50 protein-coding genes, 1 tRNA gene and 1 other RNA gene (1 of these 52 running past the window's edge) are annotated in these 57,671 nt (G+C 45.1%); 27 read left to right on the top strand and 25 right to left on the bottom strand.

The annotated features are described in order from the left end of the window. Positions 1 to 135 precede the first annotated feature (135 nt). The 4 genes from EII14_RS01940 to EII14_RS01955 form a co-directional block, all read right to left on the bottom strand. Positions 136 to 753: a deoxynucleoside kinase gene (locus tag EII14_RS01940; RefSeq protein ID WP_124930890.1), complete on the bottom strand. Its 618-nt coding sequence runs from the start codon at positions 751 to 753 to the stop codon at positions 136 to 138. A 125-nt stretch (positions 754 to 878) separates the two neighbouring features. Next, complete coding sequence (locus EII14_RS01945; RefSeq protein WP_124930891.1) at positions 879 to 1,505, bottom strand: deoxynucleoside kinase; 627 nt, start codon at positions 1,503 to 1,505, stop codon at positions 879 to 881. Between the two features lie 338 nt (positions 1,506 to 1,843). Then, complete coding sequence (locus EII14_RS01950) at positions 1,844 to 2,554, bottom strand: DUF5020 family protein (RefSeq protein WP_124930892.1); 711 nt, start codon at positions 2,552 to 2,554, stop codon at positions 1,844 to 1,846. Between the two features lie 95 nt (positions 2,555 to 2,649). After that, positions 2,650 to 3,903, bottom strand: coding sequence for a uracil-xanthine permease family protein (locus tag EII14_RS01955; protein ID WP_124930893.1), 1,254 nt, complete (start codon positions 3,901 to 3,903; stop codon positions 2,650 to 2,652). 357 nt (positions 3,904 to 4,260) lie between these two features. Here EII14_RS01955 and EII14_RS01960 point away from each other — a divergent pair, with 357 nt between their 5' ends. From EII14_RS01960 to gmk, 22 genes are all read left to right on the top strand, one after another. After that, positions 4,261 to 5,901, top strand: coding sequence for a diphosphate--fructose-6-phosphate 1-phosphotransferase (locus EII14_RS01960; RefSeq protein WP_124930894.1), 1,641 nt, complete (start codon positions 4,261 to 4,263; stop codon positions 5,899 to 5,901). 183 nt (positions 5,902 to 6,084) lie between these two features. Next, positions 6,085 to 6,981, top strand: a complete 897-nt coding sequence (locus tag EII14_RS01965) for a glycoside hydrolase family 25 protein (protein ID WP_124930895.1) — start codon at positions 6,085 to 6,087, stop codon at positions 6,979 to 6,981. Between the two features lie 1,201 nt (positions 6,982 to 8,182). Continuing rightward, the gene (locus EII14_RS01970; protein WP_124930896.1) at positions 8,183 to 9,235 is read left to right on the top strand and encodes an SPOR domain-containing protein; all 1,053 of its coding nucleotides are present in this window, start codon (positions 8,183 to 8,185) and stop codon (positions 9,233 to 9,235) included. 55 nt (positions 9,236 to 9,290) lie between these two features. Beyond that, positions 9,291 to 9,836 carry an FHA domain-containing protein gene (locus EII14_RS01975; RefSeq protein WP_124930897.1) on the top strand — a complete coding sequence of 182 codons (546 nt, stop codon included), beginning with the start codon at positions 9,291 to 9,293 and terminating at the stop codon, positions 9,834 to 9,836. Between the two features lie 43 nt (positions 9,837 to 9,879). Further along, entirely contained in the window at positions 9,880 to 10,347 is a 468-nt protein-coding gene (locus tag EII14_RS01980) for a hypothetical protein (RefSeq protein WP_124930898.1), read from the top strand. 4 nt (positions 10,348 to 10,351) lie between these two features. Beyond that, a complete protein-coding gene (locus EII14_RS01985) occupies positions 10,352 to 12,349 on the top strand; it encodes an NAD(+) synthase (RefSeq protein ID WP_124930899.1) in 1,998 nt (665 codons plus the stop codon). Positions 12,350 to 12,351: 2 nt separating this feature from the next. Beyond that, the gene (locus tag EII14_RS01990) at positions 12,352 to 12,894 is read left to right on the top strand and encodes a hypothetical protein (protein WP_124930900.1); all 543 of its coding nucleotides are present in this window, start codon (positions 12,352 to 12,354) and stop codon (positions 12,892 to 12,894) included. Between the two features lie 30 nt (positions 12,895 to 12,924). Continuing rightward, a complete protein-coding gene (locus EII14_RS01995; protein WP_124930901.1) occupies positions 12,925 to 13,338 on the top strand; it encodes a BT0820 family HAD-type phosphatase in 414 nt (137 codons plus the stop codon). A gap of 300 nt (positions 13,339 to 13,638) precedes the next feature. Further along, complete coding sequence (pfkA, locus tag EII14_RS02000; RefSeq protein ID WP_124930902.1) at positions 13,639 to 14,616, top strand: 6-phosphofructokinase; 978 nt, start codon at positions 13,639 to 13,641, stop codon at positions 14,614 to 14,616. A gap of 17 nt (positions 14,617 to 14,633) precedes the next feature. After that, positions 14,634 to 16,163: a F0F1 ATP synthase subunit beta gene (gene atpD / locus EII14_RS02005; RefSeq protein ID WP_124930903.1), complete on the top strand. Its 1,530-nt coding sequence runs from the start codon at positions 14,634 to 14,636 to the stop codon at positions 16,161 to 16,163. Positions 16,164 to 16,169: 6 nt separating this feature from the next. Then, on the top strand, positions 16,170 to 16,424 hold the full coding sequence (locus EII14_RS02010; protein ID WP_124930904.1) for a F0F1 ATP synthase subunit epsilon: 255 nt from the start codon (positions 16,170 to 16,172) through the stop codon (positions 16,422 to 16,424). 3 nt (positions 16,425 to 16,427) lie between these two features. Then, on the top strand, positions 16,428 to 16,826 hold the full coding sequence (locus EII14_RS02015; protein WP_124930905.1) for a hypothetical protein: 399 nt from the start codon (positions 16,428 to 16,430) through the stop codon (positions 16,824 to 16,826). Beyond that, positions 16,823 to 17,899: a F0F1 ATP synthase subunit A gene (gene atpB / locus EII14_RS02020; RefSeq protein WP_124930906.1), complete on the top strand. Its 1,077-nt coding sequence runs from the start codon at positions 16,823 to 16,825 to the stop codon at positions 17,897 to 17,899. The genes EII14_RS02015 and atpB overlap by 4 nt, the downstream gene beginning before the upstream one ends. Positions 17,900 to 17,951: 52 nt before the next feature. After that, complete coding sequence (gene atpE, locus EII14_RS02025; RefSeq protein WP_124930907.1) at positions 17,952 to 18,194, top strand: ATP synthase F0 subunit C; 243 nt, start codon at positions 17,952 to 17,954, stop codon at positions 18,192 to 18,194. An 81-nt stretch (positions 18,195 to 18,275) separates the two neighbouring features. Continuing rightward, complete coding sequence (atpF, locus tag EII14_RS02030) at positions 18,276 to 18,740, top strand: F0F1 ATP synthase subunit B (protein ID WP_370241715.1); 465 nt, start codon at positions 18,276 to 18,278, stop codon at positions 18,738 to 18,740. 9 nt (positions 18,741 to 18,749) lie between these two features. Next, positions 18,750 to 19,292, top strand: a complete 543-nt coding sequence (locus EII14_RS02035) for a F0F1 ATP synthase subunit delta (RefSeq protein WP_124930909.1) — start codon at positions 18,750 to 18,752, stop codon at positions 19,290 to 19,292. A gap of 23 nt (positions 19,293 to 19,315) precedes the next feature. Then, positions 19,316 to 20,899, top strand: a complete 1,584-nt coding sequence (gene atpA / locus EII14_RS02040; protein ID WP_124930910.1) for a F0F1 ATP synthase subunit alpha — start codon at positions 19,316 to 19,318, stop codon at positions 20,897 to 20,899. A gap of 122 nt (positions 20,900 to 21,021) precedes the next feature. Further along, the gene (locus EII14_RS02045) at positions 21,022 to 21,885 is read left to right on the top strand and encodes a F0F1 ATP synthase subunit gamma (protein ID WP_124930911.1); all 864 of its coding nucleotides are present in this window, start codon (positions 21,022 to 21,024) and stop codon (positions 21,883 to 21,885) included. Between the two features lie 261 nt (positions 21,886 to 22,146). Further along, the gene (locus EII14_RS02050; protein WP_124930912.1) at positions 22,147 to 22,809 is read left to right on the top strand and encodes a phosphatase PAP2 family protein; all 663 of its coding nucleotides are present in this window, start codon (positions 22,147 to 22,149) and stop codon (positions 22,807 to 22,809) included. Positions 22,810 to 23,617: 808 nt separating this feature from the next. Next, on the top strand, positions 23,618 to 25,387 hold the full coding sequence (aspS, locus tag EII14_RS02055) for an aspartate--tRNA ligase (protein WP_124930913.1): 1,770 nt from the start codon (positions 23,618 to 23,620) through the stop codon (positions 25,385 to 25,387). Positions 25,388 to 25,453: 66 nt separating this feature from the next. Further along, the gene (locus EII14_RS02060) at positions 25,454 to 26,338 is read left to right on the top strand and encodes a YicC/YloC family endoribonuclease (protein ID WP_124930914.1); all 885 of its coding nucleotides are present in this window, start codon (positions 25,454 to 25,456) and stop codon (positions 26,336 to 26,338) included. 56 nt (positions 26,339 to 26,394) lie between these two features. Continuing rightward, complete coding sequence (gmk, locus tag EII14_RS02065; RefSeq protein ID WP_124930915.1) at positions 26,395 to 26,958, top strand: guanylate kinase; 564 nt, start codon at positions 26,395 to 26,397, stop codon at positions 26,956 to 26,958. 63 nt (positions 26,959 to 27,021) lie between these two features. Here the strand turns inward: gmk and EII14_RS02070 are convergent. Then, positions 27,022 to 27,094: transfer RNA gene (locus tag EII14_RS02070), tRNA-Pro, on the bottom strand. Positions 27,095 to 27,398: 304 nt separating this feature from the next. Here EII14_RS02070 and map point away from each other — a divergent pair. The 3 genes from map to EII14_RS02085 all read left to right on the top strand — a co-directional run bounded on the left by map (position 27,399) and on the right by EII14_RS02085 (position 29,968). Continuing rightward, on the top strand, positions 27,399 to 28,256 hold the full coding sequence (gene map, locus EII14_RS02075) for a type I methionyl aminopeptidase (RefSeq protein ID WP_124930916.1): 858 nt from the start codon (positions 27,399 to 27,401) through the stop codon (positions 28,254 to 28,256). A 39-nt stretch (positions 28,257 to 28,295) separates the two neighbouring features. After that, positions 28,296 to 29,318, top strand: a complete 1,023-nt coding sequence (tsaD, locus tag EII14_RS02080; protein ID WP_124930917.1) for a tRNA (adenosine(37)-N6)-threonylcarbamoyltransferase complex transferase subunit TsaD — start codon at positions 28,296 to 28,298, stop codon at positions 29,316 to 29,318. Between the two features lie 125 nt (positions 29,319 to 29,443). Then, positions 29,444 to 29,968, top strand: coding sequence for a CinA family protein (locus tag EII14_RS02085; RefSeq protein ID WP_124930918.1), 525 nt, complete (start codon positions 29,444 to 29,446; stop codon positions 29,966 to 29,968). 254 nt (positions 29,969 to 30,222) lie between these two features. On the opposite strand, the gene EII14_RS02090 is transcribed toward EII14_RS02085, so the two are convergent. The 20 genes from EII14_RS02090 to EII14_RS02185 form a co-directional block, all read right to left on the bottom strand. Continuing rightward, complete coding sequence (locus EII14_RS02090) at positions 30,223 to 31,875, bottom strand: MFS transporter (RefSeq protein WP_124930919.1); 1,653 nt, start codon at positions 31,873 to 31,875, stop codon at positions 30,223 to 30,225. Positions 31,876 to 31,897: 22 nt separating this feature from the next. Beyond that, positions 31,898 to 34,078, bottom strand: coding sequence for a S9 family peptidase (locus EII14_RS02095; protein WP_199733852.1), 2,181 nt, complete (start codon positions 34,076 to 34,078; stop codon positions 31,898 to 31,900). Between the two features lie 78 nt (positions 34,079 to 34,156). Next, positions 34,157 to 36,046 carry a membrane protein insertase YidC gene (gene yidC / locus EII14_RS02100; RefSeq protein WP_124930920.1) on the bottom strand — a complete coding sequence of 630 codons (1,890 nt, stop codon included), beginning with the start codon at positions 36,044 to 36,046 and terminating at the stop codon, positions 34,157 to 34,159. Between the two features lie 57 nt (positions 36,047 to 36,103). Continuing rightward, on the bottom strand, positions 36,104 to 37,702 hold the full coding sequence (locus EII14_RS02105; RefSeq protein WP_124930921.1) for a CTP synthase: 1,599 nt from the start codon (positions 37,700 to 37,702) through the stop codon (positions 36,104 to 36,106). A 16-nt stretch (positions 37,703 to 37,718) separates the two neighbouring features. After that, complete coding sequence (locus EII14_RS02110) at positions 37,719 to 37,991, bottom strand: PqqD family protein (protein ID WP_124930922.1); 273 nt, start codon at positions 37,989 to 37,991, stop codon at positions 37,719 to 37,721. A 71-nt stretch (positions 37,992 to 38,062) separates the two neighbouring features. Beyond that, positions 38,063 to 38,545, bottom strand: a complete 483-nt coding sequence (locus EII14_RS02115; RefSeq protein WP_124930923.1) for a peptidase S41 — start codon at positions 38,543 to 38,545, stop codon at positions 38,063 to 38,065. Continuing rightward, entirely contained in the window at positions 38,542 to 39,429 is an 888-nt protein-coding gene (locus tag EII14_RS02120; protein ID WP_124930924.1) for a hypothetical protein, read from the bottom strand. The genes EII14_RS02115 and EII14_RS02120 overlap by 4 nt, the downstream gene beginning before the upstream one ends. Before the next feature lie 39 nt (positions 39,430 to 39,468). After that, the gene (locus tag EII14_RS02125) at positions 39,469 to 39,912 is read right to left on the bottom strand and encodes a hypothetical protein (RefSeq protein ID WP_124930925.1); all 444 of its coding nucleotides are present in this window, start codon (positions 39,910 to 39,912) and stop codon (positions 39,469 to 39,471) included. A gap of 797 nt (positions 39,913 to 40,709) precedes the next feature. Next, entirely contained in the window at positions 40,710 to 41,186 is a 477-nt protein-coding gene (ispF, locus tag EII14_RS02130) for a 2-C-methyl-D-erythritol 2,4-cyclodiphosphate synthase (RefSeq protein WP_124930926.1), read from the bottom strand. Positions 41,187 to 41,286: 100 nt separating this feature from the next. After that, the gene (gene porV / locus EII14_RS02135) at positions 41,287 to 42,438 is read right to left on the bottom strand and encodes a type IX secretion system outer membrane channel protein PorV (protein ID WP_124930927.1); all 1,152 of its coding nucleotides are present in this window, start codon (positions 42,436 to 42,438) and stop codon (positions 41,287 to 41,289) included. 112 nt (positions 42,439 to 42,550) lie between these two features. Next, entirely contained in the window at positions 42,551 to 46,363 is a 3,813-nt protein-coding gene (gene porU, locus EII14_RS02140) for a type IX secretion system sortase PorU (protein WP_124930928.1), read from the bottom strand. A 39-nt stretch (positions 46,364 to 46,402) separates the two neighbouring features. Further along, positions 46,403 to 46,999: a fumarylacetoacetate hydrolase family protein gene (locus EII14_RS02145; protein ID WP_124930929.1), complete on the bottom strand. Its 597-nt coding sequence runs from the start codon at positions 46,997 to 46,999 to the stop codon at positions 46,403 to 46,405. A gap of 90 nt (positions 47,000 to 47,089) precedes the next feature. Next, positions 47,090 to 48,484, bottom strand: a complete 1,395-nt coding sequence (gene asnS, locus EII14_RS02150; protein WP_124930930.1) for an asparagine--tRNA ligase — start codon at positions 48,482 to 48,484, stop codon at positions 47,090 to 47,092. A gap of 18 nt (positions 48,485 to 48,502) precedes the next feature. Further along, positions 48,503 to 49,834, bottom strand: a complete 1,332-nt coding sequence (locus EII14_RS02155) for a pseudouridine synthase (RefSeq protein WP_124930931.1) — start codon at positions 49,832 to 49,834, stop codon at positions 48,503 to 48,505. A gap of 72 nt (positions 49,835 to 49,906) precedes the next feature. After that, positions 49,907 to 51,253, bottom strand: a complete 1,347-nt coding sequence (gene purB / locus EII14_RS02160; RefSeq protein WP_124930932.1) for an adenylosuccinate lyase — start codon at positions 51,251 to 51,253, stop codon at positions 49,907 to 49,909. An 86-nt stretch (positions 51,254 to 51,339) separates the two neighbouring features. Beyond that, positions 51,340 to 51,744: a hypothetical protein gene (locus EII14_RS02165; RefSeq protein WP_124930933.1), complete on the bottom strand. Its 405-nt coding sequence runs from the start codon at positions 51,742 to 51,744 to the stop codon at positions 51,340 to 51,342. Between the two features lie 4 nt (positions 51,745 to 51,748). Next, positions 51,749 to 53,062 carry a ribosome biogenesis GTPase Der gene (gene der, locus EII14_RS02170; RefSeq protein WP_124930934.1) on the bottom strand — a complete coding sequence of 438 codons (1,314 nt, stop codon included), beginning with the start codon at positions 53,060 to 53,062 and terminating at the stop codon, positions 51,749 to 51,751. Positions 53,063 to 53,242: 180 nt separating this feature from the next. Next, entirely contained in the window at positions 53,243 to 53,881 is a 639-nt protein-coding gene (locus tag EII14_RS02175) for a trimeric intracellular cation channel family protein (RefSeq protein WP_124930935.1), read from the bottom strand. 25 nt (positions 53,882 to 53,906) lie between these two features. Then, positions 53,907 to 55,151, bottom strand: coding sequence for a DUF5103 domain-containing protein (locus EII14_RS02180; protein WP_124930936.1), 1,245 nt, complete (start codon positions 55,149 to 55,151; stop codon positions 53,907 to 53,909). Between the two features lie 7 nt (positions 55,152 to 55,158). Continuing rightward, entirely contained in the window at positions 55,159 to 56,457 is a 1,299-nt protein-coding gene (locus tag EII14_RS02185) for an alpha-L-fucosidase (RefSeq protein WP_124930937.1), read from the bottom strand. A gap of 107 nt (positions 56,458 to 56,564) precedes the next feature. Here EII14_RS02185 and rnpB point away from each other — a divergent pair. Both rnpB and EII14_RS02195 read left to right on the top strand, forming a co-directional pair. After that, positions 56,565 to 56,942, top strand: an RNA gene (gene rnpB / locus EII14_RS02190) — RNase P RNA component class A. Between the two features lie 553 nt (positions 56,943 to 57,495). After that, positions 57,496 to 57,671, top strand: the start of a protein-coding gene (locus EII14_RS02195; protein ID WP_124930938.1) for a prephenate dehydratase. It continues 655 nt past the right edge of the window; 176 of the gene's 831 nt are visible here — the first part of the coding sequence; it begins with the start codon at positions 57,496 to 57,498; its stop codon lies off the right edge, out of view.

A 57,671-nucleotide genomic window follows, 5' to 3' on the forward strand; every position in this document is an offset into this window, starting at 1 on the left:
GACCAAGACAAAAACTCGATTTTGAAACACCTAAATCGGAGTTCTACAAAAGAATATCATAATTTTGCACTTGCTGGTTGACTCTACGGCGGAATCAACAAAATATAACTCTACAATTTTTCAAATTTTCAAAGATCAAACAGAAAAAAGGCCAAACAGTTCTCCATCGATCATATCGGTGATTTTACGGAAATCATCGGGATTATTCTCAAACTTCAAATTATCTCCGTCTACAATGATCAATCTGCCGTTATAAGTGGAAATCCACTTGTCGTACAGTTCGTTAAGTCCTTGCAGATAGTCTATGCGCATGGTTTTCTCGAAATCCCGTCCGCGTTTTTCTATTTGTGCGACCAAATTGGGAATGGTAGATTTGATGTAAATCATCAAATCGGGCAGTTCGACCAAAGACATCATTAAGTCAAACAAGTCGGTGTAGTTCGCGAAATCTCGTTCGCTCATCATGCCCATTTTATGCAAATTCGGAGCGAAGATACGCGCATCTTCAAATATAGTTCTGTCTTGAATGATGCTCTCTTGGCTTTTGCCGATGGCCACCACATCTTTGAAACGTTTATTGAGGAAATAAATTTGCAGATTAAACGCCCATCGATTCATATCTTCATAGAAATCTTCGAGATAAGGGTTAAAATCCACCGGTTCAAACAACGGTTTCCAATTATAATGTTTGGCCAACATTTTAGTCAGTGTGGTCTTTCCGCTTCCGATATTTCCGGCTATGGCTATATGCATAGTGTGATATGTTTGGAGAAATAATTTGTTTTACTTAATGTCATCTTCTACTTGCGTGGCAGGATGTTCCGTATTTTCCGATTCCACAAAAGTGTCATGAAAACCGAAACGTATCATCTTCCTCTCTATGTCGTTGTTGAAAAGAGACCGAAGAGTTCCGCATCAATCAAGTCAATGATGCCGGAGAAGTCTTTGGGATTGTGTTGGTAGTCCAGATGATCGACTTCTATGACCAATACTTTTCCCGGATACTTGTTGAAGATAAAGTTTTCATATCTGCGATTTAGGTTTTCGAGATATTCGATAGGCATTGTTTGTTCATAATCCCGCCCGCGCTTTTGAATGTTGCTCACCAAGTGCGGTACGGATGCACGCAGATAAATCATCAAATCGGGAGCATCCACAATGGAGGTCATAATGCCGAACAACTCCATATAAGTTTCAAAATCTCGCTCATTGAGATTTCCCATGTCTCTATTGTTTTCTGAAAAGACATGGACTCCTTCGAAAATACTCCGATCTTGCACCACTGTTTTTTCACAGTGTGCAATAGAGAGCACGTCTTTGAATCTTTCTTTCAAAAAGAAAATCTCCAAGTTGAACGCCCATCTCTTCATATCTTCGTAGAAAACGTCCAAATAAGGGTTTTGAGCCACTGTCTCGAACTTGGGCGTCCACCCATAATGCTTGGCGAGCATGGTGGTCAAGGTGGTTTTTCCGCTACCGATATTTCCTGCTATGGCGATATGCATAAGTGTTTTTAGAGAATTACGTTATTGCCGTTTTCAACAATCAAGGATAAAAAGCGAGCTCTTCGAGTGGCAAAGCGTAGCAATATGTGAAATTTGACGCAAAATTACATATAAATCGAGAAAACGGAGGCGTTTATTTCTGTTTTTTTTGAAACTCGTCTTTCTTTTCTTCGGTAGCCATGAGAAAACACGCTCCTCAAAAATCCACAAGAACACCCTATCGACAATCTTTTGTGAAGTAGATTCCGTAGTTTCTTCCCCGCCTCATGACATAGGCTATCGGAGAAACCCTAATACACGGCTGTCAGGCCGTAGGACGGTTGTCATGAGCGGAAGATTTAGAAAGTCCATTTCGCGCCCAATGTGGGGATGAAATAAAACGTGTTGTCTTGATGCACGAAGTTGCGAGAGATTTCCACTTCTCCTCCCAAACTCAAATTGAAGTTTTTGTCCATTCCGGACATGTGATTGAAGTTCACCCAAAATTGCGGTTCCGACAAAAAGACGTTGATGGCATTTCCGGTGGCAAAGCTCCGGTCATTCCAGCAGTCGGCAAAGCCACTAAATGTAAAGAGCCCCTTTTCAAAATTCCAATACCAAGTACTTGTGATTTGCCAAGAGGCTTTGTTTTTCGTCTTCGTCAGATGTTTATACATGGGGGTGATTGTAAACCCTTTGGAAAAATCGGGAGCGTTCCAAGCATAAGTCAGCCCTGCGAGGTAGGCATCTTTAATGGGAAAATCTTTTGATATTCCGCCGTTGTATTCCAAATGAACGTTGAAAGGTGTTTTCCGAATGTTGAATTCACGAGCGATTTCCCAATAGGCCAAATTGATCTCGTCCGACTTATAATTCATATCCACGAAGAAGAACGTATTTCCCCATTTGTCAGGGCGAAACATTTCGAGTGTGGTAGTGAGGCTTTCACGGTCTTTGAATTTATTTCCGTTATGCCCGAAGTCATAATGGACTTGAAGGTTTTGAGCTTCTGCGGATATGTTGAAACCAAACGATGCCAGTAGCAGGAAAAGAAAGTAAATCTTTTTCATAAAATTGAGGTGTAATGAGTGAATTAAAAAAGCTGATGTGAGAGTTTTCAAAGACTCATCACATGGTTGAAAGAAAGCAACAGAATGTCGTGAGGTCAATCAACGGACGATGCGGAGTTCTCTTTTTCGGCCGCAGTTGTTTCCGGTGTTTTCAAATCGGCCGGCGTTTCGGGCAGGATCAGATTGAGCACAACCGCCACAATGGCCGAAACCCCGATACCTTGAAGAGCAAACTCTCCCATTTTGAACATGACCCCGCCTATCCCCGTTGTAAGAGTTACGGAAATGATGACCATGTTGCGCGCACTGCCCAAATTTACCTTGCTGTTCAACAGACTCGAAATTCCGGCTCCGGCAATACTGCCGAAAAGCAACAACATGATACCTCCGAGAATGGCCTCGTCTATGCTGCGCAAGAGGGCACTCACTTTGCCAATCATGGCAAAAACAATGGCCGTAACGGCGGCGATGCGCATCACTACGGGAGCCGTAACTTTTGTGAGCGACATGGCACCGGTTACTTCGGAATAAGTTGTGACGGGAGGCCCGCCCACTATCGAGGCAAACAAACATGCCAGTCCGTCGCCAAACATTGTGCGGTGCAGCCCCGGATCTTTCACGAAATTCTTGCCCGCCACATTATTTACCACGTAAATATCGCCGATATGCTCGATGACGGGGGCTATGGCGACAGGAATCATAAACAAAATCGGACGCCAATCCCAATTGTCGGGCAGATGCAATCGGGGAAAAGCAATCCATTCTGCCGCGCGAACGCTTGACAGATCCACATCGAAAAACAAGAAATCGGCAAAATACCCCACCACGATACCGCAAAAAATGGGTATGAGTTTCAGTAAGCCTTTCGTGTAAAGAGATACGACAACGGCTGTGCCCAAGGCGACCACGGCCAACAACCAATTGGAGGAAGACATTTTGACGGCTGCCGAAGATAAAGATAGGCCGATGAGCATGATGACGGGGCCGATGACGACAGGAGGAAACAAGCGGTTTAGAAATTTGGTGCCAAAAGCCTTGATCAAGATCGCTGCAAGAAAATAAACCAAAGCCACACCGATGATGCCCAAGAGAACGCCCGAAAGCCCATAGAGTTCGGTGCCGACTTTGAGCGGAGCAATAAAAGCAAAACTACTTCCCAAGAAAATTGGCACTTTTCCTTTGGAAACAAAGTGGAATAGCAATGTGCCCATGCCGGCCGAAAACAAAGCCACAGAGGGATCCAGGCCGACGAGAAGAGGAACAAGCACCGTGGCCCCGAAAGCAACGAAGAGATACTGCACTCCGACTATGGTTTTTCGAAAGGGAGAGAGGGTGAGCGATTCGGACATAGAAAGCAGATTTTGATTTTCGGCTGCAAAATTACAACCACATTTCGGTTACACTAAATTTTATATGCTTTTTCTTTCTTCTACAAGCAAGTGAGGCTTGGTTTTGATACCACGAGTTGCTTTATGAAGAAAAGCGATGCGATTTCCGGGGCATATTCGCTTCGCCGATCGTTTTCGAGGAAGAGAGGGAGAAAAAACAAATCTCGGAAAATTTACCACTGCTTGCCATATTCACTTTTCATAGCTTGACGGAGTCGTGCTATTGGGGTTGGAAAAACAAAACAAGGTTTTGCCGTTCACCGATTTATTGGTATTTTTGTGGGCAGAACAAAACTTCAAGAAACAACTTAAAGAATTATGAAAAAAAGCGCATTGCAAATTGCTCGTGCCGGCTATCAGCCCAAACTTCCCGCAGGCCTTCGTGGCAACGTGAAAATCGTAGAAGGTGCTCCTACGCAGAGTGTGGATAACCAAGACGAGATTAAAGCTCTTTTCCCCAACACCTACGGCATGCCTCTTGTGAACTTCGAACCTACGGACGAAACAAAAGAATATGCCCCGATCAATATCGGCATCATCCTTTCGGGCGGTCAGGCTCCCGGCGGCCACAATGTGATTTGCGGCCTCTATGACGGCTTGAAAAAACAAAACCCGGCTTCAAAGCTCTACGGCTTTTTGATGGGCCCCGGCGGCTTGGTAGATCACAACTACCTTGAAATGACCGATGAACTCATTGACGAATATCGCAACACCGGCGGTTTCGACATGATCGGTTCCGGCCGCACTAAACTCGAAGCCGAAACTCAATTTGAGAAAGGTCTTGAAATCATTCGTCGTTTGGGTATCAACGCCATCGTCATCATCGGTGGAGACGACTCCAACACCAATGCCTGCGTATTGGCCGAATATTATGCAGCCAAGAAGTATGGCGTGCAGGTCATCGGTTGCCCCAAAACCATTGACGGCGACTTGAAGAACGATCAGATAGAAACTTCTTTCGGTTTCGACACAGCTTGCAAAACCTATGCGGAAGTTATCGGAAACATCCAACGTGACGCCAACTCCGCACGCAAATACTGGCACTTCATCAAGCTCATGGGCCGTTCGGCATCGCACATCGCACTCGAATGCGCTCTCCAAGTTCAACCCAACATCTGCCTCATCTCCGAAGAGGTTGAAGCCAAAGAGCAAAGTCTTGACGATGTCGTGACCTACATCGCCGAAGTCGTGGCCAAACGTGCAGCCGCAGGCAACAACTTTGGTACGATCCTCATCCCCGAAGGGCTGATCGAATTCATACCTTCACTCAAAAAACTCATCGCAGAGCTTAACGACCTTCTTTCCACGCCCGAAGCCGGCACCGTCACTGCCGCCGAACAACGTGCCTGGGTACTTGGCAAACTTTCTGCCGAAAATGCCGCTATCTATGCTTCGCTTCCGGAAGGAGTGGCCAAGCAATTGACTGCCGAGCGCGACCCTCACGGAAATGTGCAAGTGTCGCTCATCGAAACCGAAAAACTTCTCAGCGAAATGGTGGCCGAAAAACTGGCCGCCTGGAAAGCCGAAGGCAAATATGTCGGCAAGTTCGCTCCTCTGCACCACTTCTTCGGCTACGAAGGTCGTTGTGCCGCCCCCTCCAATTTCGATGCAGACTACTGCTACGCCCTTGGTGCTTCGGCCGCACAGCTCGTGGCCAACGGTAAGACCGGCTACATGGCCATCGTCAAAAACACTACCGCTCCTGCCGAACAATGGATTGCCGGCGGTGTGCCCATTACGATGATGATGAACATGGAGCGTCGCCACGGTGAGATGAAGCCCGTGATCCGCAAGGCACTCGTAGAACTCGACGGTGCACCTTTCAAAGCCTTTGCCGCCAAGCGCGACGAATGGGCCGAACAAACCGCATTCATCTATCCCGGCCCGATCCAATATTGGGGACCGACAGAAGTTTGCGACCAATGCACCCAAACGCTTGCCTTGGAGCAGTCCAAATAATCAGCTTGTCAATACGCCCCTCTTTCCACGTAGGAAAATGGAGGAAAACGACATTTTCCGATTAGAGAGAGTGGAATATAAAATCAAACTTCAACAAACAGCTCGCTGTATGTTGCAACTCACATAAAAATCGGAGTGCGATTTATTGGATGATGTTCCAATAAATCGTGCTCCTTTTATTTTATGACTAAATCCGGCTCTTCTTCTACCCATAACGGTTCCAAACGTCGCCCGGTCAAAAGGCGCACTCCTGCAAAACGTCGCGGAAATAAAAAAACGCAACTTTCGTGGGCCGAACGCTCATTCGGGCATTCCTACAAGCGCGTGTTCGGAGTGGGAGCCATTTTGATAATCATCGTTTATGCTTTTATCTTCTATAAATACTTTGTTTCTCCCTATGCCTCTCGTTGGAAAGCACTTTACGGAGAGATCGAATATCCCGCAGGTTACAGCATTCACGGGATTGACGTAAGCCACCACCAAGGAGAAATAGATTGGGAAAAAGTGGCTCGCGCAAAAATCGCCGGCGAACCGCTTGAATTTGTGATCATCAAAGCGACAGAGGGAAAGAGCTTGTTTGACAGGCATTTCAATGAAAACTTCTATCAGGCAGGGCAATATGGCTTAATCAGAGGAGCTTATCATTTTTTTTCTCCATCGGTTTCGGGAGATTTGCAAGCCCGCTACTATATGCGGCAAGTGCATCTCGACGAGGGAGATTTACCACCGATATTGGATATTGAAATAAAAGGAGGATTGACCACAAAACAACTGCAACGAGAGGCCTTGGAGTGGCTCAACGCTCTGGAAAAACGCTACGGGACTCCCCCGATCATCTACACGGGGTTGAAGTTCAAAGAGGCTTATCTGAGCACGCCGGAATTTGACCGTTATCCATTTTGGATAGCTCATTATTATGTCAAGGAAGTAGGCTATAAAGGCGAATGGAAGTTTTGGCAACACACCGACATCGGACGTGTAGACGGCATTGAAGGGGCCGTGGATCTGAATATCTACAACGGATCTATGTACGATTTGCGTAAACTTACGATCGGCAACAACGAAGAGCCCACCGAGTAAAGACCTCTTATCAACATGCAAAGAATTGCCGAGCGTATGAAATAGGCCGACGACACCTTTGTCATCGTGAAGGCAATAGAACTTCGTTGAAAATCTTGCTCCGTCTTATCCGTTTGGGAAAAGGTGGGAAGGAGGCGAAAAAAAGGTAACGAGTAGAAAATTTCAGGTCTGATCCGGAAAATTCTACTCGTTACCTTTTTATTATGGATGTCCGGCAAACTTCAAAACCGCGAAGTTCTTTCTCGCCCTCCTTATCCCTCGTCAAACATGATTTTTAGGAGAGGATGGCTCGTTATGTATCTCCTATGATCATTTGGTAAAATCGTCGAAAAACATACACTACCCTTTTCATGTTGCTGAATTTCAGAAAGATATAGATGTATGAAGAGCTACTTGCCTATATACATTGAAAGAGGATAAGTCTATGATACACAGATAAAAAACGTATGTAGGCTGATTTTCTCAAAACCTACACTGCCTACATGGGAGATTTCGAGCCTTTTTGCACGACTTCCCGCTGCAATGTGTAGAATGTAAGAGCGAATGTAGTTTGTTTGTAGTGTTGTCTACATTCGCAACAATCTATATTCCTGCGATTTAAGAAGGATCGTGTAGACAATGTAGACAAAAAGAAGAAAAATCCTTGATAGGGGTTGAATGTTGCTTTTCTCACGAAGACTTGCCCCGGATTTTCTTCGGCTTGTCCGGATTTTCATGGAGGCCTCCGAAAAAACGATTCAACGCACGCATGAAAAGCATGATAATGCTGCGGGCTCTTCGAGTTCTAAACGCTGCACCCTCGGTTTGGGGTTGTCTGAAAAAAATATTCCGAACCAAATGTGTTTTGCCTTGATTTGCGAAAAAGAAGTCGTTTTTGAAAAACTCCCGCCAATCGCTCGAAATGTGGTTTTAAGGATTTGAGTATCAGCATGGTGAACTTTCCGTTTAAGTTTACTGGCCGAAAACAGGCAGATGGCTGAATAATAGTTGGTTAGGTTAATTTTTCCATGTAGTACTCATGCCGCTTGGCTTGTTTGAAAACGGAGAAGAGGGCAAATCGTAAAGAGAAAATCCATAAAAGCGTGTGTTATAAGACTTTGCTTTTCGGAACGAAAAAATCGAGAAAAAAGGTGGAAAAAATCTGTCCAAAAACAGTGAAGAAAACTTTGTTTTTTCCAAATGAAGGGCTAACTTTGCACTCATGATTGAACTCGGCAAACATCTTGAAAACTTGCTGTTGGATCATAATTGTGTGATAGTTCCGAACTTAGGAGGGTTTGTTGCACAAGATTGTTCGGCAAGATACATAGAGGAGGAAAAAATATTTCTTCCTCCTTATCGAAATGTCGCGTTCAATCCATTGTTGCAAATCAATGACGGATTGCTTGCACAAGCCTACATGAAAACCAAAGGCTTGTCTTATCCCGATACCCTTCGTGTGATAGATGCTGCGGTAGCGGAGTTGAAACGAAGCATTGAGGAGGAGCACGGAGCCGAGTTGAGCGGTATTGGCAAGCTCAAACTCGGAGCAAACGGGCAATATGACTTCATTCCCGTTTCCGGAGGTATCGTCGCCCCTTCGCTTTATGCGTTGGAGGTTGTGAATCCCACTCCAATCCGTAAAGACTCGGAAGAAAGATGTGCAACCATAAAACGCAAAAACACGAGTCAGTCGGATTATTACGTTTTACGAATACGAAAAACGTTCTTTCACTCCGTCGTGGCTGCCATTGTCGTTTTTTTCTCTTTCTTTTGGGCGGTACCTCTCAATAATCATTCATCAATGACGGGTGTAATGGAGGCGCGCATGTTTGAGAATTTCACGGGATTTGTCGTTGCCAAGCAAAAGTCTGCCTGTGCAGCTTCTGCATCACGCCCTTCTCTCGATACTCTTCGCGTTAAAGTCTCTCCTTTTCCTGCTGTTAAGGAGAAGACAGACACTGTTGCAAATGACAACAAAGGGAACGCGCAGACAGCAGAAGCAAATACCGAAACGATTGAACAAGCAGCTATTCAAGAGAATACACCTACTTATTTAATTGTTTTGGCAAGCCAAGTGTCTAAAAAAGGGGCGAAAGACCTGATACGGCAACTTTCTGAAAAAGGATTGCACGAAGCAGTCATACATAGGCATAAAAACATTACTCGTGTGGTCTTTGGGAAGTATTCTTCTTATCGAAACGCGTATGCCCAATTAGCCAAACTTCGCGGTTCGGAGCCTGCATTTCGTGAAGCTTGGATTTTGAAACTGTAAACTTTCACCTCACGTTTGTGACACGTGGGGCTTTTCTATTTTCCTTATTTTTCTTATGAAGCGGATTCGTTGTCCGAAATGTGATGAACCGATCTTATTCGATGATTCATTATATGCTCCCGGTAGAGTTTTGGTGTTTGAGTGCACTGAATGTCGGAAGCAATTCAAAATACGTGTCGGGGTAAAACCATCTCTCTCTCTCGGAGAAAAAACGCCGGGTGAAGACTTGATACAAGAGCAAGAAAGCGAACAAAAACCATTGGGTTATTTGATCGTTATCGAAAATGCTTTTCATTTTCGTCAAGAAATTCCTTTGTTTGAAGGAGAAAACAGAGTTGGACGTTATGTAAAAGGCACAAAAGCGAATGCAGCCATTAAAACTGTTGATCCGAGTGTCGATAATACGCATTGTAGGATTCGGGTAAGTCTTGATGCTCGAAATGAACCGAAGTTTTCGCTCCAAGACGGCCCTTCCGGAACCGGGACGTTTTATATGAATACACTGCTCGGAAATAAAGAGCGTGTGGATCTCGAAGAGGGAGCGATCATCACAATCGGAGCTACCACGATGATTTTACAAAAAGGAGAAAAGATTAATTAAGGCTAAATATAATATCGTCTTTTTATTTAGCAAACAGTTGGTTATGAAAATCATTGGTATTCTTCTTATCTGTTTGTTGGCACCTCTGTTTCAGAAAGGAGCGACAGCAAGAGGCTTTGCGGACGCTGTTCAAGTAAATACAACCGAAAAGCCTTTGAAAAACGATTTCAGCGGAGTTTTCTTCAATGATGAAAATGGAGTGTGGATGTATTTGGACTTACAAGAAGAAAAACTCGAAGTGCCGGATATGCCTTTCTTGGGGCATGTCGCCGGCTATATGAATGGGAAAATTTACGGAGTGTGGATATTGATCAAGTATGAGATAAAACGTAATAAAGTGATTTTGCGTTTTACAAATGATATTGGGGCAGACTCCCAAACCATTTCTTTGACTCGAAATGAAGATGGCTCTTATTGGTATGAGGCCATAAATGGTAATATGATCAAACGAGTGGAAGGCAGGAAACTTGTGAAGATTACCGGGAGTATGCTCATGAAAAAAAAGCAATAACACCATGACAGACGGATTTATTAGAGTTGCAGCAGCTATCCCGCGCGTTAAAGTTGCAGATGTCGCTTTCAACACCCAAGAAATTGAAAGCATGATGGTTTGTGCAGAAGGGCAAGGAGTAGAAGTGTTGTGTTTTCCGGAATTATGTTTGACCTCTTATTCTTGCCAAGATCTTTTTTTTCAACAACTACTGCTTGAAGAGGCCGAAAACGCGCTGTTTAAGATCTTGGAATTGAGTAGAAACCTCGGATTAGTGGCTATCGTCGGAGTTCCATACTCCTATCAAGGTATGCTCTTTAATTGTGCTGCGGTGGTTCAGGGAGGGAAACTGTTGGGTTTGATCCCCAAAACTTTTATTCCCAATCATCAAGAATTCTACGAAAAACGCTGGTTCTCTTCTTCTACAATGCTTTCCGGAGAACACATTGTACGCTTTTGCGGACAATACGTTCCTATCGGACGCCATCAATTGTTTTGTCTTAACGATGTTACTTTTGGCATTGAAATCTGCGAAGACCTTTGGGCACCGACTCCTCCCAGCTCTCATTTGGCAATAAAAGGGGCAGAGATTATTTTCAATCTAAGTGCGTCCAATGATTTGATAGGCAAGTATCAATATGTACGTGACCTCGTAATTGGGCAAAGTGCGCGTTGTCACTGTGCTTATGTCTATACGAGTTGCGGATATGGAGAGAGTACGCAAGATATTGTTTTTGGTGGGAAAAGTTTTATTGCGGAAAACGGACGGATATTGGCAGAGGGCACTCGCTTCTCTTTCCGGCAAGAACTGACCGTTGCTGAAATTGATGTGGAACGACTTCGGGCAGAACGGCGTCGCAACACTTTCTTTGCCAAAAGCTATGAAATGTTGGCGAGTAACGATCGTTGCAATATCGTGGATATTGAATCTGCCGGATTTTCAGAAAGCAGCTTTGCTCTTACTCGAAAAATAAACCCTCTTCCTTTTGTTCCGCGAGAAGAGGATCTGGATTTTCGCTGTCAGGAAATTCTCAGCATTCAAAGCCAAGGCTTGGCAACGCGTATCGCGCATACGAAAGCCCAATCTGTGGTCATCGGAGTCAGTGGAGGGTTAGACTCGACATTGGCTTTAATGGTGTGTACCCATGCTTTTGACTGTTTGGGATTGAACCGAAAAGGCATTGTCGGCGTGACGATGCCGGGCTTCGGCACCACAGAAAGGACTTACAACAACTCGATCCGTTTGATGAATGCTTTGGGGATTACGATCAGAGAAATCAATATTTCAGATGCAGTCATGTTGCATTTCCGCGACATCGGACATGATCCTCAGAAGCATGACGTCGTATACGAAAACGCACAGGCGCGTGAACGTACCCAAATCCTAATGGATATTTCTCATCAGGTAGGCGGTTTTGTTGTCGGCACGGGAGATCTTTCGGAATTGGCTTTGGGGTGGGCTACTTATAATGGTGACCACATGTCTATGTATGCCGTAAACAGTTCGGTGCCTAAAACCCTTGTGAAGCATCTTGTGCGTTGGGTGGCCGTAAATGTTGCCGACGAAGAAAGCCGTAAAACCATTTTGGATATTGTGGATACGCCCATAAGCCCGGAATTGTTGCCGGCAGATTCGGAAGGAAATATCAAACAAATCACGGAGGATTTGGTTGGCCCCTATGAATTACATGACTTCTTTCTGTATTACGTCTTGCGTTATGGCTTCCGTCCCAAGAAGATTTTCAGAATGGCACTTCGGGCTTTCGATGGCAAAGGTGAAACCCAAACTTATGACGAAGCAACCATAGCCAAATGGCTGGAAGTCTTTTTCCGGCGTTTCTTTGCCCAACAATTTAAGCGTAGCTGTCTGCCCGATGGCCCCAAAGTGGGAAGTTGCTCTATCTCTCCGCGCGGAGATTGGAGAATGCCTCCCGATGCAGTTTCGGAAGAATGGATCAAGGAATGTCGTTCTTTGTTGCAGCAAACACTCTCATCGGAAGAACCCTCAAACACGAAGGCTTAAACATGAAGCAAAAAATACTATTGGTCGGATTTCTCTTTTCTTTGTTCATGGTTTGCCGGGCGAACAAACAAGACGAAGTGACGTTTTTTGCCCATATCATTCCTGAACAGAATGCTCTGTTCGTTGGAGATAGCTGCTTGGTGAATATCGTTCTTTATTCCTCACATCCTTTTAGCGAAGTGAAAAGCTCACCGGAAAGGTTGCGTGTTAAAAATGGAAATGTTCGCTTATTGCCACATCTCAAACTGCGTGCTCAGGAGAGAGTCATTGTGGACAACAAAATTTTCTACGCCATGGTGTGGCAACGGTTTGTCGTGAGCAGTGATAAAAAAGGAGAAATCCGATTTGCTTCCATGAAGTTTATTGGAGAGTTTATGGCTGACGAAGCCTCTACCCGTCTTTTGGAGCAGTTTTTCGGTGGCCTTCCCCATACTCCCCAAAAGATAAGGAGCAACTGTAAGCTGCCTGTCTTTTCACTTCCGGTTAAGCCACGCCCCAAACGCTCCACTCAACAAATGATGTCTGCATCAAACAGAGTGGCATAATTCTCAAAATTAGACCTAATTAAAAAGAATATGATTATCGCTGTTGATTTTGACGGTACGATTGTTGAACATCGTTATCCTGCCATTGGAAAAGAAATACCGTTTGCCATAGCCACCCTTCGTCAGTTGCAAGCCGATGGACATAGATTGATTTTATGGACAGTAAGAGAAGGTGCTCTTTTGGACGAAGCCATTAAATATTGCGAAGATCGCGGAGTGACGTTTTACTCGGTAAACAGAGATTTTGAAGAAGAGGATGGCACGGGACGTGGATTTTCTCGCAAAATAAAAGCAGACCTCTTCATTGATGACCGAAATGTTGGAGGTCTGCCGGATTGGGGGACGATCTATATGCTCGTCCAACAGCGTATCTCTTGGGAGGAATATCTCATTCGGCAGGCTGTCATTCCTCAAAAGAAAAAGCGAGGATGGTGGCCGTTTTGATGATCAGAACCACACGTATCGCTTTTGATAAAAGTAAGTGATATTTCGGTTCGCTTTGCCTTAAATGGAGAAGATTTGAGGAATATTAAACTTTTTACCTTTTTGTTTTCGTTATCGAGGAAAAAGTTATCTCGAACTATACAAAGGTTCCAATTAAAAGAATTATATTTGCAAGCGGAAGGTATTTTTTCCTTGTCGTTATTCGGTGGCTTTGAACAACGGTAACAAAACATTTGGAAAAGAGGTTTACAATCGCAGATTGTCCGAAGCCCTCCAATACACAACAATACAATCAAACATATGGCCAAAATAAGATGTGTGGGAGTCATGACTTCCGGTGGAGATGCTCCGGGCATGAATGCTGCAATACGTGCAGTAACACGAAGCGCAATATGCAACGGATTCAAGGTAAAAGGGATCTATCGCGGGTATGAAGGATTGATGAATGGAGAAATCAAAACCTTCACAACGGAAGAAGTGTCGGGTATTATTCAAACGGGAGGGACGATTTTGAGAACTGCCCGATCCGATGAATTTAGAACGCCGAAAGGACGTAAACGTGCCTACGATGTCTTGAAAAGCGAGGGGATTGATGCTTTGATCGTAATTGGCGGCAACGGTTCGCTCATGGGAGCGATGACTTTTGCCGAGGAATATGATTTTCCTTGCATTGGATTGCCGGGTACGATTGACAATGATTTATATGGAACAGACAATACCATAGGATACGACACTACCTTGAATACCATAATGGATTGTGTCGATAAGATCCGTGATACGGCCAATTCGCACGAACGTATATTCTTTATCGAAGTTATGGGAAGAGATGCCGGATTCTTGGCACAATATTCTGCGATAGCAGCAGGAGCGGAAGCTGCAATCATTCCCGAAGATTCGACAGGAGCCGATCAGCTGATCGAGTTTATGGAGCGTGGAATACGTAAATCAAAGAAAAGCTGTATGGTAATTGTCAGCGAAAGTCCCCAATGTGGTGCCTTGTATTATGCTGACAGAGTGAATAAAGAATATCCTCAATTTGATGTGAGAGTTTCTATCTTAGGGCATTTGCAAAGAGGAGGAAAGCCCTCTGCATGTGATCGCATACTGGCATCTCGCATGGGAGTTGGAGCAATCAATGCACTTGTTCAGGGACAACGAAATGTAATGGTCGGCATACGAAACAATACGATTGTATATGTCCCATTTATTGAAGCAGTACAAGAACGTAAGCAAATGGATACTCAATTGATTAAAGTGCTTGGAGAACTCAGTATTTAATGTTTGAATGCAATAACATGAATCTAACAATCGGACATATTTCTCAGATCATCGGTCCCGTCGTCGATGTCTGCTTTTCTACAAAAAAAGGTACTTCCGAAGAAGTGCTGCCTCGTATCCATGATGCCCTTGAAGTGACTCACCCCGATGGGAGAGTGATCGTAATGGAAGTGCAACAGCATATTGGGGAAGACACAGTTCGCACTGTCGCCATGGATAACACAGACGGTCTTGCACGCGGCTTGGAAGTAAGGCCTGTCGGAACTCCTATTTCCGTACCTACCGGAGAGCAAATCAAAGGTAGAATGCTTAATGTTATAGGTGAAAGCATTGATGGTTTGCAAGGTTTGTCGAAAGCCGAAAATGCTTATCCGATACATAGAGAAGCACCCAAATTCGAAGAACTTAAAACAAGTCAAGAAGTACTGTATACGGGGATTAAGGTCATTGACCTTTTAGAACCCTATGTAAAAGGAGGAAAAATTGGACTTTTCGGTGGTGCAGGGGTCGGAAAGACTGTACTAATCATGGAATTGATCAACAATATCGCCAAAGGACATGATGGATTCTCTGTCTTTGCCGGTGTTGGTGAACGTACACGTGAAGGGAATGACTTGTTGAGAGAAATGATAGAGTCCGGTGTTATCAAATACGGCGATGAATTTCTCGAAGCTATGGAGCGTGGAGAGTGGGATCTTTCCAAGGTGGATTATGAAGAGGTCAAGAAGAGCCAAGCCACATTGGTGTATGGACAAATGAATGAACCTCCCGGAGCTCGTGCTTCCGTGGCTCTTTCCGGACTTTCTATCGCAGAGTCTTTCAGAGATAGTGGATCGGAAAGCGGGAAATCGACTGACATACTTTTCTTTATCGACAATATCTTCCGATTTACTCAGGCCGGATCTGAGGTGTCTGCTTTATTAGGGCGTATGCCATCGGCTGTGGGTTATCAGCCGACGTTGGCTTCGGAGATGGGAGCGATGCAAGAACGGATTACGTCCACAAAGAACGGATCTATCACCTCTATTCAAGCCGTTTATGTTCCTGCCGACGACTTGACCGACCCTGCACCCGCCACCACTTTTACACATTTGGACGCTACGACGGTTCTTTCACGTAAAATAACAGAATTGGGGATTTATCCCGCAGTAGATCCTTTGGACTCGACCTCGCGTATTTTAGATCCTAATGTAATCGGTTGGGATCATTATAATTGTGCACAACGAGTAAAACAAATTCTTCAAAAATACAAAGAACTTCAAGACATTATTGCCATTCTCGGCATGGATGAATTATCTGATGAAGACAAGCTTATTGTGAACCGTGCACGTCGTGTACAGCGTTTCTTGTCGCAACCTTTCACTGTGGCCGAAAAATTCACCGGCGTAAAAGGTGTGATGGTTTCCATTGAAGAAATTATAAGAGGATTCAACATGATTCTTGATGGCGAAGTGGATCACTTGCCCGAACAGGCTTTCCTAAACGTTGGAACGATTGATGATGCCATTGAGAAAGGAGACAAAATTCTGTCTGCCGCAAAAGGTTAATGTAATATGCCCAAACCAGAAAAACTACACGTTGTCATTGTATCCGTGGAACGGACACTCTATGACGGATTGGTAGAACGCCTGTTTGTCCCGGGAGAAAAAGGACGTTTTGAGGTTTTGAAAAATCATGCCTCAATCATATCTACTTTAATACCCGGAAGTGTTGTTTGCGAAGGAGAAAATGCATTTGAAATCAGTATTTCCGGAGGGTTTGTTGAAGTGAAGGATAATGAAGTCACACTTTGTGTAGAAACGTTATAATATATGTTGAAGCGTCTAAGATCAGTATTCACACTTGCCGTGCTCTTTCTGTTGCTTTCGCCAACTCTGTTGATGATAGAACAGAGCGTTGCCGCTATCAGAGTAGAACAAGTTGCATGGGAACTCATCGTCCTTTCTGTTGCATTTTTTGCGTTCTCTTTAATGGAGATGTTCGTAATCCATGCATTGGAAAAATCCTCTTCTTACTATCTTGGAGCCAATTTATTGTTTTCTTTACTTCGTCTTTTATTAACGGCCGGTCTGCTTTTCTATTTTAAGTGGAAAACCACTTCTGATTTCACCATTGTGTTCGTAAATGTCTTGGTGTTGTATTTTGCCACACTACTCTACTCCACATGGTGCAGACAAAAAGAAAACAAACAAAAAGTTCATACCTCATGATTTCTGTACTTAGAACATCTCTCTTCATCTTCATGCTTTCTTGTTTTGGCTGTTTTTCTGCGGCCAACGCCTCTGATATTTCCAAGAAAGAAGAAATCAATGTTTCGGAGTTTGTTTTAGAGCATCTTTCTGATGCTTACGAATGGCATATCACCACGTGGAATGAACATCACATTTCAATTCCTCTTCCTATCATTGTAAAGGGAGATACTTCCGGTTGGCACGTGTTCAGCAGTTCACGTTTACATGAAGCAGCCTTACATGGTAGAGATTATAAAGGTTTTTTCCTCTCTCCACAACACCATAACAAAATCTGCGAACGTTTACCTGACGGTAGAGTTATAAGGCCTTGGGACATATCGATTACCAAAAATGTGGTGGAGATATGGTTGGTGGTATTGATTCTTTCCGCTATTTTCTTGTATTGTTCTTGGTGGTATAAGAAGCGGGATCCGCAAAGCGATGCCCCCAAAGGCTTTGTCGGAATGATGGAAATGTTGGTCATGAATATAAATGACGAAGTCATCAAGGCATCAATCGGAGAAAAACATTATAAACGTTACGCCCCCTATTTGCTGACGGTTTTCTTTTTTATCTTTGTAAATAATTTGTTGGGGCTGATTCCGTTTTTTCCGGGAGGAGCCAATGTTACGGGCAATATAAACGTCACTTTGTTTCTGGCCGTAGGAACGATGTTGGCTGTCAATTTATTTGGCAATAAGGAGTATTGGAAAGAAATTCTTTGGCCTAATGTTCCCTTATGGCTGAAAATTCCACCCGTTATGCCCATTATCGAGGTCTTCGGGATTTTCACAAAACCATTCGCGTTGATGATCCGTCTTTTCGCAAACATTATGGCCGGACACGCGATCATTTTATCTTTTACTTTTGTGATATTTCTGACTTGGCAAATAAGTTCTGTTACGGGATCTATCTTTACCGTATTTAGTGCTCTGCTCATGGTCTTCTTGAATTTCCTCGAACTCCTTGTCGCTTTTGTACAAGCCTATGTCTTTACGATACTATCTTCTGTGTTTATCGGTCTTTCCCTACCGGAACATCACAAAGAATAAATATAAATAGCACAATAAATAATTCAACAAACCATTTTAAAAACTTACTACTATGATCTTATCTCTTTTGGAAGCAACTACCGGACTTGCACAACTCGGCACTGCAATCGGCGCCGGTCTCGCCACAATCGGTGCCGGTATCGGTATCGGTAAAATCGGAAGTTCGGCAATGGAAGCCATGGCGCGTCAGCCGGAAGCTTCGGGTAAAATCACGACCAGCATGATCATCGTTGCTGCATTTGTCGAAGGAGCTGCTCTGTTTGCTATTGCAGCTTGTGCATTCCTTATTAAATAAAACTGAGAAAATAAATTTATCATTATGGAGTCATTGAATTTGCCCTCCATTCTCACTCCTGATTTCGGACTCCTTTTTTGGATGTTCATTGCATTTGCCGTGGTTTTCTTTATCTTGGCCAAATTTGGTTTTCCGGTGATCACCGATATGGTTGAAGCTCGCAAGAAATTTATAGACGAGAGCCTGAAAAATGCAAGAACAGCCAATGAAAAGTTGGCAGAAATTCAGACCGAGAGTGAACAAATGCTTCGTGAAGCTCGTGAAAAACAAGCTGAAATACTAAAAGAAGCGGCGGCAACTCGTGACGCAATTATCAAGGAGGCCAAGAATAAGGCCGAAATAGAAGGCAGTAAAATCCTTGAAGAGGCAAAGGCTCAAATTAAAATAGAGAAAACCAATGCCTTGCGGGAAATACGCTCACAAGTGGCCGATTTGTCTATCAAGATAGCTGAGAAGGTGATTCGCAAAGAACTCGAAAAAGAAAAAGAGCAAGAATCTTTCATTCTTGGCGTACTCAATGATATAGAAAAAGAAACCAACTCCTAAATACACGCAATGGATATTGGAATCGTTGCATCACGATACGCAAAAGCTCTTTTCCGCTTTTCTGTGGAGAAGAATGAGGAAAAAACAGTTTATTCCGAAATGCAAAGACTGGATCGGAGCTTTCGACAGGTCGCAGCTTTGAATGTAACTTTGCAAAACCCCCTTCTCAAAAATGAGCAAAAAATATCATTGCTCAGCATGGCTTGTGCAGAGGAGAAACAAGAAATAGCAGAGAGTACAAAGCGTTTTATCCGGTTGGTCGTAGAAAAGAAGCGTGCAGAAATGATGCACTTCATTGCAACATCGTTTGTACGTCTTTACGAAGAGGAAAAGCGAATTGTCAATGCACATCTCACATTAGCCACTCCTGCAACAGAGCGCGTTACGGAGCGTTTACTGTCTTTGGTAAAAGCACGCACAAATAGAGAAGTATGTCTTAATACCAACGTGGATCCGACTTTACAGGCCGGCTTCATCTTAGAGTATGACGACTATCGATTGGATGCGAGTCTACGGGGACAGCTTGAAAATTTGCGTCGTGATTTGAAATAAATTCCTAACAAAGTATTATCATTATGCCCAATAATATTAAGCCGAGTGAAGTTTCTGCCGTTCTTCTGCAACAACTGCATGATTTGGCCACTGATGTACAGTTTGAAGAAGTTGGTGTCGTCTTGACTATTGGAGACGGTGTGGCACGCATCTATGGTCTGACCAAAGTTACGGAAAACGAACTGATAGAGTTTGACAACGGAGTGATGGCCGTGGCCATGAACCTGGAAGAGGACAATGTCGGTGCCGTGCTCTTAGGCTCTTCCGAAGGAATTAAAGAAGGTCAAAGAGTAAAACGAACCGGTCGTGTAGCTTCTATCATGGTCAATGAAAACATGTTGGGGCGCGTAATAGACCCGCTAGGAAAACCCTTGGACGGTGCCGGCGAAATCGAAGGAGAAAAGTTTCTTATGCCCCTTGATCGCAAAGCTCCGGGAGTAATCTATCGGCAGCCTGTCACCCAATCATTGGCAACAGGTCTGAAAAGTGTAGACTCGATGATCCCCATCGGTCGCGGACAGCGTGAACTCATCATCGGCGACCGACAGACGGGAAAAACTGCCATAGCCATTGACACGATCATCAATCAACGCCACAATTATGAAGCCGGCGATCCCGTGTATTGTATTTATGTTGCCATCGGACAAAAAGCATCGACTGTGGCCAACATCGTGAATACGCTGAAAGAGAAAGGGGCGATGGATTATACCATTATCGTATCGGCCACGGCGGCTGAAACGGCGGCTTTACAGTATTATGCTCCCATGGCCGGTGCTGCGATCGGTGAATTTTTCCGCGACCGTGGCAAGCATGCACTTGTCGTTTACGATGATCTCTCCAAGCAGGCTGTTGCCTATCGCGAAGTTTCTCTGATCTTGCGTCGCCCGTCGGGACGTGAGGCTTATCCGGGCGATGTATTTTACCTTCATTCTCGTCTTTTGGAGCGTGCCGCAAAAATCAATGACCAACAAGAAGTGGCTGAGAAGATGAATGACCTTCCCGAATCGCTGCAAGGAAAAGTAAAAGGCGGCGGTTCGCTCACTGCCCTTCCTATCATTGAAACACAAGCCGGAGACGTTTCCGCCTATATCCCGACCAATGTTATTTCTATCACAGACGGACAGATATACTTGGATACAAACCTTTTCAACCAAGGTTTCCGCCCTGCTATTGATGTCGGTATTTCCGTGTCCCGTGTCGGCGGATCGGCGCAAATCAAATCCATGAAAAAGGTGGCTGGAACACTAAAAATTGATCAGGCACAATATCGTGAGTTGGAGGCTTTTGCCAAATTTTCCGGAGATATGGACTCTGTGACGGCCATGACTATCGATCGCGGAAGAAAGAACAATCAACTCCTTATTCAATCTCAATATAGTCCGATGCCCGTAGGAGAGCAGATAGCAATTCTCTATTGCGGCACGAAAGGCTTGCTTACCACAGTGCCATTAAACAAAGTGCGCGATTTTCAGGAGCAATTTCTCAATGTGTTGCGTGCCTCACATTCCGATACGATATTGGCCTCGCTGTCTGCCGGTTTGCTTTCCGAAGAGGTTGAGAACGCAATACGAAAAGTTGCCGCCGATGTTTCGGCTCTTTATCAATAACCACGAAAAACTTCTCTTGGCATAACGTGCGACTGCGTCATCCTGCGACGCGTAAAATAAGGGAGCAAACGATCTGAAACTCTTCTCTCTAAACGTAATAAATATCGATAAATCATTCTGTTATGGCTTCATTAAAAGAAGTGAAAACTCGAATAGCCTCTGTCAATAACACCCGTAAAATAACGAGTGCCATGAAGATGGTGGCAAGTTCCAAACTTCATCATGCTCAACACGCCATTGAACGAATGCGTCCTTATGAGAAGAAACTAAACGGAATGATGTCTGCGTTTGTCGCTTCATTGGAAGGCGAGGTTTCTTCTCAATTTTCTGTCGAACGCAAAATCGAAAGAGTCGCTTTGGTGGTGTTTTCATCGAATTCCAGCCTCTGCGGTGGTTTTAATGGCAATGTCATTAAACAGATGCGCCAAACAATAGAAGATTACCGCGCACAAGGGATAGAAGTTGCGCATCTCTATCCTATCGGCAAAAAAGTGACTGAGGCTGCGAAGAAAATGAATTTCTCCATCGAAAAGGAGCTTTCCGAAATCTTGGACAAACCTCAGTATGCTCCCATAGCGGCACTTTCTGCCGAGCTGATGCGTCAATATTCTGCCAAAGAGATCGATCGTGTGGAGATTTTGTATCATCACTTCAAAAGTGCAGGCAGCCAAGTGCTGACAACGGAACAATTTCTGCCTGTCAAGTTAGAAGTTATGGAAAGCACATCCGGGATAAGTGATTATATCATAGAGCCTTCTCTACAAAAAATGATAGAAAATCTTATTCCCAAAGCTCTTCATCTGAAATTATATTCCGCAATGCTCGACAATCTCGCGTCCGAACATGCCGCTCGTGTCATAGCGATGCAGGTAGCAACAGACAATGCCGATGAATTGCTTCGTGAATTGACTTTGCAATACAATAAGACACGACAGCAGGCCATTACTGCGGAACTGCTTGATATTGTCGGAGGTTCGTTACAATAGTTCCCTCAGATGAACGGAAGTTATGACTTGGCGTTTTTATAACTCACAATGATCATTGCCAAAGCATAGACATCGGTTTCATTTATGGAAAATGTTAGTGATATAAAAGCTCCATGAAACTCCTACCCACTTATTAAATACTACATAACGAGTAGAATTGTTTAGCTCTGAGGCTGATAATTCTACTCGTTATGTAATTATATCGTCGGCTTTCCTGCCATTCTTTCTTCTACAACTATCTTTTTATAGAACTCTTTATCAATGGATTTCTTGCTGTTTCTCGATAATTTAGACCAAAGCATAACATTGTTTCTGAATGGAAGTGATTCTTTGTATCTGGATAGTTTTGCGTTTTTAGCCACCAAAACTTTTACTTGGATACTGTTTTTTGCCTCCCTGCTCTATGTCATTTTTCGGGAGCATGATTTTCGCAGTTTTCTTTTGGTCATCTTTTTTTTAATCTTAGGGCTATTTATTGCCGATCAAGTTGCCTCTTCGGTTTTTAAGCCTTGGGTTGCTCGATTAAGACCCTCTCACGACCCTCTTTTAATAGATCAGATTGATATCGTTAACGGATATAGAGGAGGAACCTATGGTTTTTTTTCTTCTCATGCTTCCAATACCCTTTTTGTCGGCACGTTTCTCTCCTTGCTCTTTCGACATCGTTCCGCAACCCTTTGCTTAATTCTGTGGGGAGTGCTTAATTGCTGGACGCGTGTTTATTTGGGAGTACATTATTTCGGAGATGTCTTGGTCGGTGCTCTGTTTGGAATTGTGATAGCTCTTGGGTGTTACCGCCTATATCTTTATCTGTTGCCAAAAGCAAACGTCAGGGCCTATGCCTCCGCGACATTGGACTATATTCCTCTTTCATTTTGGCTGACTTTGCTTCTTCTTGCCATACCTTGGCAATTATACTTTTAATTGTAGATGTCCGATAAAATGCTTTTTATTCTGCTGCTACTACCGGAACGTCTGCACAAACTACCTCAGTAATAGTTTTTTCTACTCGTTACTCCGTTTGTACGACCTCCTTGCCAAATGTGTGCCGGCACGTTAAAAAGAATATTTGAACGCACCGAAAAGAAAGTTTGTCGATACTTTCTGAGAAAGCATCTTTCTGCCTCTATCAAGACTTCTTTCTTTTTTTACCTACATATCCTACATTTCTCCTTCAATATGCAGATATATAATCTGTTGCGAATGTAGACAATACAAAAAAAACTACATTTATTGGTACAACCTACACAGGACATCGGGTAGGCATACAAATGTCCGAAATCACAACTATGTAGGCAGTGTAGGTTTTTGGAAAATCCGTCTACATTCATATTTCGATGATAATCAACGATTTAATAGCCCTCTCGATATAGAAAAGAAATACAACATACACTTATATACTATTGGAAATCAAACACATTCAATAAGAAATGTATGTTTTTCAACAATCGCGCATTAGAGAGGTAAATGGTTTCTCATAACCAATATAAGCACAAAATAGGAGGCTCCGCAAAACTTCTTTTTCTGTCAGTTTCCTCTTTTTTCGTATCTTTATCCTATGAGCCGAAAAACGGGTACGGTGTTTTTTGCCCAAAACATATAAATTTGTATTTTTGCAATTCATTAAGAAGCCCCTCAGCCTCTTTTTCAATTTGTCGTTACTGTTGGTTTCCAGTTGAGAAACACATATCACGGAGTTTTTCTCTGTGACACCAAGAAAAATAGATACACCATGTATAGAACTCACAACTGCGGTGAACTCCGCATCAGCAATGTCGGTCAATCCGTCACACTCTCCGGATGGGTACAACGTCTTCGAAGAATGGGAGGAATGACTTTTGTCGATCTGCGCGATCGCTATGGCATTACGCAGCTCGTGTTCAACGAAGAAATGAATGCGGAACTCTGTAACCAAGCCAATAAAATCGGTCGCGAATTTGTCATTCAAGCCACCGGTAATGTCAGCGAACGATATTCCAAAAACGACAAAATACCCACCGGGGATATTGAAATCATCGTTGAAACGCTCAATATTCTCAACCCCAGCGACGTTCCTCCATTCACCATCGAGGATAACACGGACGGCGGAGATGATTTGCGTATGAAATATCGCTACTTAGACCTGCGTCGCAACAATGTGCGTGCCAACATCGAGCTGCGCCATAAGTTCTGTTTGGCGGTGCGTAGATATTTGGACAGTCTTGATTTTCTTGAAATCGAAACTCCCGTTCTTGTCGGTTCCACTCCGGAAGGAGCACGCGACTTTATCGTTCCTTCTCGCATGAATCCCGGACGTTTTTATGCTTTGCCGCAAAGTCCGCAGACCTTGAAACAGTTGCTCATGGTAGCAGGAATGGATCGCTATTTCCAAATCGTCAAATGTTTCAGAGATGAAGACCTCCGTGCAGACCGACAACCGGAATTCACACAGATCGACTGCGAAATGTCGTATGTGGAACAAGATGACATCATCAACACCTTTGAAGGGCTGACAAAATACTTATTCAAGGAAGTCCGCAATCACGATCTTGGAGATGCTCCTTTCCTTCGCCTTTCATGGCATGAAGCCATGCGCCGTTTCGGAAGCGATAAACCCGACATGCGCTTCGGCATGGAATTTGTAGAATTGATGGAAACTTTGAAGGGAACAGGAGATTTCACGGTGTTTAATGACGCTGTCTATATCGGCGGAATCTGTGCCGAAGGATGCGCCGAATATACCCGTAAACAAATCGATGAACTCACAAACTTTGTGAAATCCCAACAAGTCGGCGCAAAAGGCCTTGTATATGCCCGTGTGCAAGAAGACGGTAGCGTCAAGAGTTCGGTAGACAAATTCTATTCTCCCGAAGTGCTCAACCGTCTTAAAGAAACGATGGGAGCCAAGAAAGGCGATTTGATCCTTATTCTCAGTGGTGATGACGCCAATAAGACACGTCGGCAACTCTGTGAACTTCGCCTTCTCATGGGAGATCGTCTCGGACTTCGGGATAAGAATAAGTTTGCTCTTCTTTGGGTCGTGGATTTCCCGATGTTTGAATATAGCGAAGAAGAAAATCGCTTCATGGCCATGCATCACCCTTTCACTTCGCCCAAACCTTCCGACATAGAAAAGCTCGAAACCTCTCCTGCAGAAGTATTGGCGGACGCCTACGACATGGTATGCAATGGTGTGGAAGTCGGAGGAGGTTCGATCCGTATTCATGACGCGGAACTACAAGCCAAGATTTTTAAGGTGCTCGGCTTCACTCCCGAAAAAGCTCAGGAACAATTTGGTTTTCTCATGAATGCCTTCAAATATGGTGCTCCTCCCCATGGTGGTTTGGCCTATGGTCTTGACCGCTTCGTAAGCCTCTTTGCCGGCCTTGACAGCATCCGTGATTGCATCGCTTTTCCCAAAAACAACTCAGGGCGCGATGTCATGCTCGATGCTCCCTCGTTTGTTGATCAAAAACAACTCGACGAACTGCATCTCAACCTACTTCCTATCGAACAAAAGTAAAATCCCAAAAGCGAATTGCACTCCTTCCTCGCGTCGGGGTGCATTTTGCTTTTAACCCGATTGTTTATGATATACTCAATGACAGGTTACGGCAAAGCCGATACGACTTTCAATGGAAAGAAAATACATGTCGAAATCAAATCTCTAAATAGCAAGGCACTTGACCTCAATACCCGTATCGCCCCACTCTATCGAGAAAAAGAGATAGCCATCCGAAAAATGATCGCCGCCGAATTGGAACGGGGAAAAATCGATGTTTCCATTTGGTGCGAGAAGGGAGGCGAACAGTCCGGGGGGATAATCAATACCGAAATTGCCGCTTCTTATGTTCGTCAAATTTGCGAAATCAGTAAGCATATAGAAGAGCTCGAACAGCCTTCGCCCACAGAAATATGGAATCTCCTCGTTCGCTTACCGGAAATCACCCAACCTTCCACCATCGAAGAGCTCGATGAAGAAGAATGGGCTGTGGTGGAAGAAGGGGTACGTCAAGCCATTCAGCAGGTTATGCTCTTTCGCCGACAAGAAGGGGAGGCTTTGGAACGGAAGTTCCAAAAAAACATTTCTACAATTGAAACCCTCATGCGCAGTATCGAACCTTTCGAGCAAAGTCGTGTAGAAAAGATCAAAATCCGACTTGAAGAGCGACTTACTGAACTCACCGGTATCGACTACGACAAGAATCGCCTTGAACAAGAACTGATTTACTACATTGAGAAATTAGACATCAACGAGGAAAAGCAACGGCTTACCAATCATCTTGCCTATTTCCGGGAAACCATGGAAAACGGACGAGGCCAAGGTAAGAAACTCGGATTTATTGCCCAAGAAATGGGTAGGGAAATCAACACCACCGGTTCTAAGAGCAACCAAGCAGAGATGCAAAACATTGTGGTGAAAATGAAAGATGAATTAGAGCAAATCAAAGAACAAGTGCTCAACGTGATGTAGTTGTGCAAACAGAGGCATTTAACTCATCAGTACTCCTTTATAGACCATATTTATTCATGAAAAAAGTAATCGTATGCTCTGCACCTTCGGGTTCGGGGAAAAGCACACTTGTCAACTACCTTATTGAAAGAGGTCTTAATCTTCACTTTTCCATTAGTGCAACCAGTCGCCCTCCTCGAGGATCCGAGCAACACGGAGTGGAATACTTCTTCCTCACTCCTGAGGAGTTCAGAACACATATCGAAGCCGGCGACTTTCTTGAATATGAGGAAGTTTATGCCGATCGGTTCTATGGAACACTCAAACAGCAGGTAGACTCTCGTCTTGAAGAGGGACAAAACGTGATCTGTGATATTGATGTAAAAGGAGGATTGAGCATTAAGCGGCACTACGCCGACCGCTGTTTGAGCCTCTTTATTCAGCCCCCTTCTATCGAGGCTTTGCGCAAACGCCTCGAATGTCGAGGCACAGAAACGCCAGAAGCAATACAAATGCGCCTTGACAAGGCGGAATATGAGATGAGTTTCGCTCCACAATTCGATACGATCATTATCAATGATGATCTTGAAGAAGCCAAAAAGCAGATATCCAAGGCTGTTACTGACTTCCTTGATCAATAAACGTACATACATGATAAAAACAAGCATGATATTTTCTTGAAAAATACCATGCTTGTTTTTATGTCGGGGCGACAGGATTCGAACCTGCGACCCCCTGGTCCCAAACCAGGTGCGCTACCAACTGCGCTACGCCCCGCTCCTTAAAATCGATTGCAAAAATACAAAAAAGAAATATGATAGCCAACAAAAGAGTAAGAAACTTGACATAGAAACATTCAAGGCAGACTCAAGGGAGTATCAAGCTCAAACAACGACAGATAAACGAAATAGAGCGGAAAAATCCTCTCAACGCTCTCAATGCTATTCTTTTGAATAGTATTTTCCGAGTTCCTTTTTAAGCACCATGGCTTCCGAAAATCCATTTAATGTTATACAGCTTCGTTGATTACGTCGTTTTTTTGTAACTTTGCCACTAACAATAAGCTTATTCCTGCACATATATGGTAAAACGCCAAAAAAAGAATTGGGTAGTACCCATAGGAGCTGTTCCGACAGATTTCGACTTAAAAATACTTAGTTATCAAGATAAAGGTTTCATTGTACCTCAAAACAATCTGATCAAAACTCCCGAACAAATCGAGGGCATTCGACAAGCAGGTATCGTCAATACCGGCATATTGGATATGCTTACGACTGAAATCCGTGAAGGAATGACAACGGGAGACATCGATCGACTTGTGGCTCAATATACCGCAGACCATGGTGCCATATCTGCCTGTTTGGACTATGAAGGTTTCCCAAAAAGTTGTTGCACTAGCATCAACGAAGTAGTATGCCACGGTATTCCCTCCGATGAAGAAGAACTTTTTGACGGAGATATTATCAATGTGGACGTAACTACTATCAAAGATGGTTATTATGCCGATGCCTCGCGCATGTTTATGATCGGCAATGTAGATCCGAAGGTTAAACGTTTGGTGGAAGTCACCAAGGAATGCCTCGAAATTGGCATACAAACTGCAAAACCTTGGACTTTTGTCGGAGAAATCGGTAAAGCCATCGGCCGCCATGCTCATGCCAACGGTTACACCGTCGTACGGGAATTGGCCGGACATGGAACGGGAAATGCCTTTCACGAAGAACCGACGGTGGATCACTACGACACCCGACATAAAGGAATGTTGCTGGTTCCGGGGATGGTACTGACTATCGAACCCATGCTTAATATGGGAGAACGTCACGTGTTTATAGATGAAGCCGACGGTTGGACTGTCGTCACCGAAGACGAGCTTCCATCCGCACAATGGGAACACACTTTGCTCATCACCGAAACCGGCGTAGAAATCCTCACACATTAATCCGATAAAAACACAAGGCGATCCCTCTTTCTAAAATATATGAAACCAACCATTCTTTTGGCCATAGAGTCCAGTTGCGACGACACTTCGGCCGCTGTTATGCGCAACGGCATACTCCTGAGCAATGTCACCGCTTCTCAATCCGTGCATGAAATGTATGGTGGCGTTGTTCCCGAACTTGCCAGTCGGGCACATCAGCAAAATATTGTACCCGTGGTTGATGCCGCGTTGAAACAAGCTAATGTAACCAAAGAGGAACTGTCTGCAATCACCGTCACCTTGGGGCCCGGCCTTATGGGCAGTCTCTTGGTCGGCGTCAGTTTCGCAAAAGGTTTGGCAGCCTCTTTAAGAATTCCCCTTATCGAAGCCAATCATTTGCACGGTCATATCTTAGCCCATTTCATCCATACGGAAGATGAACAGCACGACGATCCGCCCTACCCTTTCCTATGCCTATTGGTCAGTGGCGGCAACTCTCAAATTGTAAAAGTCAATGCTTATAACGATTTCGAAATTCTCGGCCAAACCATCGACGATGCTGCCGGAGAAGCCATTGACAAATGCTCCAAAGTCATGGGGCTGGGGTATCCCGGCGGTCCCATTATCGACCGATTGGCAAGAAAAGGCAATCCGAAGGCTTTCGAATTCTCAAAGCCCAACATTGCAGGTTTCGATTATAGCTTCTCCGGATTGAAGACCTCTTTTCTTTACTTTTTGCGCGATAAAATGGCCGAAAATCCCAATTTCATAGAGGAAAACAAAAACGATTTGGCTGCTTCCCTCGAAGCAACCATCGTCGATATATTGATGAAGAAGCTGATTCAAGCCTCGAAGGCCACAGGCATTCGCCATGTTGCTCTATCGGGCGGGGTGAGTGCAAACACAGCCTTGCGTAATGCCTTCAAAGCGATGGAGGAACGTAATATTTGGAAGATTTATATCCCCAAATTCTCTTACACCACAGACAATGCAGCCATGATTGCCATCACCGGGCATTATCGCTATTTGGATGGAGAATATTGCTCTTTGGATAAACCGGCTTTTTCTCGCACTGTCTTCTAACCGCACCTAAACCTTCTCTACAATATATTTTTCTCTGAATAGTTCTTACTATTTTATGTGCCGTCAATGGTTTATCACACGGAACAAATATCCCCATACTCTTCATTTCAAAAACAACTCTAAAAATGGACTTAGATCTCAAAGTAACCAGCAAGGAAATCAACGAAATCCTCTGGCGCAATCACAAAACCCTTTCGGTTGCAGAAAGCTGCACGGCAGGTCGTATTGCCAGTGTTATTACCACCGTTCCCGGTTCATCACAATATTTCAAAGGCGGTTTGATCGCCTATGCCGATGAAGTCAAAACCAATCTTCTGAAAGTGGATGCTTCCGTGATCGAAGAAAAAAGTCCCGTATGCGAAGAGGTTGTCACCCAAATGGTGAAGGGTGCTCTTGACCTTTTCGAAAGCGACTATGCCGTAGCTATCAGTGGTTTTGCCGGCCCCGGCGGTGCCGAAAATGGAAAAAATGCGGTAACGGTCGGAACAATTTGGATTGCCGTCGGTAATTCGGAGCGCGTTGTTTCCACTATGCTTGAAGAAGACAACGGACGAGATAAAAATCTGGCTTCGGCCACCAATGTTGCCATACATCTTCTTCTCGATTTCTTGAAAGAAGATTTTTGCGAACCCAACGAGGTGAATTCCTAAAAAGAAGCAAACATTCTCGCGATATAGGAACAAGTTCCTGTATCTGTCCAAAAGCTCCCGAAGAATTCTTGATACAGATTTCTTCGGGAGCTTTTTCTAACTTCGGCACTCATCTCTCATCCTTTATAACGAGAAACCGAAGTAAAACCATAACTCTCTAAAACATTCAGTTTGTCAAGTTATTATATGTCTTGATTGAGCTATTTTGAGAAGAGGGGCAGAGATCTCTACGATTGGCTTGCTGCCTTTCGTTGTCAAGCTTTGATGTTCGGTTCTTCTAAACCGAGCCCTTTTTTCTTATCTACGATTTTGAGAACGACACCCAAAATGAGGGCAGCCGCTCCAAGACCGGCGAGCATAAGCAAAGGAGCAGAATAGTCGTAAGAAACGGCAGCTTCTTCGGCTGTCATTCGGCCTGTATCAATAGCTGAAATAATATCGGGATTGGTCTTGTCGAGCACTTTTCCAATAAGCATTGGGAAAAGCCAAAGACCGATGTTTTGAATCCAGAATATCAGTGCATAGGCCGATCCGATGATTTTGGCATCGACCAATTTGGGAACACTCGGCCACAAAGAAGCCGGTACGAGAGAAAAAGAAGCACCGAGAACAAGGATGGTGGTATAGGCAGTGATGATGCCCGCTACATTGTTTCCTTTGAAAGCCGGAAGCACAAAGGCAAAAGTGAGGTGACAAGCGATGAGAAGAAGCGAGCCGACAATGAGCATGGAGGCGGCTTTTCCTTTATGGTCTACATAGTTGCCGAGTATGGGGGTGATACCGACGGCCAACAAGGGGAATACGGAAAAGACCGTAGCCGCAGACTGACGCATGTACCCCATGTAGCAAAAAGTGATCAATGCGATAATGGTAACGGAGAGTAAAATCCATTTGAGGCTTCTACGTACAAAGTTGCTGGCAAAAGAGGTTCCGGCAACGACAAGCATGATGAGATATTGAATGATTGTTACGGTATTGGTCGCCCAAAAACTATCGGGCGATACCTCGGTGAAACTGAGATTGCATTGCAGCATATTGACCGCATATTTCTGAAAGGGGAAAATGGCCGAATAATACAATACGCACAAGAGAGCCACCAACCAAAAACCGCTACTTTTGAGAATTGCTCCGAGATCGCTGATCTTGAAAGGATCGTCTTTCTCTTCTGCCTCACCGGTTTGGGCATCGAGTTTGCGATCCATGAAGAAATAAACGACAAACATAATCATGGCGATCATTAACAAAACTACGCCGAAAGCCACTGAGCGCGAAACGTCGACCACGCCGCCGAGGCGGGCAAACATCGGAGAGAAAATCATGCAAGTTGCTACTCCCAAACGTGCCAATGCCATTTCCGACCCCATGGCAAGAGCCATCTCGCGACCTTTGAACCACTTCACTATTCCACGCGACACCATGATTCCGGCCATTTCAACACCACAACCGAAAATCATGAAACCGACAGCAGCAAATTTGGCCGAAGAGGGCATGCCGAGATAGAAAGGAGAGATGCCCAATTCATCAAACCCCGGAATATAATTGAGGTTATTGGTGAACCACACATCAAGTGCGCTGCCTTGAAACGTATCTGTTACGGCATACCAATTGATCGTGGCTCCGATGAGCATGACCGCTCCTGATAGCAGAGCGGTGAAACGAACTCCCATTTTGTCGAGAATGATTCCGGCAAAAATGAGGAAGAACACAAATACGTTGAGAAAAGTTTCAGAGCCTTGCATCGTACCGAATGCCGTGGAATCCCAACCTCGTGTGGACTGCATGAGATCTTTAATGGGAGAAAGAATGTCCATAAAAATGTATGAACAAAACATGGCAAAGGCTAAAAGCAACAGAGCCGTCCAGCGAATGGCTTCGGAATCTCTGAGAGTTTTGATTTGAGTGTTCATGAGATTATTGTAGAAAATTAAATTATTGTTTCAACCATTTATCTAACCAACGAAAAAACGTGCGCTGCCAAAGCATTCCGTTTTGCGGACGGAGTACCCAGTGATTTTCTTCGGGGAAAAGAAGAAGTTGTGCCGGGATACCACGAAGACGAGCCGCAGTAAAAGCACTCTGCGCTTGGGTGTATTCGATGCGAAAATCTTTTTGACCATGAATGCAGAGAATCGGAGTATCCCAACGATCCACATAAAGATGAGGGGATTCTCGAAAGACCGAACGGTTTTGTCCTGTCGTGTCTTGTTGCCAAGGAGCAGCTCCCATATCCCAATTTGCAAACCACATCTCTTCTGTTTCAAGATATTGCTGAGCAGTGTTGAAGATGCCGTCATGGGCGATGAATGCCTTGAAACGCTTATCGTGATGACCGGCCAGCCAATAAACACTGAAACCTCCGAAAGAAGCACCGACGGCTCCAAGTCGTTCTTTGTCGACATAAGTTTCTCGGGCAATATCATCTATGGCCGTGAGATAGTCTTGCATACATCGTCCCGTGTAATCGCCACTGATTTGTTCGAGCCATTCCATGCCGAAGCCGTGAAGTCCGCGACGATTTGGTGCAATGACGATATACCCCTTGGCGGCCATGAGTTGGAAATTCCAGCGATAGCTCCAAAATTGGCTGACGGGACTTTGAGGGCCTCCTTGACAGAAGAGAAGAGTGGGATATTTCTTAGAAGGGTCGAAGTTTGGCGGATAAACGACCCAGCTATGAAGGTCTTTTCCATCGACCGTCTTGCACCAACGTGCTTTCACTTCACCCATTTTCAAATGATCGTAAAACCATTTGTTTTCCTCTGTGACGGCAACGGCTTTTCCGTTCTTGATTTCCACAAGATAGACTTCGTCTGCAGCGGACATGGAATGACGTTTGACGAGCAACTGCTTACTCTTCGGCATCACACCGAGAAGCACATAGTCGGCCTGCTCATTTGTGATTTTCTTTACTTCTCCTTTGAGATTGGTGGAGTACAAATTGACGGCTCCGTGCCAAACTGCCGAAAAATAAAGCGTTCGGTTGTCGGTGTCCCATACAAAATCGTCGATGCCGGTTTCCAAACGTTCGGTGACATACGTTTTCTTACCTGTTGCCAATTCGTAAATACAAAGACGTGTGCGGTCGCTTTCATAACCGTCACGCTCCATACTACTCCATGCCACATATTTTCCGTCGGGAGAAAAAGCAGGATTTTGGTCATATCCCACATTGAAATCTCCTTCCAAATGATTGACGGATTGCTCTTTCAAACTGCGAGTATAATCGACTTCTGGGGCTTTCCAACCTTCCGGTTTACAGAGGTTTCGTGTCGTCCCGGAAGCAATGTCATACAAAAAGATGTCGCTATCCGTCGAAATGGAATAGTCGCGTCCCGTCTTCTTTCTGCAAGTATAGGCCACTTGTTGACCATCAGGACTCCACGCCAGTTGTTCGTGTCCGCCGAAAGGCATCATCGGAGATTCAAAAGGTTCACCTTCTAAAAGATCTTTGAGTACATGAACGCGTTCTCCATCGAAATCGGCTAAGAAAGGATGAGGAGCCGTTGTAACGTATTGGTCCCAATGTTTGTACATCAAGTCGTTGACGACCATTCCGTCGGAAAGAGGAAGGTCAGCATCGTTTTCTTGAATGGCGGTACGCTGACTCACTTCTTTTACCAAAAGAAGTCGTTTGAAATCAGAAGAGAAGAGGAAATCGAGGACATCGCTCTCTTCATGACTGATTTGACGGCGGTCGCTACCATCGGCAGACATTGTCCAAAGCTGACGACTTCCACTTGCCGTGGAAAGAAAAGCAATTCTCTCCTGCTCTGATACTTTAATCCACACTGCTCCACTCTCACTTTTTGAAGAAGTGGTCAGCGGAATCGTTTTTCGTGTTTTAAGATCGAGGGTATAAAGATGAGTTTGTGATTTATTTTCCTTGACGCTGTAATAACTCACGCTATACACCAGCTTTGTACCCATCGCATTGACATCAACAGAGCCAATACGCCCCATGCCCCAAAGAGCTTCGGGAGTCATCAGTCCGTCTTTCAGTTCGATGCTTTGTTTACCGATGATGCTTTGGGCTTCTGCTTCGGTCGAATGCCCTGTTCCCATTGTCATCAGAGAAAGGACGGTGGAAGTGATCATGGTTTTGAATTTCATGTTTCAAAAAGATAAAACAAATAAAGACGCACCCTCATGAGTACGTCTTTATCAGTTGAGGGATGATAAGAAAAACTATCATTTGTGGTTTTGCCGTGCTTTTTGTTGCTGTTCAAGCATGGCTTTCTGCTGTTCTTGCAAAGCCAACATGCGAGCAGCCAAACCACCACCCTTTTTAGTGGGATTGTTTTTGTTCTTTTGGTAATAGTTTTCCAACTTTTCCAAGAGTTTGGCGTCGTCTGTGGTTTTACGCAAATACCACATCGTGAGAGCCGAGGCTGCAAGTGAGAGGAAATAATAGAAATTAAGACCTGCACTATACTTGTTGAACATGAAGAAGAACATGACGGGGAGGAAATACATCATATATTGCATCATCTTCATCTGTGCCGCTTGTTCGGGAGCGGCAGCGGCCATAGAATCTTTTTGTTGGCGCATTGTCATCCACGAATAAAGCACATTGGCGACACAGAACAAGATGCAGAATAAAGAGATGTGATTACCCAATCCCCATATTTCGGTTCCCCACGAAATGATGTCGTCGTATGCAGAAAGGTCGTCTGCCCAAAGGAAACTTTGCTGACGGAACTCAATCGCATTGGGTACAAAATTAAACATCGCGATCCAGATCGGCATTTGGATAAGCATGGGAAGGCATCCGCCCATCGGGCTCGAACCGTATTGCGAATAAAGCGACATCACTTCTTGTTGCCGTTTGAGTGCATCTTCTTTGTTGGGATATTTGGCATTGATCGCATCAACTTTGGGTTTCAAGACACGCATTTTGGCCGAACTCAAAAAGCTTTTCTTGGTCGGAGCGTAAACAATGACGCGCAGCAAAATCGTGATCAGCACCAACACCAACCACATCGGGAGGTTTAATCCTGTCAAGAAGTCGAAGACATAAATCGTAAAGAATCGATTGATCCAACGAATGACCGGCCACCCGAGATACACAAGGTCTTGCAACTCTGTGTCATGCTCGGTGAGCTTATACTTATCCATTGATTGGAGCAATCTGAAATTGTTGGGGCCAAAATACCATTGGAATTGTGAAGGTTCTTTTCCGGAAGGGTCAAATCCGGCTTCCATTTTGGCGGTGTAATGTTTCAGATAACCCGAATTTTCAGCCAGTTGTTCGCTTTTGAGTTGCACATCGGTCAAAGGCTGTTTGGAGATAAAACAACTGCTGAAATACTGATTTTTGAACGCAAGCCAATCCACATTGCCTTCGGCTTTTTCTTCGACGGTGCTTTGTTCGCTCAATTTCTCCGTTCCTCCTCGGTGGAGCTTGTAGGTCAGCGTCGAGTACATGTTTTCGAAATAATATCCTTTTTCAAACTGCTGCACACGATCTTCCCAATCAATGCTGAAAGTCTTGGTTCTTGGCGAGAAGAGTTGTTGCATGCCCTCCGTACGTACATTCATATTGATGATGTAATCATCGGTCAGCATATAGTCAAAAGCTATCTTTTCTCCGTTCTTTCCAACAAGTGCCATTGTCACAGAGTTGGAAGTTTGGTTCTCTGCCACAAAATAATAGTCTGATGTTGAGATGTTTTCTTCCTTAGTATCAAAGAAGAACTTCATCTCTGCGTCATTCTCGTTATAGAGCACGAGAGGTGCTTTTCCGCCGGCTTTATATTCGGCATAGCTACTGTATTCGCTCAGATTGACCCGTGCGATCTGTCCGCCTTTATTATTGATGATAACTTCCATTTTGTCATTCACGAGCACAATGGGAGCTTGTGTGTTGGGCTGCTTAGCATTGAAAAAAACGGAAGTGCTGTCGATGCTTTGCTGCATTTGAAGCTGTGCTTGCTTCTTCTGCACGGCATCGTGTTGTTTTTCAATAGGGTTCTGTTGTGTAGTTTGAGCAGGAGTAGAAGTCTGTTGAGATGACCAATAGCTGAATCCGAAGAGTACGGCGGCCATTAAAACAAAACCGATAATCGTATTTTTATCCATTCGTTGTCGTTAAAAGTCCGCTCAACAACAATACATTGCCGAGCGGAGCACTGTTTATTAAGCCTCTATGGCTGTTTTGATAAAGTCGAGGAAGAGCGGGTGTGGTTTGAGCACGGTCGAAGAATATTCCGGATGGAATTGCGTGCCGATAAACCATCTCAATTCGGGAATTTCAATGATTTCCACCAAACCGCTTTCGGGGTTTGTTCCTACGCATTTCATGCCGCCGGCTTCATATTCTTTCAGAAAATCACTATTAAATTCGTAGCGGTGGCGGTGACGTTCGCGAATGTTTTTACTTCCGTAAATCGCCTGTGTTCTCGAACCGGCTTTGAGGATACATTCATAGCCGCCCAGTCTCATGGTGCCTCCCATGTTGGTGATGTTCTTTTGTTCCTCCATGATGTCGATGACGTTGTGGGTGGTCTTACCGTTCATCTCTACGGAGTTGGCATCGGCATATCCCAACACGTTGCGTCCAAATTCGATGACCATCATTTGCATGCCCAGACAGATTCCGAATGTCGGCAAATTATTTTCCCGACAATAGTGAGTGGCAATCATTTTTCCTTCGGTGCCGCGTTGTCCGAATCCGGGACAAATGACATAGCCGCTCATTCCGGCCAGCATTTCGGCGACATTGTCGGAAGTGATGTGTTCGGAGTTGATGAAATGGCAGCGTACTTTTCGGTCATTGTAGACGCCGGCTTGTTGGAGAGCTTCGATAATGGACTTATAGGCATCTTGCAAATCGTACTTACCGACCAATCCGATAGTGAGTTCCTTCGTGGCTTTGTTGCGACGATCCAAGAAAGCACGCCAAGGGCCGAGACCGGGAGTTTCTCCGACGGGCATGCCGAGCTTCTCCAAAATCACGCGATCAATGCCTTGATCCTGCATGCATACGGGCACTTGATAGATAGAGGGCATGTCCGGACTTTGGAATACGGCATCGGGGCTTACATTACAGAAATTGGCCACTTTCTTGCAAAGGGAGGCCGAAAGTTCGTGTTCCGTACGCAAAACGAGAATATCCGGCTGAATACCTTCGCTTTGCAGCTCTTTTACGGAATGTTGGGTTGGCTTTGTTTTAAGTTCTCCCGCTGCCGCAAGATAGGGGACATAGGTCAAATGAATACATACGGCATTCCTTCCCAATTCCCATTTCAGTTGTCGGATAGCTTCAACGAAAGGCAGACTTTCTATATCTCCGATAGTTCCTCCTATTTCAGTGATGACGAAATCGTAACCACCTTTTTTTCCGAGATAGAGCATGTTTCGCTTGATCTCGTCGGTGATATGAGGCACGACTTGAATGGTTTTCCCCAAGTAATCTCCGCGCCGCTCTTTTTCTATCACGCTTTGATAGATGCGTCCTGTCGTGAAGTTGTTATAGCTGGTCGTTTTGATGCCCGTAAAACGTTCATAGTGTCCGAGGTCGAGATCGGTTTCTTGTCCATCGTCGGTCACATAGCATTCGCCATGCTCATAGGGGTTTAAGGTTCCCGGATCGATGTTGATGTAGGGGTCAAATTTTTGGATAGTGATATTAAATCCTCTTGCTTGAAGCAATTTGCCAATCGAGCTGGCAATGATACCTTTACCCAGCGATGAAGCAACGCCTCCGGTGACAAAGATGTATTTTGTTTCAGCCATGATGTATATTGAATTGTTATGATTCTACGACACCGCTTTCACGGAATTTTTCAAAGAGGGCTGTGATGTCTTCCACGATTTTTGCGTGATCGGCACCTTCATAGTTCTTTTCCACAAAATCAACCACATCACTCAACTCAAACTCTTTCTCCACAAAATTCTTGTAGATATCGGCAGCTGTTTCATTGAGGTTGATCAAACTGCTGAAATTGATGTTCTCTATGCCTGTGGCAAGAAGTACGTGTTCGCCACAAACATCGCGAAGTTCAAAGGAAGATTTAAATTTCATAGGATATTGGGGAGTGTATTGGGGTTTGCAATTTTTTTATGTAAACTCTGCTTTCTTATATCGGTCGCTTTCTATATCGGCCGAAAGAAGCGTAGCCACAAGCGTCTATAAATAAACAAGATATAGCGGCGTATGGGCGTAAGGCTGAGCCAGATTTGCGAATAAATTCTCCATTTCAATCCGGAGGTCAAATCCGGTTTCCGACTTCCTTTCCGATAAAAGCCTTGTGCGATACCTATCACTTCCGAACGACGGCAATGTTCTGTCATTCCGACATTGCCATCGCCTTGCAACGTGAGCAAATCACTTTGCACATTGATGATGCGGTGAAGCACATAAACCAGAGGAGCGATTTCGGCCAAAACGACATCTCCGATTTTGAGTTGGGTGGTATCACATTGCGCCAACAGCACCTCGTCACGATCGTGTTCTACAAAAACACGCATACTCCACCCTCTCACTTTGAAACGCGCCGTGTGTCCTTCGCGGAGCAATTCGCGTATCTGAGGAATAAAAACGGAGTTGTCAATGAGAAGATGTCGGTGCTCCATCATGATTTCACCAAATGAGCATGACTCAATTCTGCGGCTTCACGATTGGGCAGACATTCCAAATCGAAAGCCGGAACACGAGCGGCAATTCCACTTACGGTGTTGCAAATGGCATCGTAAGAAAGCTTGTCCCAAATCATAGTGGAGCAAGACGAGAGGATTGAGGCGAAAGCTTCCACTTTGGAGTATTGTCTGATTTTGTTGTGGGGAGCTTGATGAAGCCGTAGAAATCCTCCTGCTTTTTGACGTATGTTTTTGTAGCATGGAGTTTTTCCGCTCCAAGGCGTTCCGTAAACATAGACTTCTCCGTCTTTGTCCAGACGCAAGGCCGGATTATCGTCGTTGAGCAATTCGGTATCGTCGATGTTTTCCAACCAAAGGCGGCAGTGCGTGCTTTTACCCGTACCGCTTTTGCCTTGAAACAAATAGCCTTTTCCGTCTTTCATCGGAACGGAAGAGTGAATGAGCAACACGCCGTGTTGAGCTCCGGCAAATGCATAGGCTATCATCACGGCGTTGTCAATGCCGAAAGCCATGTTGGAGAGTGTGCCAAAAAGAGAAGCCTTGCATGCGGAGAAATCCGCGTTGGTGTCGAATGCACAAGCCGTAGTGCCGTCTACATCGTCGAGCAACATGCGATAGCCTCCTTCTCTTTTTCGCCAAATGCGATGACAGATATCGCCGTTATTAAATTCGCCAACTTCCTCAAAGTCTGAAGTGTTCGTATCCACCAATCCGTCTCCGACGGTCAAACGAAAGATCGGTGTGGCGTCGGTTTGGGGAAGGTAGAACGGGTAAGAGGAGGGAAGAAGCCTTTTATAATCAACATTATCGTCAAGAAAATCAATGACGTAATGCTGTTCGGCTACACAAAAGTTCAAAACCATAAACCTTTCAAGAGTTTGTCGCGAAAGAAGCGGATTTAATTATTCGTCAGAAGGGATGTAGCGAAAGGAAAAATCATCTCGGAAAACATTTCTAATCCTCAATGTTATGCTGCCTTGTTTCTTCTTATCATTTTTCCGCTGCACTTGCTGCCATTTTTTGAGTGCCTTTTCTGCATTCTTGGCAAAGAAGACGGCTACGGTCTGATGAGTGAGTTGATGTTCTTTCTCTAAGAAAGTGCGAAACTGTTCCGCATATTGGTTGCGATGAAGCAATAATCCTTTTTTATCCAAGAGCTGCCCGGAGAGTTCCGAAATGCCGCTGATGTAGACAACCGAATCTGCCAAATGTTGAGAAACGCCAAAAATGTATATCGTTTCATTTCGTAAAGGCGTGTTCTCGTGTTTCTGTTTTTGAGCCGAAAGAGGCAGTCCCCAAACGGCTATCAAAACACCCAACAACCACAAAAATAAGTTTCTTTGCATGAAAGACTAAATGTAAGGATCAAAAATATCTGCAAAGTTACTCTTTTCTCAGAACATCACAAAAGTTTCTCCGACTTTTAAGTTTGGAAACCAAAGCAGAGGAGGCTATGATAAGTTCCCACCGGTCGTTCCTGCGTCCTGTTCCAGTCTTTGCCCCCTTCGCGTCTTCGATGAAACCGTCCTTTTGGGCGTTTTCTTACCCTATAATGTTGTTTTTATCGTTTTGCTTCCGCTAAAACGCTTATCGCATTGAATATTAAATGGTTTTGAGCGAAGGCAAAGTGAAGGCAAACTTTTGGCAAATCTTACAACTTGATGAAAATCAAAGAAATATCAGCGAAGGCAAATCTATCGTTTTGCCTTCACCTCCTTTCACTGTTGCCGTGTGTAAAATCGCCTTTTTACAAGGTTGTGAAAGCACAAAAAGACCTCAACAGAATGATTGTTTGGTGTTTGAAAAAGAAATGTACATTTTCCCTCTATCTACATACATTTATATGGCACTGTTAATCAATGAATTGAATGATCGGTGTAGGAAATGTAGACAAAAAAACAAAGAACTGATGTACGCGCGTGCGCGAGAGAACAGCTGTTCTCCGCTCCGACAGGAAATAGAATTCCTTACCTTTGAGATAGAAATACCTATCTCAAAGGTAGAAATTTCCGGCTCAAAGGTAGTTGTGGCGATCTCCTTTGTTTGTTGCGATAGCATACACAGATGTTGCTTCATCTCTTTTTCGCGGGCGACTTTTCGGGCAACGCGATGAACAATACGTCGATGAGGATGTTTCGCCAAGCTACTTCTCGATCAGCACCGTGGCATAAGCCGTTATTCCCTCTTCGCGACCGACGAACCCCATGCGTTCGCAAGTGGTGGCTTTAATGGAAATCTCCTCCTCGGTGACATTCATCAACGGCGCAAGACAGGCTTTCATGGCTTCCACATGAGGGTTGATTTTGGGGCGTTCGGCCACAATGGTGCAATCTACGTTTCCGACCTTAAAGCCTTTTTGGGCAATCAACTCGACAGATCTGCGCAAAAGCAACTTGCTGTCCACGTCTTTGTAGTCTGCTCCGGTGTCGGGAAAATGAAAGCCGATGTCGCGCATGTTTGCTGCCCCCAAGAGCGCATCGCAAATGGCGTGTATCAACACATCGGCATCACTGTGGCCGAGCAGCCCGTGAGTGTGCTCAATGAGAATACCTCCCAACCACATGGGGCGATTTTCCACCAATTGGTGAACGTCGAATCCGAAACCGACTCTGATCATAATTTATAGTATTGAAGTTAGATGTATATGAAAACTGTTGTTTGTCGCCGTATGTCGTCATCTTGTGCGAAAGCCAAAACCTATTGGTAAGAAAAGCCGTTGATTAACGGCCGATGAGTTCTTTGATGCCGTCCATGTCGAAAGATAAGGACACTCGCAATGTCTGATCAAGAGGATTGGAGGGAGTAGTGGCTACGACATAGCCGGCGTCGATGCTCAACACATTCATTTTGAAGCCGGCACCGACCGTGAAATATTTCCGATTGCCCTGCATCATACTTTCGTGGTGATAGCCGCCTCGGAGGGAGAAGGTGTCATTATAGATATATTCTGCTCCAATGCTCCATTGCACCTCTTCCAACTCTCCCTTGAAGCCTCTTTCGCTGTCGCCAAAACTTTTGAATATGCCGGAAATGGGCGATTGGTCATAATAGTCTTTTCTGATACGCTCTTGGTAGTCCTCGTTGGTTTCTCCGTCCTTGCGAAGCGGAGGGGAAGGAACCAACAGTTTGTTGGCTTCGGCCGTGAATGCGAAACGGTTAAATTCGTCGATGGGTACCGTCAAGTTGGTGCCGACACGAAGGTTGGTGGGAATATAAAAGGAATAGTCGGAGCCATAGTTGATTTTAGAACCGATGTTGCTGACATTCACTCCCCAAGCCCAGTTGCACTCACGATTGCCGATCAATATGTAGTTGTTCCAATAGGTGGAGAGATCGACGGCAAAAGAAGAGCCCGGAGTAACATTGTCGTTATAACGGCCGGAAAGATCGGAATACATATAGCGCAAAGCCACTGCTGCCGAAAAGGTCTCGGAGAGCATTCGCGAGTAGGCCATATCGACGGCAAACTCATAGGGTTTCACGGAATAGCCCTCATTGCCGACGGCAACATCGCCGACGGTGAAGTATTTTACCGATCCCGATACGGCCTGATAGTCGCCCAAACGCATATATCCAACCGTGTTGATCAGCGCGATGCCCTCTGTGAGTTGGCGAAGCCATGGGGTGTAGTTCAGGGCGAAACCGGCACGAGAAATCGTAAAAGGATATTTCGCGGGATTCCAGTTTTGAGAATGTACGTCGGGATCGGTGGCTGCACCGAGATCTCCCATGGCCGCTCCTCTTGCATCGGCGGCAATGGTTTGAGATACCACAGCTGTTGTGACGGGGTTGAAACGGTCTTTAAGATCGTCGTCTGCCCAAACCACCATGGCGAAGGGCAAAAAGAAGAGCATCAAAAGATTTTTTTTCATGGAGTGAAATGCTTATGTGGAAAAAGAAAGCTCGGCAGAAATACTTTTCGTGGAAAAAGCGCAAAGACAAGAAGACTTTTCGCGCTCACGGAAGAGACCGAGGGATGTCAGACTATTTTTGAGAAATAATGAGTTTATGGGTAGGTGTTTCTTGTTTGCCTTTTTCAGTGCTGATGACGGCTCGATAGAGATAAACTCCGTCTTGAAGGCGGTTGTGACGGAAATCATGAAGATTCCAATTTTCAACGTGTTGTCTGCTTCCGGGCGGAACAACACTTGAACTTGTCCACACTGTCTGTCCGTTGAGGTCGTAGACTTCCAGTTTGATGTGTGTTTCTCTTTCGGAGTCGGGAGTGATTTGAGTGACGAAATGGGTTGAGTAAACAGCGGGATTTTGCGTGACGACAATGTCGTTTTCGGGTAATCCGGAATCGCGCACGATAAAACGAAGCTGTCGAGTGGTAGAATTGTTGTTGATGTCCCAAACCCGGAAGTTCAAAACATGTTCGCCAAGACTGAGATCGGAAAGAGGATAGATCACTTTACCCGATTGATAAGATCCCAGATCATAAACGAAATGATCGTTGAGTTTTACGATATTCGTCATGTCGTTGTCAATGATCAACTCCATGTCGTGCACCAAGCTTGTTTGCGCCATGTTGATGCCGCTGTCATCGGAAATTTCGGCCACAAAAGTAGGCGAAGCACCTACAACGGCTCTGTCCGGAGTGTCTGCATGGTCAAGATAAATCAATACCTTGGGTGGAATGGTGTCGAGCTCTTCTTTTAAGGCCGTGCCTTTCAAATGAAAAGCATCGCTGAAACCATTGCATTCTTTCTGGCGGTCGTTGCTCACAGCGTAGAAGCTGATGCGTGCAGATTCTTCGCTGTAACTGATGTCGCGGGGAATGCTGACCATAAATTCGAAGCGGCCGGCTTTTATCGTAGTGCTACCCTTAAATACGCTGCGGGATTGTTCGCGATAAGTCATTTTGGGAGAGCCTCCGTTTCCCTTGCTGGTAATGGTCTCTGCGCAGTCGTAGATTTCGGCCATGATCGTGCCTTCAAAGTTTTTATCGACCATTTCCGAACTGCGATCGTCGGCAACATAACCGCTGAAACGTACCACACTGCCGGCCGACAAGCGGACATTGGAGGTAGATGTCAAGGCTTTTCCATTGATGCTGTCGAGCACAACGCTGCCTGTCGGAATGCTCAATTCAAGAGCCGGATCGCCGAAATAAACGTATTTCAGTTTGTTCATCGTGGGATCGTAGAGCGTATTGCGTCCCGTTTTGGGAGTGACAAGATGCACTTTCGCCAAGCGCAATGCTTCGCCCATCGTGATGCGACGCCCGTGTTGATCTTTCCCGATGACATATTGGGAAAACATCTGATTGATCGCACTGTTTTGTGAGGCATACACAGCTCTCGTTGCACACATGAAAGCTATGCTGCCTGCTCCCGGCAGTAGCAGAGAGTTTTCTGCCAAATTCTCTTCTTTGGAGTCGAAAGGATAGATCTCGCAGGAGGCCAACACCCACAAGGCTAAATTAGACGAATAGGTGTCTTTGAAATCGTTGATTTGAAGAGATTTTTCATGAGAAATTTGATGAGGTGCGCCATGGCCGCTGTAATTGAACATCAGTGCTCCCGACCTCATCAGTGACTTGACGCGCTCCGTCACGGCCGGATAGGTGTTTCCGGTGGCTCCCGATTCACGCGTATAACGATCCCAATAAACTTTTTGGATATTGAAACGATTGCTGCCATGATTGATGAGCACTTCGGAAATCTTTTCGGCATCTTGTGCATGTTCGTTGGCATCACCGTCATCGCCGAGCAGCACGATGCTGTTTTTCCATGAACCGGTATTTTTATTGGACATGTATTGCTCGACCTTGTCCACCAACACACGAGCTTCCTCCTCGGTTACACAAACCAAACGACCTACGGCGATGTCCATCTTTTCGCGACGAATGCTTCTGCCCTCATCGTCATCGAGCATGGCATAGAAATCGTCGGTGACATAACTATTGACCGTACCAATACTTTGAGCGGAGGCATCGACCTCATAAGCCAACAAATAGTCGTCGGGGGAAAGGTTTGACCATGCCGAGGTTATAAAGCGATTGTCCCAAGGGCTTTTGCCCATCAATAAAAGATATTTCGGTGCATCTTCAATCGTTTCCGCACGGTCATAAAGCATCTTCAAATATCGACGATAGGCATTGGCGTCGGGAGTTCCCGATGAAAACTCGTTGTATAATTGTTTGGCCGATACGACTTTCACTTTCAATCCGCTCCGCTTTCGATGCAGCTCCCCCAAACGCTCGGCCTGCTTCATCAGTTTGCCGCTTGACGGCACGATGATCACATAGTCGATGTCGGTATCGGCATGTAAGTTTTGCTGGGTGACATGTTCAACAAACTCAGGGAGAGGATATTGTGCTTGGGCATCGAATGCGACAAAACGGCGTTGTGGCGTGTCGGTGGTGAAAAGACTTGTTGCGCCTTCGGAAACGATCGGAAGTTCCGCCGTCAGACTGCCTTTTTGTCCAAGCCTCCAAACTTTTGTGTGGGCGTTGGTATTCGCCAAACGCAGTGTTGTTTCTCCTTCGCCCAAAGGAGAAAACGCATAAGGGGTTGCCGAAACGGAAAGGCGGCGAGGATAGTTCACCCGAATATAATCTAAGCGAGCTTCATTTCCGCGAGTGGTGCGAAAATTGAAAGTCAAATGCTCCGTAGATGTTCGATGACTCAGGTTTATGGTTTGTGCTTTTGCGCTCTCAATGATCGTATTGATTGCTCCTAGCGTGAAACGAGTTTCTTGCTCGCCGTTCACATCTACTTCAACAGCCGTGGGCGTTTGTACCGAAGCGGCAGAAAAAGACAAATTGACAGAGGTTTCGGCATATCCGTCGGTCAAAGCCAAATCGGGAAGGGTAAGGCGGAAAGCACGAGCATTGCCGGCTTCAAAATTGTAGGAATCGAAGAGGCGACGTCCACCTTCATACCAGCCTGCTTTGTCTTCCTCCAAGCGAACGGCATAAGGTATGCTTTCGCGAACGGTTGCGCTCTTGTCCGATAAAGGAAGCGTTTGAACACGAAGAGGGGTGTCGCCCTCCGTGATGAAATAGTAAGAATACAGGGAATAGTAATTCTCGACATGTTTCCAATGCTGAGAGGTCGAATTGTAATCCCAGCGAGTTGTACCTTCTGCCCAAAAGAGCAGACCGGCATCACGTCTGAGTGTGGGAACTTCCACCAAATCATCAGGTGTAGCTGTTGAAAGTTCTGATTCTAAGGGCGTAGAAAAATCGAAATGTTCATCTTGTATTCTTCCTCCATATCCATAGACCTTAACTTTGTCAAGTTCGGAAAATCCCATTTTGGCCAAGAAGTCCGGTGTTAATTCATAGATACCCTCGTTGCGCACACGGATCTTCACCCATTTGCCCGAGCTTAATTTTGAACTATTTGCCCAGCGTTCTGCTTTTTGCTCACGAGGTGCAGATTTCGTTCGTAACAAAGAGGGGGTTATTTTCAATTTGCAAGAAGTCAAACGCACCCATTCATCGTTTCTTTTCACAATGGGACAGAAACTGACTGTCAAGAAACGCTCCTTTCGACTGGTGGAATACTCTTTTTCCAATTCATAGCCGCCGTGTGTCTTTCCTTTTTTTTGCATCTCGGATAAGAGCTTTTTCTCTGATGCTGTAAGGGGAGCGTATTCCGGATAGATAAGTTCGACATTGAAGGCTTCGATTGTTGTCACTCCCAAGTTGATTTGTTCGCTAAACACCGGGATATGATCGACTACTTCGTAATCGCCGACATTGATATGTATAAATTCTCTGTTTTGAGCTTGTAAAGACAAAGCTGCAAAAACAAACAAAAAGAGAGAAAATAATTTGCGTTTCATGGATAAACGGAGTTGAGAAAGATACTGATCTCGACAAGATCATTTCACATTGAAAGAGAGAACTTTTTCTTCGTTGAGAAAAGCCTCTACCCTACTATTCATAGTGATAGGAAGGGGGACAACCGGCGCACCGGTAAGCAACAGATCACCTCTTCGTAAAGTGTGGAACCGACTGACGTCTGCGATGATTTCATCAACGCTTTGCAGCATGTTGGCAGTGTTGCCTTTCATCACAGGCTTGCCGTCTACGGACAAAGAAAAGGCTTGATGTTGCACTTCGTCAGAGGAGAGCGATAAAAAATCACCGATAGGTACGGAAGAGTCAAAGCCCATGGCTGACGACCACGGTAAACCGTTCTTTTGAGCCAATTCCAACATAGAGGGAGAAAAGAAGTGAGGAACAACCGTTGCCGCATCGTAATAGCGATTTGCGAAGCGTCTTCCGATGTTTCGTCCCAAACGACTTATTCTTACCGCAAAATGCACCTCTATTAGACAAGGAACTGCATAATCCGGAATAAAAAAGGGCTTTCCGTTTTTGAGTTGCGCCGTTTCCGGAAGCGTGTAGCTCCCACTCTTTTCTATATGATTAAACGAAGCAAGGGGATAATTATTGTAGAGAGCAATAATTGTCATGGTGTAAGAGAAACTGATGATAGTTAAAACTCTCTCACCCTTCAAAAAGAGGACGAGAGAGTTTCTGTAAGCGACATATCCGGTTTATGCCTAAAACTCTGCACTGTTGGGAGTGCGAGGGAATGGAATGACGTCGCGAATGTTTTGCATGCCTGTCACAAAAAGAATGAGACGTTCAAAACCCAATCCGAATCCGCCATGAGGACAAGTGCCGAACTTGCGCGTATCCAAATACCACGACATATCTTCGGGATGAATGTTGAAACGCGCCATACCGTCAATGAGTTTATCGTGATCTTCCTCACGAATGGAGCCTCCGATGATTTCTCCGATTTGTGGGAACAATACGTCTGTTCCTTGAACGGTTTTTCCATCTGCGTTCAGCTTCATGTAAAAGGCTTTGATCTCTTTGGGGTAATCTGTCATAATGACGGGCTTCTTAAAGTATTCTTCCACAAGATAACGTTCGTGCTCGGAAGCCAAATCGCATCCCCAATAAACGGGGAATTCAAACTTTTTACCCGCTGAAATTGCCTTTTCAAGAAGAGAGATACCTTCTGTGTAAGTCAAACGGACGAAAGAGGTGTCTACGACAGAATGCAAACGATCCAACAACGTATTGTCGACCATTTTATTCAAAAATTCGAGATCGTCCTTGCAGTTATCCAGTGCCCAACGTACACAATATTTAATGAAGTCTTCTTCTAAATCCATCAAATCGTCGAGGTCTATGAAAGCCACTTCCGGTTCGATCATCCAAAATTCGGCCAAGTGTCGAGGGGTGTTGGAGTTTTCGGCACGGAAAGTGGGGCCGAATGTGTAAATGGCTCCCAAAGCCGTTGCTCCCAACTCTCCTTCAAGTTGTCCGGAAACGGTGAGATTGGTGGGTTTTCCGAAGAAATCATCACTATAATCTATTTTTCCGGCTTCGTCCTTTTTTAGGTTGGCAAGATTTTGTGTGGTCACTTGGAACATCTGCCCGGCACCTTCGGCATCGCTACCCGTGATGATGGGGCTGTGGAAATAAAAGAATCCGTGCTCATGAAAATAGCTGTGGATAGCCATAGCCATGTTGTGGCGAATGCGAAAAACGGCTCCAAACGTATTGGTTCGCAATCGAAGATGAGCATGCTGACGCATATATTCAAAAGTCTGGCCTTTCTTCTGCATCGGAAAATCACTGCCGCACGTTCCCAATACTTGGATAGAGGTTGCTTGTACTTCCGCTGCTTGTCCGGCTCCTTGGCTTTCCACCAATTGTCCTTCTACGCTTAAACAAGCTCCCGTTGTAATCAATTTGAGCATCTCGGCGTCAAATTTCTCAACATCGGCCACAATCTGCACATTTTTAATCGTGGAGCCATCGTTGAGAGCTATAAAGTTTACACTTTTGCTGCCACGACGTGTGCGTACCCAACCTTTGACGCAAACTTCTGCTCCAAAGTCAGTACGTTCCAAGAGTTCTTTTATCTTTGTTCTTTCCATAATGGTTGTGTATGTGTTTTATTCAAATGCTCCCATTCGAAGCATACGAACTTCTTCTTCGGTAAGATAACGCCAATCGCCACGCTTCACGTTTTTCTTCGTCAATCCGGCGAAATAAACGCGATCGAGCTTCACGACATTGTAACCAAGACTGGCAAAAATACGGCGTACGATGCGATTTTTTCCGGAGTGGATTTCTATGCCTACTTGTTTCTTGTCGGTTTCGCTGGCATAGTCTACGGCATCTGCCTGAATGTCCCCGTCTTCAAGAGTGATTCCCTCAGCTATTTGACGCAGATCGGAGGCGGAAACATTGCGATCCAAGAAAACGTGGTAAATCTTCTTCTTCAAGAATTTGGGATGGGTGAGCTTAGAAGCCATTTCGCCGTCGTTGGTCAAGAGCAATACACCGGTGGTGTTGCGATCCAAACGTCCAACGGGATAGATGCGCTCCATGCAGGCATTGCGCACGAGATCCATTACCGTTTTACGGTTTTGAGGATCCTCGCTCGTAGTTACATATCCCTTGGGCTTATTGAGCAGTACGTAGATTTTCTTTTCGGCCTTGACCAACTGTTCATGGAATAAAACGGTGTCACTACGCAACACTTTATGTCCTAATTCCGTGATGATTTCTCCATTGACCGTAACCACTCCTGCTTCTATATATTTGTCGGCATCGCGACGAGAACATACGCCGGCATTGGCCAAAAATTTATTGAGACGAATAGGCTGATTGGGGTCGTAGGCCTCTTCTTTATAGTCTATACGACGCTTTCCCGCATCAAATTTCCGTTGATCGTATCTTTTTTTGTATCCGGAGCGAGAACGATCGAAACCGCCCTGCGAAGGACGAGAATAAGCGTTGTCGCCATATTGACGATGGCCGAAACCGTCGGTCGCCCCTTCTTGATTGTAACGAGGCTGACGATTATATTGAGGACGATTGTAGCCATCTTGCTTGCGCATATATCCGGACGTATTCCCATAGTTTCTTTGATAGCCTTCCGAAGCATAGCCTCCTTGTCGGCGATCGGCAAAACCATTGGTCTTGCGGTATTCTCGGCCATAGTTGCCGGAATGTCCATAGGCTTCGGAACGGTTCTCGCCGGTTTGATATTGCATTCCTCTCGGAGTGCGATCATTATAGGAATACCCACCGCGGTTATAAGCATTGCCTTGTTTGTCGTTCCCGTAACCGCTTTTGTTATAGTAAGAAGAACGCTCGCCTCCGTGCCCTTCACGGGTGAAACGAGGACGAGATGTTTGGCCTTTTCCGCGGCCTCCATTAGACGAAGTGAATCCTTCTCGGCGGGCTCCGTCATTCTTGTGCTGATCGAAATCGCTCATAATTTGTAATATAATATTAAGTAGAAATGTTTTTAATTTATTCTGCAAGTTCTGCCGACCGCAAGGTAAACATCAAAGACCGGTATAGGTGGAAGGAGTTATCTTGCGTAATTCTTGTTTTATACTTTCGGGAACGTCCAATTCTTCGATGAATGTGGAAATTCCTTCTTCGGTGATAGCCGTGTTGGTGCGAGTAAGTGCTTTGAGGGCTTCGTATGGATTCGGATAAGCCTCACGGCGTAAAATCGTTTGTATGGCCTCCGCACAGACCGCCCAATTGTTTTCCAAATCGGCTGCCAAAGTTTCTTCTCGAAGAAGAAGTTTGCCCAATCCCTTAATGGTCGAAGCAAAAGCGATAACGGCATGCCCCATCGGAACTCCGATATTGCGAATGACGGTCGAATCCGTCAAATCTCGTTGCAGGCGGCTGATGGGTAGTTTGGCACTAAGGTGTTCGAGTATGGCGTTGGCTATTCCGAGGTTACCTTCGGAGTTTTCAAAATCAATGGGATTGACTTTGTGCGGCATGGCACTCGAACCGACTTCTCCGGTTTTAATTTTTTGTTTGAAATACTCCATTGAAACATATTGCCAAAAATCTCTATCGACATCAATGAGAATTGTATGCAAACGTTTCATCGCGTCAAATACAGCCGCAAGATTGTCGTAATTGGAAATCTGTGTGGTGTATTCTTCTCTGACCAATCCCAACTTCTCCTCCACAAAACGCTTTCCGAAAACTTTCCAATCTATTTCGGGATAGGCCACGCAGTGTGCATTGAAATTGCCCGTTGCTCCACCAAACTTGGCACTGATCGGACAAGCTTTGAGCTGTGATAACTGGGTTTCCAATCTATATGCAAACACCTTGATCTCTTTTCCCAAACGAGTAGGAGACGCCGGCTGACCATGAGTTTTTGCAAGCATCGGAACATCTTTCCATTCTTCGGAGCGTTGATTCAAAGCCTCTATCACCTCTTGAAGCAATGGAATATACACATTTTCCAAACTGTCTTTCAACATTAATGGAAAAGAAGTGTTGTTGATATCCTGAGAAGTGAGCCCGAAATGAATAAACTCTTTATAAGCCTCCAAACCTCCGATCCGGTCAAATTGCTCTTTGATGAAATACTCAATGGCTTTTACATCGTGATTGGTGACATCCTCTATTTCTTTGATACGAACCGCATCTTGCTCCGAGAAGTTTTCATAAATGGCGCGTAAAACCGGAAATAAATTTGCGTCACAATTTTTCAGCTGCGGCAAAGGTAGTTCGCAGAGCATGATGAAGTATTCGATTTCGACACGCACGCGATATTTCATCAAAGCGTATTCGGAAAAGAAAGGAGCAAGCGATGCTGTTTTGCCGCGATAACGCCCATCAATGGGGGATACGGCCGTAAGAATGTCTAATTGCATGACCGGAATAACGATATGATATTATTGCAAATAAAGTATTTAGTGCGTTGAGGAATGCGAGAGACAGATGGTTTGCCGTCTTATCATTATTTTAGCCGCCATCGACCGGCATGATAAATCATGGAAATCATGACGAGTTCGTGCGTTTGATTGTGATAGAAAACTCTCAGAAAGACATCAGCTTGTTTTCCGGTAGTCGTCAAATCCACTCTTTCGAGCGTTGCCTTAATGGCATGGCCTTTTTTCTCTTGACGTTCGTAGGCGTGCTGCTTATGAAGATCTGCCATTTGGCGACGATAGAAATCGGGCATATTATCACAAGAAAGCATTTCATTGACATAGGCCTCATATTGCCCTGTCAAATAAAGATTGTAGATGCGCTCTACGTCCTCTTTTTGAGGCTCGTTTCCCACGGCAGACTTATCGGGAGAAGCCGTACAGCCACAACACATTATTCCGACACAAGCGGAGAGAATAATGTTTTTATTCATCGCTTTACTTCTGCCTGATAAAGATATTGATCGGTGAGCCTGCGAAATCCCAACGTTCTCTTATTTTATTTTCAAGAAAACGCTTGTAAGGCTCTCTTACATATTGTGGAAGATTGGCATAGAAGACAAAAGTCGGAATTTGCGTATCACGAATTTGTGCGCAATATTTGATTTTGATATACTTTCCTTTTATGGAAGGTGGCGGATAGGCTTCTATCAAAGGCAACATTTCTTCATTCAATCGAGTTGTGCCGACATGCCTTTTGCGGTTGAGATATACCTCTTTTGCCGTTTCGAGAACTTTGAAGATACGTTGTTTCGTAAGAGCCGAAGCAAAAATAATCGGGAAGTCCGTAAACGGAGCCATACGCTCCCGAATGGTGTTTTCAAAGTGATTGATCACTTTTTGTGACTTTTCTTCAACCGTATCCCACTTGTTGACCACAAGCACCAGACTTTTGTTGTTGCGTTGGATCAGTTGAAAGATATTCATGTCTTGGCTTTCGATGCCTCTCGTAGCATCAATCAGCAAAATGCAGACATCGGAATTTTCGATTGAGCGTATTGAGCGCATCACGCTATAAAACTCCAAGTCTTCCGTGACTTTATTTTTCTTACGGATTCCGGCGGTATCTACAAGATAGAAGTCGAAGCCGAATTTGTCGTATCGCGTAAGAATAGAATCTCTCGTCGTGCCGGCAATGTCCGTGACGATATGGCGTTCTTCTCCGATAAACGCATTGATCAGAGAGCTTTTGCCTGCGTTGGGACGCCCCACGACGGAAAAGCGCGGAATGTTCTCTTCGTTTTCGTCTTGTGTTTTTTGCGGAAGTTTCTCCAATATGACATCCAGCAAATCTCCCGTTCCGCTTCCGGTAATGGCGGAAACACAAAAAGGTTCTCCAAGACCGAGGGTATAAAATTCGGCAGCAGAATAGCGGTCTTCGTTATTGTCCGTTTTGTTGGCACAAAGTATCACTGGCGTTTTGGCTCTGCGCAATATTTGAGCCACCTCCATGTCCAAATCGGTTATTCCGTTTAGCACATCGACAACAAAAAGCACCAAATCTGCTTCTTCCGTTGCAATGGAAACCTGTTTGCGTATTTCTTCCTCAAATATATCGTCCGAGTTCACGACCCAACCTCCGGTGTCTACCAGAGAAAATTCGCGCACTCCCCATTCACACTTACCATATTGACGGTCGCGAGTCGTCCCGGCTTCATCGCTCACAATGGCGTGGCGTGTGCCCGTCAGACGATTAAAAAGTGTAGACTTGCCCACATTGGGACGTCCCACTATTGCTACTAAATTAGACATGCGTTATAACGTTGTGTTTTTTAAGGAGCACAGCCTCACGGCTTCTCCTGCAATAAAATTCTCCGCAAATATAGTTTTTTTTTATAGAATAAGCAATAGTTTTATCCACGGAGTAACCTTCTTAAACGATATAGAGCCGTTTATGTACTATCGAAACGTCTTTTTTTCAAAATCAGCCCTTTAAGTTTCATGTTCTTCTCCGCGAAGGGTCGGGAGGTTGATGTGGTAGCGAACAGCTATGATGCGCGATAAAATCACCACGATTCCGCACACCAGTCCGCAACCTACGCTATCGAAACCCAATGCCCAAAATGCCCAATAGGCCAAACCGCCTAAAACGCAGGCCACCGCGTAAATCTCCGCACGAAAAATAAGAGGAATGTCATTCAGAAAAACATCTCTCACGACACCGCCCCCCGAACCGGTAAGCACCCCCATGACGATAGCCACCCAAAAAGGAAAACCTTCGGCAAGAGTTTTCTCGATGCCGATCACGGCAAACATGCCTAATCCGATCGTGTCAAAAATAAACCAAGTGTTTTTTTGACGGATCACGACTTTGCCTAACACCCCCACTAATAACAGCGCGACCAGATTGATGATAAAATAAATGCCGTTGTGCATCCAAAAAACCGGCACATCGAGCAAAAGATCACGCACCGTACCTCCGCCGATCGCTGTGGCAAGACCTACGACATAGGCACCAAACAGATCGAAGCGCTTCGCACTGGCCAATCGGATACCGGATATGGCAAAAGCAAGTGTTCCGACATAGTCGAGAATACTGACAAACGTGAGTTCGGGAAGTTCGAATGTCATGGAATATGGAAGTTGATGTTTGAGTTTAGCTTTTGATGTTTGCAATCCCCACCAAGCGATCGTATCGATCGGTCGGCGAACGAAAATAAGCCATCACGGCATATAGGTTTTCGGTGTTATGGAAGTCCCCTTCTATGGGAGCGGTTTCGGATTGTTCCTTTCCTTTCGTACGCACCAAATAGCGATAGTTATAATAGCCTTGTTTGAGAAAAAGAACTCCCTCATAGCAACCTCTTTCATGGTTGTAGGCCATGCGGTGTTCGGGTTGTCGGAAGGTGTCGCACCACCTTCCGTCGATATAAACATCTGCCTGCTCAAAAGGTTCGGTTTCGACGGAAAAATGAACAAACAGGTATTCACTCTCTGTTTCGTTGTCCAAATTATCGGTATTCCGTATGACCGATGTGCCGTTTCTGTCTTCGATCAGCAGATAATTGCGTCTGATTTCGTCGGTGAGCAACGTGGCATGGTGATAGGGCGGAAACCAGCGAAGACTTTCCACACGCATACCGGGCATACGCATATTCACAAGTTCAAACCGCCGATACTCATTGCCCGCCTTAAAGATGAGGCGCGGCTGATGTTGCCAAAGAAGCACTCCGGCATTAACATGAGTTGGCGGAGCGTTCCAAACGGCATTGTCCCACCGCTCGTTTTGATAAACCACGGTTTTCAGTTCTTCTCGCAAATCGCGGGCATTCAGCGCCGAGGCATCAATGCGGAGAGATAATTGCTGGTGCTCTCCGTTTCGGTCGATGTCGGTATCTGTTTCCACCCGGCCTCCGATATTCACGAGAGGCTCCGCCACGCAACAGTGCACCACGGCAACAGCCTCGGGGTGTTCGGCGGTGTCGTCGTAGATCGTGATGCGATAATTGCCGGACACCAACGGGCGCACATCTTTATCGGGAAAGCTGAAAGCATAGTGTGTGTATTGCACGTTTGTGTTTCGGCTTTCGCGATGCTCTTCTATCAAAATATCGGTCAGGTTGCTTTCGAGATATTCATTTTCAAACAAATCCGGAGTTTTCTCCCAATCAAATCCGCAATGTTCGACCCGATAGAAAAAGCGTCTGTATTCGTGCGACATCCGATCAAACCCGACACGCATCTTGTCCTTGCCGCCGAGCATCAAAACGGGCAAAGATGCAAGATTGCCGTCGATTTTCGTGCGCAGCGTGTGGATGTCGTTGCGCAAAACATGATTGCGTTGGGCAAAGGTGGCGACGACAGCGAGAAGAAACGTACAAAAGAGCGTAGAGATGCGCATTGCGAGGCTATTTCAAGGTGATTTCGTAAATGCGGTCGAACTCTCCTTTGCTCCGATCAAGCTGAAAAGAAAGACGATTGTTACGATAAACATATTTTACTTTCTCTTTCGAGCCATAGGCTTTGATCTGCTTCACGCGCATGGGGCATGTCATATCCACTGCAGTCAAACTGTCTTCGAGCACATGCAGATACAATGTTTTTCCGCAACGCGTACTCACGATGCCTTCTCCGTCCGCCAGTTCTCCGGCCTCAGTGCCATAGATCGTTGCTCCGTTTGCTCGAAGCCATGTTCCCATTTCCTTCAAACGCTCCACGGCGGTCTTCGGCAGATGTCCGTCGGGCTGAGGGCCGACATTGAGCAGGAGATTTGCTCCTTTGGCCGCGGTGCGCACCAGCAGCCGAACAAGTTGCCGTGTGGTTTTGTAGTTTTGATCAACCACTTTGTAGCCCCACATACCATTCATCGTTTCGCAAGTTTCGAGCGGCAATTTGCTCACGCTCTGTCCGCTCATTCCGGCTTTGTTTTCTCCGGGCACATCTCTCTCGAAGATTTGAAAATCCTCTCCTTCATGGGGTGTTTGGTGGTGGTTATTGCCGACAAGACATGCCGGTTGTAAATCGTGAATAAGGGCATATTGCCCCGGCAACTGCCAATCAAAGGGCACGGAGTCTTCACGGTGATCCCACCAGCCGTCGAACCATATGGCACGCACATTGCCGAAATCGGTGAGCAGTTCCGTGAGCTGGGCATTCATGAAGTTGTAATAGCTTGTCCAATTTGCCTTTTCGGCTTTCTTTCCCGTGTGGCGTCCGGTGCTTCCCATCGGATAATCATCGCGCGTCCAATCAATATGACTATAATAGAGGTGTAAAGCCAGGCCGCTGCGGCGGCAAGCCTCGGCAAGCTGTTTGAGAATATCGCGTCGATAGGGAGTTTGTGCGATGTTATAGTCGCTTTGACGCGTGTGCCACATGGAGAACCCGTCGTGGTGACGAGTGGTGAAAGTCACATATCGTGCCCCACTCTCTTTGATGATGTTTGCCCATTCATCGGCATCAAAAGCATGGGGATAAAAAGCATTGGCGGCTTTGGCATACTCCTGTCTGTTGATTTTCTCATTCTGCATATACCACTCCCCTTGTGCAAAAAGCGAATAGATACCCCAATGAATGAAAATGCCGAAACGGTCGGCGGCAAAATTACGGCGATTTTCCAAATTTTCCGGCGTGGGGATGTAACTCTGTGCCGTTACCTCAAAAGGCATCGTCAAAACCAAGAGCAACAAAAGAAGGTGTTTTTTCATTTGAGAGAACATTTAGAACAAGAATTTACGGCGCGAATTTACAGAAAAAAGGCGACATCCCCGCCTTTGGCCATTTTTTTTCGTACATTTGCAATATCAAACAGGAGGCAGACGGTCAGTTCGTCGCTCGCACCCTTGTGGTGCGTGAGGAAAGTCCGGGCAACGCAGGGCAATCCGCTTCTTAACCGGAAGTCGTCCGCGAGGGTGAATACGTGCAGAAGAAAACAACCGCCTTTTTGTGCTTGCGCGAAAGGGTAAGGGTGAGAAGGTGAGGTAAGAGCTCACCGGCCGAACGGTGACGTTCGGGCCGTGTACATCGGATGTTGAAAGTTCATGTAAACCGGCGCTATCAAGGCGGCCCGCCTGAGTCTTTCAAGACGTGTCGGAGGGTAGAACGATAGAATGTGTCGGCAACGGCGCATCCAGATAAATGACGAACACCTCCACCGGAGGTACAGAACCCGGCTTATCGACCGTCTGCTCCTGTTCTTTTGACAATACCAGCTCCACTATAATCGCTGCGGAAGGACATTCTCGTCTTTCCGCAGTTTTTTTTGAAAAAGACAAAGCTCCTCTCCTCTCTTCTTCTTTTGAGGATAAAGCTCTCGGATGCCGGTTTTGCGTTCCCTTTTCCGACTCGCATCTCTCCTTCTCCAAGGAAGCCCGAAAAAGGTAACGAGTAGAAATTTTTAGCTCTGAGTTAGAATTTTCTACTCGTTACCTTTTTCTGTTTATCTCTCATGCGGATTGGTTTTTCCGTTTTCTCGAAAATCTCCTTTGTAGATACGAATGTTTTGGAGTCTGCAATATTTTTCTGTAATTGTGTTGCTTATTTCAATAAAAAAAACTACTTTTGTCGCCGAAATCAATGATTCAGAGCTAACAATGACACAAAACAACGTCTTTTACTTCTATTTTACTTCTTTGCCCAACAAGCGAAGCGGGACGTTGTATGCCGATAACACAGAGGCTTTGACGCAAACTCTGAATCCCGCTCTTGCAAAGCGGGATTTTTTATTATTAGAAAACGACACAAACATGAAAGTAGCCATTCAAGGTATAAAAGGTTCGTTTCACGACATCGCCGCTCACCAATATTTCAAAGACGAAGATTTGGACTTGGTGTGTTGCAACACGTTTGAAGATCTTTTTCAAACCATAAAAGAAGACGACACCTGTGTCGGGGTCATGGCCATTGAAAACACCATTGCCGG

It is taken from the genome of Alloprevotella sp. OH1205_COT-284 (genome assembly GCF_003859795.1).
In the GTDB taxonomy this organism is placed as follows: Bacteria; Bacteroidota; Bacteroidia; order Bacteroidales; family Bacteroidaceae; genus Alloprevotella.

Coding starts and splice junctions, on each gene's coding strand:
- atpA (WP_124930910.1), top strand. CDS start 19,316: ATGCCCAATAATATTAAGCCGAGTGAAGTTTCTGCCGTTCTTCTGCAA.
- EII14_RS02125 (WP_124930925.1), bottom strand. CDS start 39,912: ATGCAAAGAAACTTATTTTTGTGGTTGTTGGGTGTTTTGATAGCCGTT.
- atpE (WP_124930907.1), top strand. CDS start 17,952: ATGATCTTATCTCTTTTGGAAGCAACTACCGGACTTGCACAACTCGGC.
- EII14_RS01985 (WP_124930899.1), top strand. CDS start 10,352: ATGACAGACGGATTTATTAGAGTTGCAGCAGCTATCCCGCGCGTTAAA.
- EII14_RS01970 (WP_124930896.1), top strand. CDS start 8,183: ATGATTGAACTCGGCAAACATCTTGAAAACTTGCTGTTGGATCATAAT.
- EII14_RS01980 (WP_124930898.1), top strand. CDS start 9,880: ATGAAAATCATTGGTATTCTTCTTATCTGTTTGTTGGCACCTCTGTTT.
- porU (WP_124930928.1), bottom strand. CDS start 46,363: ATGAAACGCAAATTATTTTCTCTCTTTTTGTTTGTTTTTGCAGCTTTG.
- gmk (WP_124930915.1), top strand. CDS start 26,395: ATGAAAAAAGTAATCGTATGCTCTGCACCTTCGGGTTCGGGGAAAAGC.
- EII14_RS02165 (WP_124930933.1), bottom strand. CDS start 51,744: ATGAATAAAAACATTATTCTCTCCGCTTGTGTCGGAATAATGTGTTGT.
- atpD (WP_124930903.1), top strand. CDS start 14,634: ATGAATCTAACAATCGGACATATTTCTCAGATCATCGGTCCCGTCGTC.
- EII14_RS01995 (WP_124930901.1), top strand. CDS start 12,925: ATGATTATCGCTGTTGATTTTGACGGTACGATTGTTGAACATCGTTAT.
- EII14_RS01945 (WP_124930891.1), bottom strand. CDS start 1,505: ATGCATATCGCCATAGCAGGAAATATCGGTAGCGGAAAAACCACCTTG.
- pfkA (WP_124930902.1), top strand. CDS start 13,639: ATGGCCAAAATAAGATGTGTGGGAGTCATGACTTCCGGTGGAGATGCT.
- purB (WP_124930932.1), bottom strand. CDS start 51,253: ATGCAATTAGACATTCTTACGGCCGTATCCCCCATTGATGGGCGTTAT.
- EII14_RS02145 (WP_124930929.1), bottom strand. CDS start 46,999: ATGACAATTATTGCTCTCTACAATAATTATCCCCTTGCTTCGTTTAAT.
- EII14_RS02085 (WP_124930918.1), top strand. CDS start 29,444: ATGGACTTAGATCTCAAAGTAACCAGCAAGGAAATCAACGAAATCCTC.
- atpB (WP_124930906.1), top strand. CDS start 16,823: ATGATTTCTGTACTTAGAACATCTCTCTTCATCTTCATGCTTTCTTGT.
- EII14_RS02060 (WP_124930914.1), top strand. CDS start 25,454: ATGATATACTCAATGACAGGTTACGGCAAAGCCGATACGACTTTCAAT.
- porV (WP_124930927.1), bottom strand. CDS start 42,438: ATGAAAAAAAATCTTTTGATGCTCTTCTTTTTGCCCTTCGCCATGGTG.
- EII14_RS01990 (WP_124930900.1), top strand. CDS start 12,352: ATGAAGCAAAAAATACTATTGGTCGGATTTCTCTTTTCTTTGTTCATG.
- yidC (WP_124930920.1), bottom strand. CDS start 36,046: ATGGATAAAAATACGATTATCGGTTTTGTTTTAATGGCCGCCGTACTC.
- aspS (WP_124930913.1), top strand. CDS start 23,618: ATGTATAGAACTCACAACTGCGGTGAACTCCGCATCAGCAATGTCGGT.
- EII14_RS02115 (WP_124930923.1), bottom strand. CDS start 38,545: ATGATGGAGCACCGACATCTTCTCATTGACAACTCCGTTTTTATTCCT.
- EII14_RS02050 (WP_124930912.1), top strand. CDS start 22,147: ATGGATTTCTTGCTGTTTCTCGATAATTTAGACCAAAGCATAACATTG.
- EII14_RS02010 (WP_124930904.1), top strand. CDS start 16,170: ATGCCCAAACCAGAAAAACTACACGTTGTCATTGTATCCGTGGAACGG.
- EII14_RS02175 (WP_124930935.1), bottom strand. CDS start 53,881: ATGACATTCGAACTTCCCGAACTCACGTTTGTCAGTATTCTCGACTAT.
- EII14_RS02095 (WP_199733852.1), bottom strand. CDS start 34,078: ATGAAATTCAAAACCATGATCACTTCCACCGTCCTTTCTCTGATGACA.
- EII14_RS02120 (WP_124930924.1), bottom strand. CDS start 39,429: ATGGTTTTGAACTTTTGTGTAGCCGAACAGCATTACGTCATTGATTTT.
- EII14_RS02180 (WP_124930936.1), bottom strand. CDS start 55,151: ATGCGCATCTCTACGCTCTTTTGTACGTTTCTTCTCGCTGTCGTCGCC.
- EII14_RS01955 (WP_124930893.1), bottom strand. CDS start 3,903: ATGTCCGAATCGCTCACCCTCTCTCCCTTTCGAAAAACCATAGTCGGA.
- EII14_RS01975 (WP_124930897.1), top strand. CDS start 9,291: ATGAAGCGGATTCGTTGTCCGAAATGTGATGAACCGATCTTATTCGAT.
- EII14_RS02015 (WP_124930905.1), top strand. CDS start 16,428: ATGTTGAAGCGTCTAAGATCAGTATTCACACTTGCCGTGCTCTTTCTG.
- atpF (WP_370241715.1), top strand. CDS start 18,276: ATGTTCATTGCATTTGCCGTGGTTTTCTTTATCTTGGCCAAATTTGGT.
- EII14_RS01965 (WP_124930895.1), top strand. CDS start 6,085: ATGACTAAATCCGGCTCTTCTTCTACCCATAACGGTTCCAAACGTCGC.
- EII14_RS01960 (WP_124930894.1), top strand. CDS start 4,261: ATGAAAAAAAGCGCATTGCAAATTGCTCGTGCCGGCTATCAGCCCAAA.
- tsaD (WP_124930917.1), top strand. CDS start 28,296: ATGAAACCAACCATTCTTTTGGCCATAGAGTCCAGTTGCGACGACACT.
- map (WP_124930916.1), top strand. CDS start 27,399: ATGGTAAAACGCCAAAAAAAGAATTGGGTAGTACCCATAGGAGCTGTT.
- EII14_RS01950 (WP_124930892.1), bottom strand. CDS start 2,554: ATGAAAAAGATTTACTTTCTTTTCCTGCTACTGGCATCGTTTGGTTTC.
- EII14_RS02045 (WP_124930911.1), top strand. CDS start 21,022: ATGGCTTCATTAAAAGAAGTGAAAACTCGAATAGCCTCTGTCAATAAC.
- EII14_RS02155 (WP_124930931.1), bottom strand. CDS start 49,834: ATGAGCGATTTCGATCAGCACAAGAATGACGGAGCCCGCCGAGAAGGA.
- EII14_RS02035 (WP_124930909.1), top strand. CDS start 18,750: ATGGATATTGGAATCGTTGCATCACGATACGCAAAAGCTCTTTTCCGC.
- EII14_RS02090 (WP_124930919.1), bottom strand. CDS start 31,875: ATGAACACTCAAATCAAAACTCTCAGAGATTCCGAAGCCATTCGCTGG.
- EII14_RS02105 (WP_124930921.1), bottom strand. CDS start 37,702: ATGGCTGAAACAAAATACATCTTTGTCACCGGAGGCGTTGCTTCATCG.
- EII14_RS02185 (WP_124930937.1), bottom strand. CDS start 56,457: ATGAAAAAACACCTTCTTTTGTTGCTCTTGGTTTTGACGATGCCTTTT.
- EII14_RS01940 (WP_124930890.1), bottom strand. CDS start 753: ATGCATATAGCCATAGCCGGAAATATCGGAAGCGGAAAGACCACACTG.
- asnS (WP_124930930.1), bottom strand. CDS start 48,484: ATGGAAAGAACAAAGATAAAAGAACTCTTGGAACGTACTGACTTTGGA.
- EII14_RS02110 (WP_124930922.1), bottom strand. CDS start 37,991: ATGAAATTTAAATCTTCCTTTGAACTTCGCGATGTTTGTGGCGAACAC.
- der (WP_124930934.1), bottom strand. CDS start 53,062: ATGTCTAATTTAGTAGCAATAGTGGGACGTCCCAATGTGGGCAAGTCT.